Consider the following 57,671-nt stretch of genomic DNA (forward strand, 5'->3'; position numbering starts at 1 on the left):
GGGAGGGCCATGACTCAATCCGTTCTGAAAGCCGCCATACTCGGCGCATCCGGATACACTGGCGCAGAGACTGTGCGCCTGCTCCGGAACCATCCGAAGGTCGAAGTTGTCGCGGCCACTGGCAACGCGCTGGCGGGCAAGCGCCTGTCGGAAATTTTTCCGCACCTTTCAGGGGCCTATGACCTCGATGTTGTGACGTCGGATGATGTTCGCTGGGACGAGGTGGACGTGGCGTTCGGCTGTCTGCCGCATGGCACCAGCCAGGACCTGATCGAGACGCTTCCATCGCATGTGAAAGTGGTCGACCTGTCTGCTGACTACCGTTTCCGTGATGCGAAGGCCTATTCGGCTGCCTATGGCCGCGAGCACCTTGCGCCAGAGCGGACTGCCAATGCCGTCTACGGGCTCAGCGAGCTTTATGCCGAAAAGATCGCCGGGGCCGACCTCGTGGCGTGTCCGGGCTGCTACCCGACCGCGGTCCTGCTCGTCCTTCTGCCGCTGATGAACCCGCTCGTCATCGATACGGACACGATCATCATCGACGCCAAGTCCGGGGCATCCGGGGCTGGCCGTGGCCTGAAGGAAGGAAACCTGTTCTGCGAGGTGACCGAAGGCGTCCATGCCTATGGCGTGGGCACCCACCGGCATACGCCGGAGATCGAGCAGGAACTGCGGCTGATGTCCGGTGACAATTCGGTCGAGGTGACGTTCACCCCGCACCTCATCCCGATGGCGCGCGGCGAAATGGTGACCTGCCATTTGCGCGGGGATGCAGACGCGATTCATGCGGCCCTGGTGCAGGCCTATAAGAGCCAGCCCTTCGTGAGTGTCCTGCCGCTCGGCTCACCGCCGCCGGATACGCGCCATGTGCGTGGCACGAATGAGTGCCGGATCGGCGTCTTTCCGGACCGGGCATCCGGCCGGGTAATCGTGTTCGGTGTGATCGACAATCTCGTCAAAGGCTCAAGCGGCCAGGCAATCCAGAACCTCAACCTGATGATGGGCTGGGATCAGGCGCTCGGGTTGGACGTGCTTCTGCCGCTCTTCCCCTGACCGGACTTGCCCGCCTTGCTCTTCGAGGCGGGTGCCTTCTTCTTCGCAGGCGCGGCCTTTGCGCCGGATGAGGCTTTCTTGGCCGGCGATGCCTTCTTGGCAGCGGGTTTTGTGGACTTCGGCTTGCTGTTCGAAGCTGCAGTCTTCTTCCTTGCGGGCGCGGCTGTCTTGCTCGTTGTTTTCTTCGAAGCGGCTGCGGTCTTCGGACGGCTGGCAGCCGCTGGCTTTGACGCGGCTGTCGATTTCCGGCTGGCCGCAGGTTTGCGGGCGGCCGCAGGTTTCTTGGCCGGGGCGGGTTTTGGGGCCTCGAACGGATCGCAATAGGTCGTATCCGGCTTCGCTCCTGCCGAGATGGCGCTGAGGCGCATTTTCACATAGGTGCCGGGCGCCGCGCCCAGCTTGCGGTCGGGCACGGGGTTCGCCGGGACCATCTCACCCGATTTGGGCTCCAGCCATTCGAGCCAGCTCGGCCACCAGGAGCCTTTGGTCTCTTCGGCGCCCGTGAGCCAGGCTTCCGGCGTGGCGGGCAGGTCCGGATTGGTCCAGTGCTGATATTTCTCCGCTCGCGGATGGTTTACCACGCCGGCAATGTGTCCCGATCCGGCCAGCACGAAATTGACGTCGCCGCCGAACTTGCGGGCCGCGCGATAGATGGAGTGCCATGGGCAGATATGGTCTTCGCGGCTCGCCTGGATCGTCACGGGGATCTTGATATCCCCCATGTTCACCGTCTCGCCGAACACCTTGAACTTGCCCTCTGCCAGTTCATTGCGGCCATAGAGAGCGTTCAGATAGGTCTGGTGGATATGGCCCGGAATATTCGTCTGGTCGGAGTTCCAGTAGAGCAGGTCGAAGGGGCGGGGCTTCTTGCCCAGCATGTAATTGTCGACCACGTAGCGCCAGACGAGATCGACCGGCCGCAGCCAGTTGAACGTCTCGGCCATGACCGAGCCCGGCATGATGCCGTCATTGTCCTCGATTATCGCGTCGATCTGGGCGCGCGCATTCTCGTCGGTGAAGACCATGAGGTCGCCGGCATCGGTGAAGTCCGATTGAGAGGCGAAATAAGTGGCTGAATTGATCCGCTTGTCGCCGGTCTTTCCCATATAGGCCAGCGCGCTGGTCAGCAGCGTGCCGCCGATACAGTAACCGACGGCATTGACGGAGTCCGAACCGGTCTGGGTCGTTGCTTCATGAAGTGCGGCGAGCACGCCATTCTTCACATAGTCGTCCCAGGTATAGTCCTTGGTCTCCTCATCTGCCGAGCGCCAGGACACGACGAAGACGGTGATGCCCTGCTCGGTGAGCCACCGGATCATCGAGTTTTCCTCGCGCAGGTCGAGGATGTAGTACTTGTTGATCCAGGGCGGGAAGATCAGCAGCGGCCGGGCGTGAACAGACTTCGTCGACGGCTCGAACTGCAGCAGCTCGATCAGCGGATTGCGGTAAACAACCTTGCCCGGCGAGGTCGCGAGGTTCTTGCCGACTTCGAACGGGGTTTCGTCCGACTGGCTGATCGACAGCTTGCCGCCGCCCCTCTGCAGGTCCTTGCGCGCATTGCGAAGTCCCTCGACGAGGCTCTGTCCGCCCGTTTCAAGCATCGCCTTCAGGGCCGCCGGGTTGGTCGCGAAGAAATTGGTCGGCGAAAGCGCATCAACCGTCTGGCGGGTATAGAACTGCGCCTTGCGCTTGTCGGCTACCGACAGGTCGTCGGCCGAGTTCATGATCGACATCATCCAGTCGGCATTCAGCTCATAGGCCCGGCGCATGAATTCGAAGGCCGGATTGGCTGACCATTCGGGATCGGAAAAGCGCTTGTCCTGGGGCGCGCTGATTTCCCCGGTGGCGAACTCCTTCCAGAGGTTCACCCAGCCCATCCAGAGATCGAGATTGGCATTGAGCATGGCGCTCGGATTGGTCGCCAGGGACCGGCCGAGCTTGCCATAGGTGTCCATCAGGCCATGCGGGTCGGCCTGGCCATTCATCGCGCCGCTCATGGGGCGCCCTTGCGTCATCACTTCCGTCAGGATCGCCTGCGACTCAACAGCTGCTTCAGCGAGGGCCATGCCGATCGCCTGCAGCTGTTCAGGAGACTGCTCTGACAGGATGGCGTTTAATGTGCTGTTTTCCCTGTCCTGCATATCTTCTGAACTTCCATCACCTTATTATCGCCAATCTACATCATCACATATAGAGATGAAACGTTTTAGGAATCACCAACGAGACGGGAAAAACCGCCAGATGCGCCTAACTGCCGTGCTGATATGTGCCCTGCTTGCCGGATGTGCAGGCTCCATGGACAGGATTTCAGAGCTGCGCGAAGCGGCGCCGGACTGGTATGAGGCACGCAAGCAGGAGTTTCAGGGCAGGGGCTATCCCAAGCTGAATACTGTGCCATCTGACGGAACTTACCAGGTGCGCCAGACCGGGCTGGTCAAGAGCGCGGCAGAACAGAAAGCCATTCGCGAGGCCTTCTACGCCAACCCGCGATCCGAGCCGTCATACCTCACACCAGCGATGATGATGCAGTGGGCTGCGGAAATCCGCCAGCGCGTCGATGCGCGCGATACTCCAGCTGATTTCTTGACGGATCAGCAGATTGCCCTGCTAAAAGCGCGTTTTGATCGCCCTCGCGCGCGCCGCTAGACTATAAGAACTGAATTACTGCCCCAAACCGACCACTCAGGAGACCGCCCATGCCGGGTGAATTTTACAAGATCAGGCGCCTGCCGCCTTACGTCTTCGAACAGGTGAACCGCCGCAAGGCGGCGCTGCGGGCAGAGGGCGCGGACATTATCGACCTCGGCATGGGCAATCCGGACCTGCCGACCCCCAAGCATATCGTGGACAAGCTTTGCGAGACGGCCCGCAAGCCGGACGTGAATGGCTATTCGGCCTCGCGCGGCATTGCCGGCCTGCGCCGCTCGCTCGTGAAATACTATGAGCGCCGGTTCGGCGTAACGCTGGACAAGGACCGCGAAGTGGTCGTGACGCTTGGCTCAAAGGAAGGGTTTGCCAACCTCGCCCAGGCGATTTCGGCCCCGGGGGACGTGATCCTTGCGCCGGACCCGTCCTACCCGCTGCACTCTTTCGGCTTCATCATTGCCGGCGCGTCGATCCGCGGCGTACCCGCGCAGACGCCTGAGCAGTATCTCGCCAATATCGAACATGCGATCCGCTACAGCGTGCCGCCGCCGACCGCGATGGTGCTATGCTATCCATCCAATCCGACCGCCGCTGTCGCAGACCTGGACTTCTACAAGGAAGCGGTCCGGATCGCGAAGAAGCACGACATCTGGATCCTGTCGGACCTGGCCTATAACGAGATTTATTTCGACGACCCGCCGCCTTCGATCCTGCAGGTCGACGGCGCCAGGGATATCGCCGTCGAGACCACGACCATGTCGAAGACCTATTCGATGGCCGGCTGGCGGATCGGGTTCGCCGCCGGAAACGAGCGGCTGATCGCCGCACTCGCCCGGGTCAAATCCTATCTCGACTATGGCGCCTACACGCCGATCCAGGTCGCCGCCTGCGCGGCCCTCGACGGTCCGCAGGACTGTGTCGAGGAGACCCGCCAGATTTACCGCGCACGGCGCGATACGCTGGTCGAGAGTTTCGGCCGGGCCGGCTGGGACGTTCCCGTGCCATCGGCGTCGATGTTCTGTTGGGCGCCGCTGCCTGAAGCATGCAAGCATATGAGCAGCGTCGACTTCGCACTCAAGCTGATCAATGAGGCGAGCGTCGCTGTCGCCCCCGGCGCCGGTTTTGGCGAACGTGGGGACGGCTATGTGCGGATCGCGCTTGTTGAGAATGAACAGCGCATCCGGCAGGCCGCGCGCAACATCAAGCGGTTCCTTCAGGCGCAGGAAACTGATAGCAGGGGCGCCGTTCATGAGTTGCGGGCCGGAGGGCAAGGAGTTTGAAGACACTGAAACTGGGGATCGCCGGACTTGGCCATGTCGGGTGCGGGCTGATCGATCTCGTCCAGAAACAGGAGACGCTGCGGCTGCCGGGCAAGGTTGAGATTGCTGGCGTCACGGCGCGCAATCGCAATCGCAACCGTCCGGTTTCGACCGATGGGTACGCCTGGTTCGACGATGCCTCGAAGCTCGCCGCCGATGACAGCATCAATGTCTTCGTCGAGCTGATCGGCGGATCGGATGGACCGGCCAAGGTGGCCGTCGAGACGGCGTTGAAATCCGGCAAGGCGGTGATCACGGCCAACAAGGCGCTGATTGCCATGCACGGCCAGGAGCTGGCCGAGCTTGCGCGCGAGAACGATGTCGATCTGCTGTTCGAAGCGGCTGTGGCGGGCGGTGTGCCGGTGGTGCGCGTCCTGCGCGACTCGCTGGCTGGCGTCGATGTAAAGCGCGTGACAGGCATCCTGAACGGAACCTGCAACTTCCTGCTCAGCGAAATGCTGACCACACGGCGTCCTTACGAGGTCGTGCTGGCCGAGGCGCAGCGGCTCGGCTTTGCAGAAGCCGATCCGACGCTGGACGTGTCGGGCATGGACGCTGCCCACAAGGCGGCGATCCTGGCGGCAATTGCCTTCTCCGCCGACCTCGATTTCTCAAAAGTGTCCGTGCGCGGCGTTGATGAGCTGGAGCTGCTCGACCTCGACCTTGCCGACCGGCTGGGCCTGCGCATCAAGCTGATCGCCGAAGGCAAGATTACAGATGCCGGCGTTGTCTGCCGGGTCGAACCGCTGGCCATGCCGACCGGTCATCCGCTGGCGCGGGTCAATGGCAGCCTGAACACGGTCCGCATCGAGGGTGAGCCGCTTGGCGCAGTGACGCTGACTGGTCCGGGTGCCGGGCCCGGGCCGACGGCGAGCGCGGTGATGGGCGATGTGGCAAAGCTGTTCAATCCGATTGCCCGTCCGGCCTTTGGCCGGGCCGAACATCACGACGTCAGGAAATTCGTCTTTGCCAAGCCTGATGAGAAATCGGCCTATTTCCTGCGCGTTCGTTTGGCAGACCGTGCAGGCGCCCTTGCCGAATTGACCGAAGCGCTTGCCGAGAGCGGCGTATCAGTCGACAAGCTGCTCCAGGATTCGGCCGACGAGAATGGCGCTGCGCCGATCGCGATCGTGACGCATGTCTGTTCGCGCGGTGAAATGGAGGATGCCAGAGAACGCGTTCGCGGGCTCGAATCGAATGTAGGGTCGCCGCAAGTCATGGCGATCGAAGCGTCAACGGATTAAGAAGGAGCCGGGTTCGAAAATCCGGCGGGTCAGGGAAAGAAATGACAGAAAGTGTTCTGGTGCCGCATCTCTCCGATGCGATGGTTCGGGTTACCGAAGTGGCTGCTATTGCGGCAGCCAAGCTGGCGGGCAAGGGCGATGAAAAGGCAGCTGACCAGGCTGCCGTCGATGCCATGCGGACCGCCTTCAATTCGGTCAACTTCCAGGGCCGTATCGTGATTGGTGAGGGCGAGCGCGACGAAGCCCCGATGCTGTATATCGGCGAGGAAGTCGGCACCGGTAACGGTCCGGCCATCGACATTGCGCTGGATCCGCTTGAAGGCACGACGCTGACTGCAAAAGCGATGGCAAATGCGCTGGCGGTGCTGGCGATCGCGCCACGTGGCGGCCTGCTGCATGCGCCCGATACCTATATGGACAAGATTGCGATTGGCCCCGGCTTTCCGGAGGGCATCGTCGATCTCGACGAGTCGCCGGCCGACAATATCAAGGCGCTGGCGAAATTCCTCGACCGTCCGGTCGAGGCGATGACCGCCTGTGTGCTCGACCGTCCGCGTCATGCCGAGATCATCGAAAGCCTGCGCAGCGTTGGAGCGCGCATCTGCCTGATCTCCGATGGCGACGTCGCTGGCGTGATCAACACAACCAATTCCGACACCGGGATCGACCTCTATGTCGGGCAGGGCGGTGCGCCTGAGGGCGTGCTGGCCGCAGCGGCGCTGAAATGTGTCGGCGGTCAGATGCAGGGCCGGCTGGTCTTCCGCAATGAGGACGAGAAGAACCGGGCACGCCGGGTCGGCGTCGAGGAATTCGACCGCAAATACGACCTCAACGAGCTTGCCAGCGGCGAAACGGTGTTCTGCGCCACGGGCGTCACCAAGGGCGGCCTGGTGGATGGCGTCGTCTCGCGCCCGGGTGTCACGATCACGGACACGCTCGTCATGAGCTCGGCCGACGGCATGGTCCGCAAGATTACCACGCGCCACCGCACAGCCTAGGCGATGCCGGACGTCGGTCGGCTTTTCGGAGTAGAGCGTTCGCTGACGGGACGTTTCTGGTCCCTGTCGGCAACCGATGAAGACGCGCTGCGGAAATTTGCCCTGCAGACCGGTCTGCCTGATCTTGTCTGCCGGCTGCTGATGTTGCGCGGCGTGACAGCAGACAGCGCTGCGTCCTATCTCGCGCCCCGTCTGAAGGACACGTTTCCCGACCCCTCGACCTTCCAGGACATGGAGAAGGCCGCAGGCCTTCTGCTGGACGCCATCGCTGAAAACCGGCGCGTTGTTGTCTTTGCTGACTATGACGTCGATGGTGGCACCTCCTCCGCCTTGCTGGCGCGCTATTTCCGGCACTGGGGGCGGGAGATGGGCCTCTACGTTCCCGACCGCCTCCTTGAAGGCTACGGCCCGTCGCCGGAAGCCTTCCGCCATCTGAAAGAGCAGGGCGCCGACCTCGTCGTCACTGTCGATTGCGGGGCGGCAGCGACGGCTGCGCTTGAAGAGGCCCGCCGTATCGCGCTCCCGGTGATTGTCGTCGACCACCACCTGATGGGCACGGCCCTGCCGGAGACGACTGCACTGGTCAATCCGAACCGGGCGGACGATACATCCGGATATGGGCATCTGGCCGCCGCGGGGGTCGTGTTTGTCTTACTGGCCGCCATGAACAAGGTGGCGCGCGAGCGGGGAATCGCGCCCGAAGGCGGGTTGCCCGACATTCTGCAATGGCTGGACCTCTGCGCGCTAGGCACGCTTTGCGACATGTCGCCCCTGCAGGATGCCAATCGGGCCTTTGTCCGCCAGGGCCTCAAGATCATGGCGCGCGGCCAGAATCCGGGCCTGCGGGCCCTTGCTGACATAGCAGGGATCGGGACGGTGGAAAGCGTCTACCATGCGACTTTCATGCTTGGGCCGCGGCTCAATGCCGGCGGGCGCGTCGGCGACCCGTGGCTCGCGGCGAAGCTCTTGGCCACGGACGACCGGGCCGAAGCGATTGCACTCGCCGAGCAGCTCGATGGCCTCAATCAGGAGCGAAAGGCCGTCGAGGCCATGATTCTCGAACAGGCGACGGCACAGGCCGAACGGCAGATCGAGCAGCAGCCCGGCCGCAATGTGATTGTCGCCTCGGGCGAAGGCTGGCATCCCGGCATCATCGGGATTGTTGCCGGACGCATTAAGGACCGCTTCCACTTGCCGACCATCGTGATCGGGCATGGTGAGGGGCTTGGCCCAGTCGCGAAAGGCTCGGCCCGTTCGGTGAAGGGCGTCAATATCGGCGACGCGATCAGCCAGGCGGCCCGGGAAGGCGTGATCCTGACTGGCGGTGGGCATGCCATGGCGGGCGGCCTGAGCGTAGAGCCTGAAAGAATCGAAGCCTTCAGCGACTGGATGGCCACCCACATGGGCGCATTCGCCGAGGCGCGGGCGGAAGCGCTTCGCCTAGAGGTCGATGGCGTGCTGGCTCCGGCTGCGGCCACGCTCGAGCTTTGTGAGCAGATCGATTCCCTCGGCCCCTTCGGTCAGGGCGCGCCGCAGCCTGTTTTCGCCATCAGGGATGTCCGCCCACTATCGCCGCGCATCGTGGGCCAGAACCATGTCCGGTTCATCGCCGATGACGGCTCGGCCCGCCTGGAATGCATTTACTGGCGCGCGGCCGATACTGAAGCCGGTCAGGCCATCAGTGCCGGGCGCAATGTGCACCTTGTCGGCCGTCTGAAGGAAAATGAGTGGAACGGGCGCAGACGCGTCCAGTTTGAAGTGGTTGATGCAGCCGACGCGGCATCGAACTGATAAAAACTGGAGCGGATGCTGAAACTCGACTTGAACCGCGGAAAAAGCCTCGCTATACGCACGCCTTCCAACCGAGCGCTCCCTTCGTCTATCGGTTAGGACGCCAGGTTTTCAACCTGGAAAGAGGGGTTCGATTCCCCTAGGGAGTGCCACTTTCATCACAGTTTTCGTGCAATTGGTGAATCTACGGTCATCCCAGGGATGACTTTCGCCATTTCCGTTCATATCATCGATCAATTGGGACTGATGGTAGATGACTGCATTGACTTCGAAAAGCGAACGGCCTGAACCTGAGCCCGTGGTACGGGTTATCGGGCATATCAAATGGTTTGACGTCGCCAAGGGTTATGGCTTCGTCATTCCTGACTCCACGGTCGATGACGAAGTCCGTTCGGACGTCATGCTGCACATCTCCTGTCTTCGGAAATTTGGCGAAGCCTATGCCGATGAGGGCGCTCGCATCGTCTGCGACGCTATTCGCAGCGGCAAGGGCTGGCAGGTCGATAACATCCTCGAGATGGACCGACCCAAGGCGGTCCTCGCCCGCGAAATGGGCGAGGTGGCTGAGCCTGAAACGGTCATTGTCAAATGGTTCAACACCACAAAGGGCTTCGGCTTCGTGAACCGGCCCAATAGCGATGTTGATATTTTCGTCCATATTTCCGTCCTGCGCCGGGGCGGGATCAGCGGCGTCGAATCAGGGACGCTGCTTGTGGCGACGATCGAGACAGGCCCGAAGGGCGAGCATGTCGCATCCGCAACGCTGAAAGAGGACGACAACGGATAGTTGCCGCCCCGATGCGATGGCGCTACACGAAGCTCCATGAAGCTGATCACATCTACGATGACCGCGCTGGTCCTTTTCGCACTGTCCTCTTTCGCTGCGGCGACGGCCCAGGGGCTGGAGACCGGTACGCTGACGATTGAAACCGAGGCAGGCGAGCAGGTCTTCAATATCGAGATCGCCGACGAGCCTGAGGAAATTTCCTACGGCCTCATGAACCGCGAGTCGCTTGCCAAGAATGCCGGCATGCTCTTCGACTTCGGCAATCCTCGCGAGCCGGCCATGTGGATGAAGAACACGCTGATCCCGCTCGACATGCTGTTCATCTCCTCCGATGGCACGATCCAGATGATTGCCCGCAATACGGTTCCCGGATCGCTGCGCACGATTTCGCCCGGAATGCCGGTGAAAGGTGTCCTCGAGATCAACGGTGGCCGCGCCGCTGCGCTCGGAATCGAGCCGGGCGACACAGTCAATCATGCGATCTTCGCCACCGATGTCGGATAAGGACGGCGAGGCCAAACCGCCGCCGCCCGGATTCGAGATCTCGAAATCTCGAGGGCCTTTCACAACGCGCAACGGCCCCGTTTACCGGGCGATCGAGACCGGCGACATCAGGAGCGGCCTCTGGGTGCTCGACCGGCACTGCAACAGCATGGGCTTCATGCATGGCGGCATGGTCAGCGCCTTTGCCGACGGCGCGCTTGCCTGGGCGGTCTGGCATGCGACGCATCGCATGTCGGTGACACTCAAGCTGACAACGAGCTATTACGATACGATTCGCCCCGGCGACTGGCTGGAGGCGCATCCGAGAGTGGTTTCGGTCGACGATGGTGTCGTTCATGTCGAGGCCGAGATGCTCGTCGGCGGCGAGAAACTGGCAGCGCGCGCGGACGCAACCTTTCGCGCACTGCGCAGGACCAGCAAATAGGACTTGCCCGCCCGACAGTGTCTTCATAGAAGGGGCGTCCGATGTCGGAGCGTGGCGCAGCCTGGTAGCGCACCTGATTTGGGATCAGGGGGTCGGAGGTTCGAATCCTCTCGCTCCGACCATCGATTGACGGCTCGTTCGGAGGTTCGGCATGGACGCACGTATCTACAAGCCCCGTAAGTCAGCCATGCAGTCAGGCCGCGGCAAGACGCATGAATGGGTTCTGGAGTTCCGTTCGGGGGCTGAACGCTCGGCCGATCCGGTCATGGGCTGGACGAGCATCAACGATACGACCGGCCAGGTCCGTCTTCACTTTGAAACGCGCGAGCAGGCAATCGACTATGCCAAGCGCGAGAAGCTGACCTTCACGGTCGACGAGCCGAGGGAGCCGAAACGGCTGGTGAAGTCCTATTCAGAGAACTTCTCTGCCTATCGCAAGCAACCCTGGACGCACTGAGCGCCCGATCCGGCCCCTTAGCTCAACTGGATAGAGCACCGGACTTCTAATCCGACGGTTGCAGGTTCAAGTCCTGCAGGGGTCGCCATTGCGCGCAACCCGGCTATGCTGTGGGCGGGAGGTGCAAGCCATGAAATTACCAGAAAAGGGCCAGGACTGGCCGGCGATCAAGGCGATGCTGGAATCGCGAGGCGCGGGCGATGCCAAATGGCGGGATGGCAAGACGGCTGTCTATGTCTTCAATGCCGGCGAGGATGTCGAGCGCGTCCAGAAGGAAGCTTATGCGGCCTTCATGTCGGAGAACGGTCTCGGGCCGCTGGCTTTCCCGTCGCTCGCGCAGATGGAGAAGGACGTGATCTCCATGGCGCTCGGCCTGCTCCACGGCCCCGAGGAGGCGACCGGGGCGATGACCTCCGGCGGGACCGATTCGATTACCATGGCGGTGAAGACAGCGCGCGACTATGCCCGCAGCCAGGGCAGGGCGAGAGAGCAAGCGAACATCATCCTCCCGCAATCGGCCCATCTGGCCTTCGACAAGGCTGCCCACCTCATGGACATCGAAGTTCGCCGCATCCCTCTGAAGACGGATGGCAGTTTCGAGGCAGACCCGGCCGCGATGGGTGAGGCCGTGGACAAGGATACGATCATGATGGTCGGCTCCGCGCCGAACTTTCCGCACGGGATCATCGATCCCATCGAGGCGCTGGGCCGCCTCGCGCAGGAGAAAGGCGTCTGGTTGCACGTCGATGCGTGCGTTGGCGGTTATTTCGCGCCATTCGCGCGGATGAATGGCGAGCCGGTTCCGCCGTTTGATTTCGAGGTGCCGGGCGTGATGTCGATGAGCGCCGACCTTCACAAGTACGGCTATGCCGCCAAGGGCGCCTCAACCGTGCTGTTCCGGTCGGAGGATCTTTACAGCTTCATGCCGTTTGACCTTGCCGGCTGGTCCGGTGCGCCGATGAAAACGCCGACACTGGCCGGCACACGTCCAGGCGGAGCGATTTCGGCGGCATGGGCGGTGATGAACTATCTGGGCGTCGAAGGTTATCGCCGTTTGCAGGGCAAGGTCTGTGAGACGCGCAAGCGCCTGGAGACCGGGCTGGACCGGCTCGGTTTCCAGGTCGTCGGCAAGCCCGTCCTTGGCCTGATCGCCTTTCATCATCCCGACCTGCATTCCTTCGCGCTCTATGGCGAGATTTACCGGCGCGGCTGGTTCACATCCGTGACGAAGCAGCCGCCCAGCCTGCATCTCATGCTGTCGCCCAAGCATGCCGATGTAGTGGACGCTTATCTGGCCGATCTCGAAGCCGCCTGCGAGGCTGTGCGGTCGGGCGAAGCGGGCAGCAAGCCGAAGGTCGAAGCCCGCTACAGCTGAGCCCTCTGCAGGGGTGCTGCAAAAACTTGATAAAGGGGATTGGACAAGGCGGGTCAGCAGAGCTATGACGCGCGTTCCCCAAGCGGCCAGCCCGGGTAGCTCAGGGGTAGAGCAGCGGATTGAAAATCCGCGTGTCGGTGGTTCAAATCCGCCCCCGGGCACCATTCATTCTTCATCTGCCGCGAAAAGAACTCGATCCAGTGAATTGATTTTCGTGTGAAAATGCGCCGGCAGGTGTCCAATGAAGAAACCTTGGGCTTTCGATGTACGCCACGCATGAGTCGCGCTCTTGGCTGCTATTTCGGGGCAGCGCGGCCTGTTTGCAGCGCGTGCCAGATGCCCGATCCAGCACCGTGTCACCAGGCCGCATGCCCAAGGGGCGGATTCTGCAGCTCAATGCCCTATGATTGATGAGGTGACGTGTTGCCAATCTGCCGAAAGCGTCCTAACCCGGCGCTTTCGACGGCAAGCGATCAGGAGTCGCCCTCATGACAGAGATCGAACAGTTTGCGCTCGACTATCTCCCGGTCATCCTTTTCCTCGGGTTGGGCGTCATCATTTCCCTGCTGTTCATTCTAGGATCGGCCATTCTCGCGCCGTCCGCACCCGACCCGGCCAAGAATTCGGCCTATGAATGCGGCTTCAATGCCTTTGACGACGCGCGGATGAAATTCGATGTCCGCTTCTATCTCGTCTCGATCCTGTTCATCATCTTTGACCTCGAAGTGGCCTTTCTGTTTCCCTGGGCTGTGAGCCTCGGAACGATCGGTGTCTTCGGGTTCTGGTCCATGGTCCTCTTCCTCACCGTGCTGACCGTGGGCTTTATCTACGAATGGCGCCGCGGAGCGCTGGAGTGGGAATAATATGGCCGACGATTTCAAACCATATGCACTCGGAGCCGGCCGCGCCGGTGTCGAAGGCGGACACGATGTCCGGGCCGACGACCCGTTCTTTGCTGGCCTGTCCGACCACCTTGCCGACAAGGGCTTCTTCACAGCCCGCGCCGACGATCTGATCGCCTGGGCCCGGACGGGCTCCCTGATGTGGATGACGTTCGGCCTGGCGTGCTGCGCAGTCGAAATGATGCAGGCCGGCAACCCCCGCTATGACCTTGAGCGGTTCGGCATGGCGCCGCGCGGTTCCCCACGCCAGTCGGACGTGATGATCGTCGCGGGCACGCTGACCAACAAGATGGCCCCGGCGCTGCGCCGCGTCTATGACCAGATGCCTGAGCCGCGTTATGTGGTCTCCATGGGCTCGTGCGCGAATGGCGGCGGCTATTACCACTATTCCTATTCCGTTGTACGCGGCTGCGACCGGATCGTGCCGGTCGACATCTACATTCCGGGCTGCCCGCCGACCGCGGAGGCGCTGGTTTACGGCATGCTGCAGCTGCAGAAGAAAATCCGCCGCGAAGGCTCGATCGAACGCTAATGGCCGGACCGACAGACATGACAGACGCTCTAAACGATCTTGGCGACCATATCCGTTCCAGTGAAGCCGTGGCGGATCTGGTCAAGCGCTATGAGGTCAAGCATGGCGAATTGACGGTCTATGCCGAACGCGACGGGATCGTGAAGCTCGCCAAGTTCCTCAAGGACGACAATCAGTGCGTCTTTGAAACGCTGATCGATATTTGCGGGGTCGACTGGCCGGAACGCAGTCAGCGCTTTGACGTGGTCTATCACTTCCTCTCCATGCGGCTGAACCAGCGCATTCGCATCAAGATCAAGACCGACGAAGCGACCCCGGTGCCGAGCCTTGTCGACCTGCACCCGAGTGCCAACTGGTTCGAGCGCGAAGCGTTCGACATGTACGGCATCCGCTTTGCCGGCCACCCGGACATGCGCCGCATTCTCACCGATTACGGTTTCGAGGGCTATCCGCTGCGCAAGGACTTCCCGCTCACCGGCTTTACCCAGGTGCGCTATGACGACCTTGAAAAGCGCGTGGTCAACGAGCCGGTTGAACTTGTCCAGGAATACCGGAATTTCGATTTCCTCTCGCCATGGGAAGGCATGACCAAGGAGCTGCCCGGCGACGAGAAAGCAGGGGAGGAGCCAAGCAATGGCTGATGACGCAACCCCGATCGACGAGCGTAAATTCACGCTGAACTTTGGTCCGCAGCACCCGGCCGCGCACGGCGTGCTTCGCATGATCATGGATCTCGATGGCGAGGTGATTGAAAGGATCGACAGCCATGTCGGCCTGTTGCACCGCGGCACCGAAAAACTTCTCGAATACAAGACCTATCTCCAGGGCCTGCCTTATTTCGACCGGCTCGACTATGTCGCGCCGATGAACCAGGAGCATGCCTGGTGCCTCGCAATCGAGCGCCTGCTCGGCATTGAGGTGCCGCGCCGCGCGAAGTTCATCCGGGTACTTTACTCGGAGATGGGCCGCATCCTGTCGCATATGCTCAATATCACGACGCAGGCGATGGATGTCGGAGCGCTTGCGCCGATTACCTGGGGCTTTGAAGAGCGCGAGAAGCTGATGGGCTTTTATGAGCGGGCCTCCGGCTCGCGCATGCACTCGGCCTATTTCCGCCCGGGCGGTGTCCACCAGGACCTGCCGCAGGCGCTGATCGATGACATCATGGTCTTCTGCGAGGAATTCCCCGAGAAGCTCGCTCATATCGAAGGGCTGATCTCGGAAAACCGTATCTTCAAGCAGCGCAATGTCGATATCGGCGTCGTGGACGAGAAGACCATCATGGAATGGGGCTTTTCTGGCGTCATGGTCCGCGGCTCCGGCCTGCCATGGGACCTTCGCCGTTCGCAGCCCTATGAAATCTATGACGAAATTCCGGGCGAGGTCTTCGAAGTGGTCGTCGGCAACAATGGCGACAATTACGATCGCTACGTGGTCCGCATGGAAGAGATGCTGATCGCCAACGACATCATGAAGTGGTGCATCGAGAACATGCCGGCGGGTGAAGTTCTGCTGGCTGGAACCAAAGTCTCGCCGCCGCGCCGGGGAGACATGAAGCGGTCGATGGAAGCGCTGATCCACCACTTCAAGCTCTATACCGAAGGCTTCCACGTGCCTGAGGGCGAAGTCTACGCCGCCGTCGAGGCGCCAAAGGGCGAGTTTGGTGTCTATCTGGTGTCAGATGGCTCGAACCGTCCCTATCGCGCGAAAATCCGCGCGCCGGGTTATCCGCACCTCGCGGCGATGGATCATCTCTGCAAGGGACACATGCTGGCAGACGTATCGGCCATTCTCGGCTCGCTCGATATCGTGTTCGGGGAGATCGACCGGTGAGCGTTCTGATTGTTGCTAATTTTTCCGGAGGAGCCGCGTAATGGCACTTCGTCGTTTCGACATGGAAGCTGGCGGTGACAGCTTCGCCTTCAAGCCGGAGACCGAGCCGACCATCGCGTTCTGGCTCGGCAAGTATCCGGAAGGCAAGCAGCGTTCGGCTGTGATCCCGCTGCTCTGGCTTGCCCAGAAAGACAATAATGGATGGCTGTCCGAGCCGGCCATGCGTGCCGTCGCGGACAGGCTGGAGATGCCGTATATCCGCGTCTATGAAGTCGCGACCTTCTATACGATGTTCCGCCTTCAGCCGGTCGGCAAGCATCACGTCCAGCTTTGTGGCACGACGCCGTGCATGCTGCGCGGTGCCAATGATCTCAAAAAGGTCTGCGAGAAGAAGATCGGCAAGAAAATGGCCGTCACCGACGACCAGCGCCTCTCCTGGGAAGAAGTCGAGTGCCTCGGCGCGTGCGTGAATGCGCCAATGGTCCAGATCAATGACTACTATTACGAGGACCTCACGCCGGAATCGCTCGGCGAGATCCTGGACAAGCTCAAGAATGGCGTGGATGTGGCGCCAGGTACCTTCGTGGACCGTCAGAAAAGCGCGCCGGAAGGTGGGGCCACCACGCTGAAGGACGCCGGGCTCTATGACGGCAGCCGCAACGGTGTCAGCACGCTGCCAAACCTGCCGGAAGCGGCCCCTGCCAGCGACCCGAAGCCGGAGGCCAAGGCTGAGCCCGACAAGGCACCGCCAACGAACACTGATCGCGAAGAGCCGAAAGTCGATGAGGCCGAGATTGAGGGCGACAAGCCCGAAGCGCTGCAGGGTGACAAGCCGGCAGACGATCTCAAGCGGATCAGCGGAATCGGTCCCAAGAATGAGGACCAGCTGAACGCGCTCGGCATCTATACGTTCGAGCAGATCGCAGCTTGGACGCCGGACAATGTGAAATGGGTCGAGGGCTATCTGTCCTTCCGCGGCCGGATTGGCCGTGAGGACTGGGTCGGACAAGCCAAAAAGCTGGCCAGCGGCGCCGAGACGGAATTCTCCAAACGGGTCGATGCCGGCGAAGTCGAATCGAGCCGGGAAGAAGGTGACGAGTAATGCTGCAGGATAAGGACCGCATCTTTACCAATCTCTATGGTACGCATTCGCCCGATCTCGAAGAGGCGAAGAAGCGCGGCGCGTGGCACCTGGTTCCGGAAATGCTGAAGCAGACCCCGGAATGGATCTGCGACCAGATCAAGGCGTCAGGCCTGCGCGGGCGCGGCGGGGCGGGTTTCCCGACCGGCCTGAAATGGACCTTCATGCCGAAGGAAGTCCGGGACCGCCCGCACTATCTCGTCGTGAACGCTGACGAATCCGAGCCTGGCACCTGCAAGGATCGGGAAATCATGCGTCATGATCCGCATCTGCTGATCGAAGGCTGCATGGTCGCTTCCTACGCCATGCGCGCGCATGCCTGTTACGTCTATCTGCGCGGCGAGTACATTGCCGAACGCGAGGCGCTCGAGAAGGCGGTCAAGGAAGCCTATGAGGCCAAGCTGATTGGCAAGGATAATGTCAATGGCTGGGATTTCGATCTCTACGTCCACCACGGTGCCGGCGCCTATATCTGCGGCGAGGAAACCGCGCTGCTGGAAAGCCTCGAGGGCAAGAAGGGCCAGCCGCGCCTGAAGCCGCCATTCCCGGCGAATGCGGGCCTCTATGGCTGCCCGACAACCGTCAACAACGTTGAATCCATTGCCGTTGCGCCGACCATCCTGCGCCGCGGCGCAGACTGGTTCGCTGGCTTTGGCCGCCCGAACAATACCGGCACCAAACTCTTCTGCATTTCCGGCCATGTGAACAAGCCGTGCAATGTCGAGGAAGAGATGTCGATCCGGTTCAAGGACCTGATCGAGACCCATTGCGGCGGCATCAAGGGCGGCTGGGACAACCTCAAGGCCGTCATTCCGGGTGGCTCGTCGGTGCCGATGGTGCCGGCCGAGCAGATCATGGACGCCCACATGGATTTCGACACGCTGCGTGACCTTCGCTCAGGCCTCGGTACGGCGGCGGTCATCGTGATGGACAAGTCGACCGACCTGATCAAGGCGATCGCGCGCATCTCCTATTTCTACAAGCATGAAAGCTGTGGCCAGTGTACGCCATGCCGCGAAGGCACCGGCTGGATGTGGCGCGTGCTTGAGCGGATGGCGAAGGGCGAAGCCGATCACAAGGAAATCGACATGCTGCTGGACGTCTCGCAGCAGATCGAGGGCCACACGATCTGTGCGCTTGGCGACGCGGCGGCCTGGCCGGTCCAGGGGCTGATCCGTCATTTCCGGCACGAGATCGAAGACCGCATCACCCAGTACCGGGCGCCGCGCGCGCTCGTGCAGGGCAGCACCGTCGCTGCGGAATAGGGGAAGACGAGGGGCATGGACCTGCTGCGCAACATCATCACCGCCACCTGGTGCGCTATTGTCATCGGGACGAACGTATTCGGCCTGATGCTGCTCGCGCGCCTGCTGGGGCCGGATATGTTGCAGGCACCAGGCGTGTTCCTTCCCGTCATCAAGATGGGGCTGCTGGCCGGCCTCGGCCTGCTGGCGCTTGTCTCCACCAAATTCCTCTGGGCGATCGTTGCTGTGGCGACGCTGGCGCTGCTTCTGGGCGTCACCTACGACCTGTTCGTGCAGCGGATCTGGCGGCCATCCAGCATGATGAGCGGCCTGTTCGTGATCATCCCGACCTATCTTCTTGCGCGCTGGAATACGGCGGCGCGGAAATCCGACTTCAATCCCGTGAAAGAGTTCTGATTCATGGCTGACGATCTTTTCAAGCTGAATATTGACGGCAAGGACATCGAAGTGCCGAAGTCCTACACGCTGATGCAGGCGTGTGAGGAAGCGGGCGCCGAGATTCCGCGCTTCTGCTATCATGAGCGCCTGTCGGTGGCCGGCAATTGCCGCATGTGCCTGGTTCAGTGGAAAGGCGCACCGAAGCCGATCGCCAGCTGCGCGCAGACCGTTGGTGAAATGCGGATGAATCCGGACGGCACGCCGCCGAACATTCTCACCAAGGGTGATTATGTCGAGAAGGCGCGCAATGGCGTCATGGAATTCCTGCTGATCAACCACCCGCTCGACTGTCCGATCTGCGACCAGGGCGGTGAGTGCGACCTGCAGGACCAGGCGATGGCATATGGTCGGGCCGGCTCGCGCTATGCGCTGAACAAGCGCGCGGTTGAGAACAAGAATATGGGCCCGCTGGTCAAAACGATCATGACCCGCTGTATCCAGTGCACGCGCTGTGTCCGCTTTGCCGCTGAAGTGGCTGGCGTCGAGGAGATCGGCATGATCTCGCGCGGCGAGGATGCGGAGATCACGACCTATCTCGAAAAATCGCTGACCTCTGAGCTATCCGGTAATGTCATCGATCTTTGCCCGGTGGGCGCGCTGACCTCCAAGCCATATGCTTACAATGCGCGGCCCTGGGAGCTGCGCAAGACCGAGTCGATCGACGTCATGGATGCCATGGGATCCGCCATCCGTGTCGATGCCAAGGGCTCGGCGGTGATGCGGATCATGCCGGTTCTCAATGAAGAGGTGAATGAGGAGTGGCTGTCGGACAAGTCGCGCTTCATCTGGGACGGGCTTGCCCGCCAGCGCCTCGACAAGCCGTATGTGCGTGAGAATGGTAAGCTGCGTCCGGCCAGCTGGAAGGAAGCGCTGGCGCGTACGGCAGAGCTCCTGGGCGGACCGGCGGACAAGATCGGCTTCCTCGCGGGCGACCTGACAGAGGTCGAACAGCTGAAGGCGGCGAAGGACCTGGCTGAAAAGATCGGGACCAAGTCGCTAGACTGCCGGCCCGCCGGCGCGGGCTACGGCGCGGACGGAGTTCGCGAGAAATACGTTCTGAATCCGACCCTTATGGGAATCGAAGACGCCGATGCGCTGCTGCTGATCGGCACCAATCCACGCGTCGAGGCGGCTGTCTGGAATGCCCGGATCCGCAAGGCCTGGTTGTGGAACGATCTCAAGGTGGGCGTCGTCGGTGAGCCGGTCGACCTGACCTATGATTATGAGCACCTCGGAACGGGGCCGGGCGATCTTCCGGGCCTTCTGTCGGGTAGCAGCGAATTCGTGAAAACGTTCAAGGATGCCAAGCGGCCGATGGTCGTCATCGGCGAGCATGCGCTGGTTGGCGAGAACGGCATCGACGTTCTGAACGCAGCGCACAAGATCGCGTTGGATGCAGGCGCTATCAGCGAAGACTGGGCCGGGTTCGGCGTGCTGCACAATGCCGCCGGCCGCGTCGGTGCACTTGATGTCGGTTTCGTGCCGGGTGAGGGCGGCAGCGACACGTCGGCGATGCTGTCGGGTGGTCTCGATACGCTCGTACTGCTTGGCGGTGACGAGCATGACCTCAGCAATCTCGGCGACACGAAGGTCGTCTATGTCGGCCACCATGGTGAGGCCGGTGCGTCGAAGGCGGATGTCATCCTGCCGTGCGCAGCCTATACCGAGATGGACGCGACCTATGTGAATACCGAGGGCCGGGTCCAGATGACCTCAAAGGCTGTCCAGCCAAAGGGCGAGGCGCGCGAGGGCTGGGCGATTTTCCGGGCGCTGTCCGATGTCGTGGGCAAGACACTGCCTTATGATTCGGCGGACGAATTGCGGGAAGTGCTGCGTGAAGAAAACAAGGTCTTCGCGGGGCTCGGTTTCGCACCGGGGACGGCCGGGTACGAAGCCTTGCGGGAGGCGCCAGCCGCCGCCCAAGGGCTTGAAAAGGCGCGTCCTTTTGGCGCGGCGTTCGAGGATTTCTATCTCACCAACCCGATTGCCCGGGCTTCTAAGACGATGGCGGAGTGCTCGCTCATGAAGCGCGGCCTTGAAACGCCTGTAGCAGCGGAGTAGGCGAGCGCCATGAGTGCATTCATCCAGGAACATGGACTGCTGTTCGGCTGGCTGACCGTGATTGGTCAGATCCTGCTGTTCACCATTGTCCTGCTGCTGTCGCTGGCCTTCCTCCTGCTGATGGACCGGAAGGTCTGGGCAGCGGTCATGATGCGCAAGGGCCCGAACGTAGTCGGCCCGTTCGGGCTGCTGCAGAGCTTTGCCGATTTCGGGAAATTCCTGCTCAAGGAAATCATCATCCCGGCGGGCGCCAACAAGACGGTGTTCCTGCTGGCGCCGATCCTTTCGCTGACGCTCGCCTTCGCGGCCTGGGCCGTGATCCCGGTCGCGCCGGGCTGGGTCGTTTCTGATCTCAATGTCGGCATACTCTACCTGTTTGCGGTGTCCTCGCTCGGTGTCTACGGCATCATCATGGGCGGCTGGGCATCAAACTCGAAATACCCATTCCTCGGCTCGCTGCGGTCGGCGGCGCAGATGGTGTCCTACGAAGTCTCGATTGGCTTCATCATCATCACGGTGATCCTGCTCGTCGGATCGATGAACCTGTCGGACATCGTTTCGAACCAGTCGAGCGGGTTCTGGTCCTGGCATGTGTTCAGCTTCAACCACGTCTTGCTGTTCCCGGTCATGCTGGTCATGTTCGTCATGTTCTTTGTGTCCGCGCTGGCCGAAACGAACCGCCCGCCTTTCGACCTTCCTGAAGCCGAATCCGAGCTCGTTGCCGGTTACCAGGTCGAGTATTCCTCGACACCGTACCTGCTCTTCATGATCGGGGAGTATCTCAACATCGTGCTGATGTGCGCGATGATGACGATCCTTTTCCTCGGCGGCTGGCACGGTCCGGTCCCGCTGGGCGAGGATTTCGTGGCGAACTTCCCGCTATGGGTGGTCAACCTCGGCCATCTTGCCTGGTTCATGGCGAAGGTCGTGTTCTTCTTCTTCCTCTTCGCCCTGGTGAAGGCTGTTGTGCCCCGTTATCGCTATGACCAGCTGATGCGGCTCGGCTGGAAGATATTTCTGCCGACATCTCTGGCCGCCGTCCTCATCGTTTCCGGTTACGTCGTTTATATGGGAGTTCAGGCATGAGCCTCGTCCAGACCATTCGCGGTGCGCTGCTGACCGACTTCCTGAGTGCCTTCGGCCTCGGGCTTCGGGAAATGTTCACGCGCAAGGCGACCAACAACTATCCCTTCGAAAAGAACCCGCTCAGTCCGCGCTTTCGCGGTGAGCACGCGCTGCGCCGTTACCCGAACGGCGAAGAGCGCTGTATTGCCTGCAAACTCTGCGAGGCGATCTGCCCGGCGCAGGCCATCACGATCGAGGCTGAGCCTCGCGAGGACGGCTCTCGCCGCACGACACGCTACGACATCGACATGGTGAAGTGCATCTATTGCGGCTTTTGCCAGGAGGCCTGCCCGGTCGATGCGATTGTCGAGGGGCCGAACTTCGAATTCGCGACGGAAACGCGCGAGGAACTGTACTACGACAAGGAACGACTGCTTGCGAATGGCGACCGCTGGGAACGGCTGATCGCCCGCAACCTTGAACTCGACGCGCCTTACCGCTAGGCGGCGCACTTTACTTTTCACGGGGCGGGCGACCGCCTCTCAATCTTTGGGGCTGAACCGGTGGAACTGATCGCCTTCTACATTCTGGCCGCGATTGTCACGGTGTCGGCAGTCTGTGTGATCGCCGCGAAGAACCCGGTGCACTCTGTGCTCTGGCTGATCCTGACCTTCTTTACCTCGGCAGGCCTGATGGTGCTGATCGGCGCTGAATTCCTCGCCATGCTGCTGGTCGTCGTCTATGTCGGTGCCGTCGCCGTGCTTTTCCTCTTCGTGGTCATGATGCTCGACGTCGATTTCGTCGAGTTGAAACAGGGCTTTCTGAGCTATCTGCCCTTTGGAGCGCTGGTTGGCCTTGCCTTCATTGCAGAGATCGCGCTCGCCACTTTCGCGCGCGGCGCCGATGCCGACAGCTTCAATCCCTATCCGGGTGCCGAGAACAACGCCGAGGCGATCGGCCAGGTGATGTACACCGACTACCTGCTGCTGTTCCAGCTGTCCGGCCTGATCCTGCTGGTCGCCATGATTGGTGCGATCGTGCTGACGCTGCGCCACAAGCCGCATGTGAAGCGCCAGAATATCGCACATCAGACCGCGCGGCGGCGCAAGGATGCCATCCGCCGGATTGACGTCAAATCGGGCGAGGGGCTGTAAGCCATGGATATTACGATCAACCATTTCCTCGCCGTTTCGGCGGTGCTTTTCACGGTCGGCGTTGTCGGCATCTTCGTGAACCGCAAGAACATTATCGTCATCCTGATGGCGCTGGAGCTGATCCTGCTGTCGGTGAACATCAACCTGGTCGCCTTCTCCGTTTTCTCGGGGACGATCACCGGGCAGATCTTCGCCATGCTGGTGCTGACGGTGGCGGCCGCTGAAGCGGCGGTCGGGCTCGCCATTCTCGTAGTTTACTTCCGCAATCGCGGCGACATCGCCGTCGAGAGCGTCGACCTGATGAAGGGGTAGGGGCCAGATGCTACCGGATTTCGCACTCCTCTTTATTGTTCTGGCGCCGGGCCTTGCCGCGCTGATTGCTGGCGTTTTCCAGAAATTCGTCACCGATCGCGGCGCGATGATCATCACGACGGCGACGGTCGGCTTGGCTGGCATCCTGTCGGTCATCCAGCTGTTCATGTTCGCATTCGGCGGCGGGGTGACGGAAGCCGTTCACACCGCCGGGGCTGAAGGCGGCCATGGCGGTGGGCACGCGGTCGCAGCCGTCCAGCATGTCATCACGCTGATGACCTGGATGGATGTCGGCCAGTTCCAGGCCAACTGGGCGATCCGGGTCGATGCCCTGTCCATTGTGATGATGGCTGTGATCACGGGCGTGTCCGGCCTCGTGCACCTCTATTCCTGGGGCTATATGTCGGAAGATCCGCACCGGGCGCGCTTCTTCTCTTACCTGTCGCTCTTCACCTTCGCGATGCTGATGCTCGTGACCGCCGACAATTTCATCCAGCTCTTCTTCGGCTGGGAAGGCGTCGGCCTCGCCTCCTACCTGCTGATTGGCTTCTGGTATCACAACAAGGCGCCGAATGACGCAGCCATCAAGGCGTTCGTGACCAATCGGGTCGGCGACTTCGGCCTCGCACTCGGCATCATGGCTGTCTTCCTGGTCTTCGGTTCGGTCGAGTTCGAACCGGTACTCTCAGCCATCAAGGAAAATGCGACGGTGACGCCGCTGGCGCTCGCCAGCGCCGCGCCAGTTCAGGAACTCGTGATGCCGTTCCTTGCATGGGACGTGCCCGCGCTCGAAGTGATCGGCATCCTTCTTTTCATCGGCGCGATGGGCAAGTCGGCCCAATTCTTCCTGCATGTCTGGCTGCCGGACGCCATGGAAGGCCCGACGCCAGTCTCCGCGCTCATCCACGCCGCGACCATGGTGACCGCGGGCGTTTACCTCGTCTGCCTCGTCTCGCCGATCTACGAATACGCGCCGGTTGCCGCCGGTATGGTGACGCTCATAGGCGCGGTAACCGCGCTCTACGCGGCTACGGTCGGCATGGCGCAGAACGACATCAAGCGCGTCATCGCCTATTCGACCTGTTCGCAGCTTGGTTACATGTTCTTCGCGGCCGGTATTGGCGCCTATCAGGCCGCCATGTTCCACCTGTTCACGCACGCCTTCTTCAAGGCGCTGCTCTTCCTCGGTGCAGGTTCGGTCATCCACGGCATGCACCATGAGCAGGACATGCGCCGGATGGGCGGCGTCGCGAAGTACATGCCGCTGACCTATGCCGCGATGATGATCGGCACGATCGCCATTATCGGACTCGGCGTGCCGCACACACAGCTCGGCTTTGCCGGCTTCTTCTCCAAGGATGCGATCATCGAGACGGCGTTTGCGGCCGGCGAAAACGGCATCACCTTCGCCCAGCTCGCCTTCTGGTTCGGTATCATCGCCGCGCTGCTGACAAGCTTCTACTCCTGGCGCCTCATCTACATGACCTTCCACGGTCCGCGCGAAGACAGCATGCCGGCTGACGCGCATGAGGCTGACAGCCACGCCGACGACCATCTCGCGCATGATGACCATGCGCACGACGATCACGGACACGGCCATCATGGCGATCCGCATGAATCGCCCTGGGTCATGCTGGTGCCGCTCGGCCTTCTGTCGCTCGGCGCGATCTTCGCCGGCTTCATCTTCTATGGCTCGTTTGTCGGCCACCATCAGGCAGAGTTCTGGGCAGGGTCCATCTACACCACGCCGGACAATCACCTGCTGGAAGAGAAATACGAGGTTCCGGGCTGGGTCTTCTGGGCGCCGCTCGTGGTCACCGTGACCGGCTTCCTGATCGCGACCTTCACCTACCTCTTCAATCGCGGTTTCGGCGCAAAGATCGCCAAATCCGGCGGTCCGCTGCACAGCCTGTTCGCGAACAAGTGGTATTTCGACGAAATCTACAATGCCACGATCATCGCCGGTGCGCGCTGGCTTGGCGGCTTCTTCTGGAAGACTGGCGACAAGCGCATCATCGACGGGTTCGGCCCTGATGGCGTGACAGCCCTGGCGCAATGGACTTCGCGCCGCCTGTCGGCAATGCACACCGGCTATCTCTATCACTATGCATTCGTAATCATCGGCGCGGCCCTCGTGTTCGGCGCGGTGATCTTCTGGCGCGTCGGAGGCGCGGGCTGATGGGCGATTTCCCGATTCTCACAGCGGTCACCTTCCTGCCGCTTGCTGGCGCCGTGCTGATCATGCTCGTGCGCGCCATGACAGGCAGCCAGGAGACCGACGTTGCAACCGGCAACAAGGCCCTGACGGCCGGCCTGATCTTCTCGGTCGCAACCTTCCTGGCCTCGCTCGTCATGCTCGCCAGCTTCGACATGGAGGCCGAGGGCTACCAGCTGGTCGAGGAAATCGGCTGGTTCGCCAATATCCAGTACAAGCTCGGCATCGACGGCATGTCGCTGCTTCTGATCCTGCTGACGACACTGCTGACCCCGCTCAGCCTGATCGCGTCCTACGGCTCGGTGAAGACGCGCCTGACGGAGTATACGATCGCCTTCCTGGTGCTCGAGACCTTCATGATCGGCGTGTTCTGCGCGATGGACCTCGTGCTGTTCTACGTCTTCTTCGAGGCGGGCCTTATCCCGATGTTCATCATCATCGGTGTCTGGGGCGGTGCAGACCGGATCTACGCGTCGTTCAAATTCTTCCTCTACACGCTGCTTGGCTCGCTCTTCATGCTGGCCGCCGTGGTCTTCATGTACCTGCAGGCCGGCACGTCCGACATCATGCAGCTTGAGACCTTCGCCTTTGCGCCCGAGGTGCAGACCTGGCTATGGCTGGCCTTCTTCGCCTCCTTTGCGGTGAAGTTGCCCATGTGGCCGGTCCACACCTGGCTGCCTGACGCACACGTCCAGGCGCCGACGGCCGGCTCGGTCATCCTGGCAGGGGTGCTGCTGAAGATGGGCGGCTACGGCTTCCTTCGCTTCTCGCTGCCGATGTTCCCGGATGCGAGCCAGTTCTTCCAGCCAATGATGTTCGCGCTGTCCGTGATCGCCATCGTCTACGCCTCGCTGGTGGCCTGGCGTCAGACCGACATGAAGAAGCTGATCGCCTATTCGTCCGTGGCACATATGGGCTTTGTGACACTCGGCATCTTCTCCTTTACCGAGGTCGGCGTGCAGGGCGCGATCTTCCAGATGATCTCGCACGGCCTGATCTCCGGCGCACTCTTCCTGATCGTCGGCGTCGTCTATGATCGCATGCACACCCGTGAGATCGCAGCCTATGGCGGCCTTGTGCACAAGATGCCGATCTATGCGGCCATCTTCATGCTGTTCTCCATGGCCAATGTCGGCCTGCCGGGCACCAGTGGCTTTGTCGGCGAAATGCTGACGATGACCGGCGCCTTCCTGGCCTCCAGCTGGGCTGCCGCCGGCGCCGCACTCGGTGTGATCTTCTCGGCCGTCTACATGCTGACGCTCTACCGCCGCACGGTGTTCGGCCAGATCACAAACCCTGCGCTGGAAGGCATTCAGGACATTTCGGTCAAGGAACTTATCACTTTGATCCCGCTCGTAATCGGCACGCTGCTGCTCGGCGTTGCACCGAATTTGGTTTTTGACGTGACGCGCGAGTCGAGCCTGCGCGCGCTGCAGATGATCACCGGAGGATAATCGCCCATGCTTGACTTCGAGGCGATGATCGCGGCCATCGGCCCGGAAATGCTACTCGCATTGGCCGGTCTGGTTGGCGTATTGCTCGGCGCCGTCTTCGGCGACCGTTTCAACAGCATATCCTTCAAGTTCGGCGCGCTGTCGCTCATCGCGGCGTTGGTGATCGTCCTGATGAACTGGTCGGGCGGGGAAGCGTTCGACGGCCTCGTGAAGTCGTCGCCCTTCGTGAACTTCGCCAAGGTCGTCAGCTTCGGCGCAGGCGCGGTGACGCTGCTCATGGGCGAGAACTTCCTCAAGCGCCATGAGACGATCCGCTATGAATACCCGCTTCTGGTGATCTTTGCCTCGATGGGCATTGGAATCATCCTGTCAGCCTCGAATTTCATGACGCTGTACATGGGCGTCGAGACGCTCAGCCTGTCATCCTACGTGCTGGCGTCCTTCCACCGCGACTCGATGCGTTCGGCCGAAGCCGGCCTGAAATACTTCGTGCTTGGCGCGCTGGCGTCGGGCATCCTGCTCTACGGCATTTCGCTTGTTTACGGCTTCACCGGCTCGACGAGCTACGAAATGGTCGCCGAGGCCGAAGGCGGAATTGGCCTTCTCTTCGGCATGGTCCTCATGATCTCGGGCATGGCGTTCAAAGTATCCGCCGCGCCCATGCACGTCTGGACACCGGACGTTTATGAAGGTGCCCCCAGCCCGGTTGTCGCCTTCTTCGCGACCGCGCCCAAGATGGCCAGCATGGTGGTCTTCGCGAACCTGATGTTCACCGCCTTCCCGACAGCCTTCGAAGACTGGCAGATGATCATTGCCATCATCGCGACCCTGTCGATGCTGATCGGCGCGTTTGGTGCGCTCATCCAGACCAACCTCAAGCGTCTGCTTGGCTATTCCTCAATCGCCAATATGGGCTATGCGCTCATTGCCGTGGCGGCGGGCGCTGAATACGGCGCGGCGGCGCTGCTGGTCTTCATGACCTCCTATGTGATCGCATCAATCGGCCTGTTCGGCGGTGTCCTGGCCATGCGCCGTGAAGGCGGCATGGTCGAGAGCATTGACGAGCTTGCGGGTCTCGTCCGCCGGCGTACCGGCCTGGCCATTGCGCTGACCGTCCTGGTCATTTCAGTAGCGGGCTTCCCGCTGGCCGTTGGCTTCCTCGGCAAGCTGCTCGTGTTTGAAGCCGGCTGGAATGCCGGGCTTTTGCCGCTTCTTATCGTGCTCGTGATCAGCTCGGTGCTGGCCTTCGGCTACTATCTCCGCATCATCCTCATCATGTGGGTGCGCGAACCTGCCGAACGCTTCCAGCCGGTGGATGCGATGGTGACGACGGCCATCTATGCATCCGCGATAGCCTGTATTGCCTTGTTCATCTTCGTCGGCCCATTCGCTGACTGGGCATCAAGCGCGGCTGCTGGGCTCTATCGGTGACGCCAGACGCGCCCGCCCAGTGGCATGACGTCATCGACAGCACGAACGAGGAGGCTCGCCGGCTGGCCACCAGCGGGACCTATGGGCCACTCTGGATCGCGGCACGCCAGCAGACCGCGGGCAGGGGGCGTCTTGGGCGCAGCTGGGTCTCTCCCGCCGGGAACCTGTTCTGCACAGCGCTTTTCCGGGAGCCTGCGGGCGTCGGTGTGGCGACGCGTTTTCCGTTCGCTGCCGGACTCGCTGTTACGGATATATGTTCGATGCTCGTGCCGGGCGCCGATGTCCGGTTGAAATGGCCGAACGATGTCCGGGTGTCCGGTTCGAAACTCTGCGGCATTCTCGTCGAGGCCGGGCAGGTCAGCACCGGTGGAAGCTGGGTTGCCACCGGTATGGGGATCAATGTTCGCAACGCGCCAGAAAGAGCCGGACAGGCAGCAACCTGCCTGGCAGATCTCGGTGCCGCCGATCTCGTTACCGCTGATGTCGTTCTTGACGCCCTCCGGCCTGCCTTCGCAAACCGGATCCGTCAGGCGCGCGAGGATTTCCCCTCGCTTCTGCAGGACTGGGAAGCCAAAGCCGAGGCCCTCGGTCAGCAGGTGACCACTGGCAAGGGCGCAGAGGCGGTCAGCGGCACATTTGTCGGCCTGGCGGCGGATGGTGGACTCAAACTGCAATTGTCCGACGGCTCGCAGCGCATCATAAGAGCCGGGGATGTGGAACTGGTGAAGGAGGTCGGCGGCCATGCTGCTCGCGATTGATATCGGGAACACGAATACGGTTTTTGCGCTGCACGACGGCGAGGACTGGGTGGCCATGTGGCGCAGCGCGACCGATCCGCGTCGCACGGCCGACGACTATGTCGTCTGGCTCGGACCGCTGATGGATATGCGCAAGCTGTCGATCTACGACATCGACGCGTGTGTGATCTCGTGTGTTGTGCCACAGGCCCTGTTCAATTTCCGGAACCTGTCGCGCCGCTATTTCGGTGTTGAACCGCTTGTCGTTGGCGAGCCGGGCGTGCAGCTCGGTGTTCCGATCCGGATCGCACGGCCCGAGCAGGTCGGTGCCGACCGCCTTGTCGCGGCCATCGGGGCGCATATCGCCTATCCGGGCGCGCTGATCGTGATCGACAGCGGCACGGCCACAACCCTCGACATTGTCGGCCCAGACGGTGGATTTGAGGGCGGCATCATCAGCCCAGGTATTAACCTTTCCATGCGCGCGCTGCACGATGCGGCGGCCCAACTGCCCCGGATTGCCATCCAGCGGCCCGAGAAGATCATCGGAGATTCGACGGTTGCCGCCATGCAGACGGGTGTCTTCTGGGGCTATATCGATCTCATCGACGGTCTTGTCCGGCGCGTGAAGGCAGAGTACGGCCAGCCGATGACCGTTATCGCGACCGGTGGTGTTGCCTCACTCTTTGAGGGGGCGAGCGCCACGATCGACCATTATGACCAGACCCTGATGGAGTCCGGCCTCCTGGAAATCTACAGACGCAACAGTAAAGGCTGACATGCCAAATCTGGATACACCCGAACTCGTCTTCCTGCCGCTTGGCGGTTGTGGCGAGATCGGCATGAATTTGAACGCCTATGGCTATGGTCCGGCGCACGATCGCAAATGGATCCTGGTCGACCTCGGCGTCACATTCGGTGACGACTCGACGCCGGGCATCGACCTCATCTGCGCAGATCCCGAGTTTCTCGAAGACCAGGCCGACAATATCGAAGCGATCTTCCTGACCCACGCGCATGAAGACCATATCGGCGCGGTTGGCTTGCTCTGGCCGCGGCTGCGCGCGCCGCTCTATGCGACGCCGTTCACCGCGCATCTTGTTGCCGGCAAGCTGGCCGAGCGCGGGTTGAGCCATGTCGACGTGAATGTCGTTCCACTGGAAGGCGAGGTCGAGGCCGGGCCGTTCACCGTCACCTATATTACGCTGACCCACTCCATCCCGGAACCCAACGCGCTGGCTATCAAGACACCGTCCGGCACCATCCTCCATACGGGCGATTGGAAGATCGATCCTGACCCGCTGATCGGGGAGGGCGTCGATGTCGAAGGACTGAAAAAGCTTGGCGATGAGGGTGTTCTGGCCATGGTCTGCGACAGCACGAACGTCTTCGTGAATGGCGAGAGCGGGTCGGAAGCGACTGTGCGCGGCAACCTGATCGAGCTGATCGGCTCGCTCAAGGGGCGCGTTGCTGTGGCGACGTTTGCGTCGAATGTCGCCCGCGTGGCGACGGTGATCGAGGCGGCCCGGAAAGCCGGGCGCAGTGTCTGCCTGGCCGGACGCAGCATGCACAAGATCGTCGACGCGGCCGTTCAGACCGGTGTGCTGAAAGACCTTCCCGACCTCGTCGACGAGGCGGATGCAGGCTCGTTCCCGGCGAGCAATATTCTTTACCTGTGTACCGGCAGCCAGGGCGAGGAACGCGCCGCGCTTGGCAGGATCGCCAATGGCACGCATCGCCACCTGACGCTCGGGGAGGGCGATACGGCGATCTTCTCCTCGCGGGTCATTCCCGGCAATGAGAAGGGCATATTCGACATGCAGAATGCGCTCGCCGAGCGGGGCGTGCGTATCATTACCGACCGGATGACGGCCGACCCGATCCATGTCTCCGGCCACCCGGCGCGCGACGAACTCGAACGAATGTACCAATGGGTGCGTCCGCGTATCGCCGTCCCTGTACACGGAGAGCGCCGGCATATTGTCGAACATGCCGCCTTCGCGCGCAGCATGCAGGTTGCCGAAGCTGTCACGCCGCGTAACGGTGACATGATCCGCCTCTGGCCGGGCAAGGCGGAGGCGATTGATGTGGTGCCGAATGGTCGCTTGTATCTGGATGGTTCCAGGCTGGTGCCGGCCGGTGCCGAAGGCCTTGGCGAACGCATCGCGATTTCGAAGTACGGCTATGTTACAGCCAGTGTGGCCCTGGATGAGGATGGCTCGATTGCGGACGGCCCCTATCTGACATCCCGAGGGCTGAGCGAAGAAGATGGCAGTCTCGCCGATGAGTCCCTGGATGAGGTGGAGGCGGCCTGCGACGAGGCGCTGGACGGTTTGTCACGCCGCAAGCGGCTTGACGATGATACGGTTGAGGCCGTTCTGGTAAGAGCCATAAGGCGGTCGTGCGAACGCGTGTTCGGTCGAAAGCCGCTCGTCGATGTGACGATCATGAGAGTGTGAGGAAAAAAAGATGTCGAAGGAATTCAAACTCGGGCCGCTCAATCATGTCGGCGTTGCCGTGCCGTCCCTGCCGGAGGCGATCGAGACCTATCGCACGCTTTATGGCGCGACGGACATTACCGAGCCGTTCGACATGCCGGCACAGGGGGTGAAGGTCTGCTTCGTCAACCTGCCGAACAGCCAGATCGAGCTGATCGAGCCGTTGAATGAAGAGAGCCCGATCCATAACTTCATCCAGAAGAATCCCAAGGGTGGCCAGCACCATGTCTGCTTCGAGGTGGACGATATTCACGAGGCCGTGACAGTCATGAAGGAACGCGGTGCCACAGTGCTGGGCGAACCTCGGATAGGCGCGCATGGCACGTTGATCATCTTCGTTCATCCGAAGAACACAAACGGCGTCCTGGTCGAACTCATGGAGAGCCCGAAAGGCGATCACTGATGAATCTGGTCGGCGGAGTTGTCATCTTTCTCATTTCCTGGTGGATGTGCCTGTTCGTGGTCCTGCCAATCGGCGTGCGCGGGCAGTTCGAGGATGGCGAGATCGAGGACGGTACCGAAGAGGGCGCGCCCGTCCGGCACATGATGCCGAAAAAGATCATCTGGGCGACGATCGGCGCAATCATCTGTACTGTTATCGCCGGCCTCGTCGTCGTGCCGCTGCTCCAGTATTATGGCGGCTAATGGTGGCTGGCCGGCCGCAGGCCGGCTTGCTTGCATGCGCCCTCTAGCCAATCGGCCAAACTGCCAATAACACCAGCCTGACCTTTCCACCGCTATCGAGTCCAAGAAGACCATGCGACTGACGCGCTATTTCCTGCCTGTTTCGAAGGATGTGCCTGCTGATGCGGCCATCATTTCCCACCAATTGATGCTGCGAACCGGCATGGTTCGCCAGAACGGTGCGGGGATTTACACGTGGCTGCCGCTCGGCTTTCGGGTGCTCCAGAAGATCGAGCAGATCGTCCGCGAGGAGATGGACCGTGCGGGCGCCATAGAGCTTCTCATGCCGACCATCCAGCAGGCGGAGCTTTGGCAGGAGAGCGGGCGCTACGATGACTATGGCAAGGAAATGCTTCGCATTACCGACCGCCATGAACGTGAGATGCTATTCGGCCCCACCAATGAAGAGCTGATCACCGACGTCTTCCGCTCTTATGTGAAGAGCTACAAGGCGCTGCCGCTCAACCTCTATCATACGCAGTGGAAATTCCGCGACGAGATCCGTCCGCGTTTTGGCGTGATGCGTGGACGGGAGTTCCTGATGAAGGACGCATACTCCTTCGACCTCACCGAGGAGGCTGCCCGCGCGAGCTATAACAAGATGTTCTGCGCCTATCTAAACGCTTTTGACCGGATGGGGCTGACGGCGATCCCGATGCAGGCCGATACGGGCCCGATTGGCGGTGATCTCAGCCACGAATTCATCATCCTTGCCGACACGGGCGAGAGCGCGGTCTTCTGCGACAAGGCGATGCTCGACCTTCCCGCGCCGGGCCTCGACCTCGATTTCGATGCGGACCTGTCGGATGAGGTTGCCAAGCGGACCGATTTCTATGCGGCCACTGAGGAAAAACATGACGAGGCCGAATTCGGGAAAATCCCGGCCGAGCGGCAGGTTTCTGCGCGGGGGATCGAAGTCGGCCATATTTTCTTCTTCGGCACCAAGTATTCCAAGCCCATGAACGCGACAGTACAGACAGCGGATGGCGCAAACGTCCCGGTCCAGATGGGCAGCTATGGCATTGGCGTATCGCGCCTCGTCGGCGGGATCATCGAAGCTTGCCATGACGAGAACGGCATTGTCTGGCCACAATCGGTCGCGCCATTCGAGGTCGGCCTGATCTCCATGCGTCCCAAGGATGAGGCGGTCGCGACGGTCGCCGACGAGGCCTATGACGCCTTGCAGGCAGCCGGACTGGATGTGCTTTACGACGACACCGATGAGCGTCCCGGTTCGAAGTTCAACCGGATGGATTTGATCGGCCTGCCCTGGCAGATCGTGATCGGTCCGCGCGGCATTGAGAATGGTGTTGTGGAACTCAAGAACCGCAAGAGCGGTGAAAAATCCGAGCTGCCTCTCACTGAGGCCATCGAGAAGGTGAAAGCGGGCTAATGGCGAAGTCGGCGCCCTTCAGCGGTGTCGAGCGCGCGCTCGCCTGGCGATACCTTCGCGCCCGGCGCCAGCATGGCGGTGTTTCGCTGATTTCCATCATTTCCTTCTTCGGCATCATGCTCGCCGTGATGGCGCTGATCGTCATCATGTCGGTCATGGCCGGGTTCCGGTCGACTTTGCTGAACGCGCTTCTCGGCGGTTCGGGGCAGGTTTTCGTCCAGGTGCAGGACTATCCGGCCGATGAGGTAGAGGACCTCGTCAATCGCATCGTCGAGCTGCCCGGCGTCGAGAGCGCTTCACCGATCATCGAACAACAGGTCCTGGCGACCACCGACTATGGACGCACAGGCGCTCTGGTGAGGGGCATTCGTCCTCAGGACATAGATAATTTGCCCTATCTTGAAGGCGGCCGATCGCAGGCAGATGCTGCTGGCTGGGGTGAGGGCAAGAATGGCGGCGACGTCGTTCTGATCGGCGCTTTCCTCGCGTCGGATCTCCGCGTACGGCCCGGCGAGGAAATCAGGCTGATCGCTCCGGAGGGCGTGGCTGGGCCGTTTGGCGTTACACCGCGCAGCAAGACCTACACAGTCGGCGACACCTTCACCACCGGCAGTGTCGAACTCGACAAGCTCTACGTTCTCATGCCGATGGATCAGGCGCAGCTCTTCTTCAATCGGAAGGGGGAGTACCAGCTCATCGATATCCGCCTGGTCGATCCGATGAAGACTGAGCAGGCCATGCGGCAGATCAACGAGATGACGGGGTTCCAGTATGTCGTTTTCGACTGGAAGCAGCAGCGCGCATCCTATTTCAATGCGCTGAATGTCGAACGGGGCATGATGCGGATCATCATGCTGATCCTGATCACGATCACGGCGCTCAATATCATCACTGGTGTCGTCATGCTGGTGAAGAACAAGACACGTGACATCGCCATTCTGCGGACGATCGGCACGACACGCGGGGCGATCATGCGGATTTTCATCATGATCGGCGCCATTCTCGGGCTGACCGGCGCGCTGATCGGCCTCGGCCTCGGTGTGCTTATCGTGCTGAATATCGACGCGGTGGAAACCGCGCTCAGCTTCGTCATGGGGCGCGAGATCTTCGCAGCCGATGTTTACGGACTGGACGGCCTTCCAGCCGAACTCGACTGGGGCGAGGCCCTCTTCACGACGCTCTGGGCGATGAGCATGTCCATCCTGGTCACGATCTGGCCCGCCTGGAATGCGGCGCGGCTGGATCCCGTCGATGCCCTGAGGTTCGAGTGATGAGCGAGCCTGTCCTCGAACTGCGTGGCATCGTCCGCGAATACCGCTCAGGCCCGAACGTGCTGAAGGTGCTGGAGGGCGCCGACCTGGTGCTCAACAAGGGCGAACTGGTCGGGCTGGTTGGTCCGTCCGGCTCAGGTAAGTCGACGCTGCTTCACACAGCCGGCCTGCTCGAGCGCGCCGAGGGCGGCGAAGTGCTGCTTGATGGTGAATCGGTGCTCAAACTGCCGGACGGCGTACGCACGCGCCTTCGCCGGGAAAAGCTCGGCTTCGTCTATCAGTTCCACCACCTGCTCCCCGAGTTCAATGCACGGGACAATGTCGCCATGCCTCTCATGGTGAACGGCGTGAAGCGGCGGATCGCCCGGCAGAAGGCGGATGTCCTGCTCGCCGAGATGGGGCTTGAGAGCCGGGCCGATCACCAGCCGGGTCAGCTGTCGGGCGGGGAACAGCAGCGCGTTGCAATTGCCCGGGCGCTGGTCAATGACCCGAAACTGGTCATTGCGGACGAGCCGACCGGCAACCTCGATCCAACCACAACCGACCGGGTGTTTGCGAGCCTGATCCGGATTGCCCGGAGCGAAGGGGCCGCCGTCCTCGTCGCGACTCACAACATGGCGTTGACCCGGCATATGGACCGCGTGCTGACGCTGCAGGACGGAAAACTCACAACCTTTACCGGCTGACCCCTTCGACTCAGTGCATCAAAGGGGCATACTCTGTTTGTCCCGTTTGGAGGAGTGCCCCTTCCTGTGACCCAACCGACCTCTATCCACCTGGCCGTGCGGACGAGCTATTCTCTGCTCGAAAGCATGATCACACCGAAACAGCTGGTCGGCTGGGCGGAAAAGAACGCGGCCCCGGCTGTCGCCGTGACCGACCGCAACAATCTGTTTGGCGCGCTGGAGATTTCCGAGCTCCTGTCCGGAGCCGGCATCCAGCCGATCATGGCGTGCCGGTTCGATGTCACCGATGGCGGCCACCAGGAATGGCTGACCCAGGTTTCGATCTATGCTCAGGACGAGCCGGGCTACAAGCGCCTGATGGAGCTGTCCTCGGCGGCCTATCTGGAAGCGGAGGATGGTGTTCCCCGGCTGAAGCGCGAACATCTCTTTGAGAAAACAGACGGTCTCATTCTTCTGACCGGCGGCTCGCAAGGCGAGGCGGCCCAGTACATTCTCAAGGGCAAGCAGGCCGAGGCGGAAGCATCGTTGTCCGAGTTTGCAGCGGCCTATCCGGGACGTTGCTATGTCGAACTCACCCGGCATGGCGTCGCGGATGAAGCCAATAGCGAACCCGGCCTGATCGATGCCGCCTACAAGCTTGGCCTGCCCGTCGTCGCGACGCATGATTGCCGCTTCATGAAGCCGGAAGATGCCAAGGCGCACGATGCGATGATGTGCATCGCGAACGGTGAGTACCTCGGCCAGGATGACCGCCAGCGCGTATCGCCCGAGCAATACCTCAAGACAGCCGAGGAAATGGCGGCCCTGTTCGAGGACATTCCGGAAGCGCTCGCCAATACGGTCGAGATTGCGAAACGCTGCGGTGTCCGGGCGCGCAAGCATGCGCCGATCCTTCCGCGTTTCGGCGATGGCTCGCGCTCGGAGATCGACGAGCTGAGGGCACAGGCGGAAGAGGGGCTCGCCGCCCGGCTCGCCGAAGTGCCGAAGCTCTATGCCGAGCGGTCGGCTTACGAGGACAGGCTTGCATACGAACTCGGCATCATCGAGAAGATGGGGTTCCCGGGCTACTTCCTGATCGTTTCGGACTTCATTAAATGGGCGAAGGAACAGGATATTCCCGTCGGACCGGGCCGTGGCTCGGGTGCCGGTTCTGTTGTGGCCTGGGCCCTGACGATCACCGACCTCGACCCGCTTCGGTTCGACCTCCTCTTCGAACGCTTCCTGAACCCGGAACGGGTCTCGATGCCGGACTTTGACGTCGACTTCTGTCAGGAGCGGCGCGGCGAGGTCATCCGCTATGTGCGCGACAAGTATGGCGCGGCCAGCGTGGCGGCCATCATCACGTTCGGTACGCTGCAGGCAAAGGCTGTCGTGCGCGATGTGGGCCGGGTGATGCAGATGCCCTATGGCCAGGTTGACCGGCTGGCCAAGCTTATTCCGTTCAATCCTGCCAATCCGCCGAAGCTGCAGGAGGCCATCGACGAGGAGCCTAAATTCGACGACGAGATCGCGCAGGATCCGCGCGTCGGCGAATTGCTCGAAACGGCGCTGGCGCTGGAGGGGCTTTACCGGAATGCCGGCACCCACGCAGCCGGCGTCGTCATCGGCGACCGGCCGCTGACCGAACTCGTCCCGCTTTACAACGACCCCCGTTCGGACCTGCCAGCCACGCAGTTCAACATGAAGTGGGCGGAGTCCGCCGGCCTTGTGAAGTTCGACTTCCTCGGCCTGAAAACGCTGACAGTCATTGATCGTGCGCTGAAATTCATCCGCCGGGATGGCCGCGATGTCGGTCCCGAATGGGCGGCGATGAATGATGAGGCGACTTATGACCTGATGGCGAGCGGCCAGACCCTTGGCGTCTTCCAGCTCGAAGGTCAGGGCATGCGCGACACGCTGCGCAAGGTCCGTCCGCACAATATTGAAGATGTGATTGCCATCATTTCGCTCTATCGTCCGGGTCCGATGGACAACATCCCGGTCTATGTGCAGGGCAAGGACGACCCTTCCAGCATCCGCTACCAGCATCCCGATCTCGAGCCCATTCTCGAAGCGACCTACGGCGTGCCTGTCTACCAGGAGCAGGTCATGCGGATGGCGCAGGAAATCGCGGGCTACTCCCTCGGCGAAGCTGACCTGCTGCGCCGGGCGATGGGTAAGAAGAAGGTCGAGGAAATGGTCGCCCAGCGCGAACGCTTCCTGAAAGGCGCCAAGGAGTTGAAGGGCATCGAGGCGCCGCTTGCGAACGATATCTTCGACACGATGGAGAAGTTTGCCGGTTACGGCTTCAACAAGTCGCACGCCGCAGCCTACGCCCTCATCGGCTACCAGACGGCTTATCTGAAGCGCCATTTCCCGGTCGAATTCCTGGCCGCGTCCATGAGCCTCGACATTCACAATACCGACAAGCTGGCCGCCTTCGTGCAGGAGGCCAAGCGCCTGAAGATCGATCTCATCCAGCCGGATATCAATCGTTCCACGGCGGACTTCGATGTCCAGGATGGGGCGCTGGTCTATGCGCTCGGCGCACTCAAGGGCGTCGGCCTTGAGGCAATGAAGCATGTTGAAGCCGAGCGCCGCGCCAATGGTCCCTTCGAGTCGCTGCACGACTTTGCCGAGCGCGTCGACCCCAAGTCAGTGAACAAGAAATGCATCGAGCAGCTGGCCCGTGCCGGCGCCTTCGATGGCATGGAGCCCAATCGCGCGAGCGCGCTGGCGGCTGCGCCATTGCTGGCGGCGGCCGCCGTGTCTGCCGCAGAAGACAGGGCAGGCGGGCAGGGCGGCCTTTTCGGAGACGCCGAGCCGGCTGTCAGGACAGCGCTGCCCCAGGCATCGGCCTGGAATGGCCAGCAGAAGCTGGATGAGGAATTCGCAGCGGTCGGCTTCTTCCTGAGCGGTCACCCACTGGATGATGTGCTCGACAGCCTTGAGGATGGCCGCATCACCCTTTCTGCCCAGATAGGCGATGTGGCAGTCGATGGTAGGCCGCTCGAGCTGATCGGTGTTGTGCGCCGGCGAGTGGAGAAGCTGTCGCGCTCTGGTGGCAAGTTCGCCTTCCTAACCCTGTCGGATCCGACAGGCGAGGTCGAGCTCATGGTCATGCCTGAAGCACTGGATATGTACCGGCCCATGCTGGAGACCGGAAACAGTGTCTGCGTGACGGTGAATGTCCGGCGCCAGGATGAGGAAATCCGGCTCAGTGCCAAGCAGGTCACGCCGATCGACAAGGCGCGGATCGGCAAGAAGGCGAAGGCGCTTATCGTGAAATTGTCGCGTGGGGCGAACTATGAAGAGATCGCGGCCGTCGCGGACCGGCTGGTCAGCGCACCCGGCGCCGACCGCGGTGCAATCTATATGGATCTTCCGCTGGAAGACGGCCGGACGGTGACAATGAAGCTGCCGCATGTCTACGCGACCGGGCTGGAGGCGCTCCGGGCGCTCAAGATGGCTTCGGGCGTTGCGCGTGTGGATACCCGCGCAGCCTGAACATGGGCGGTTGCGCCAACGCGCAAAGTTTGTATAAGCCAGCCCCATCAACCCCCGATGCGCGGGCTATCCGGTGTCTGTCTCAGCCGTTTGAGACCGATAGCGCCCGTGCCGGTCAACCGGAAGAGGAAAACTCGTCATGGCTCTGCCTGAATTCTCCATGCGTCAGCTGCTCGAGGCTGGCGTCCACTTTGGTCACCAAACCCACCGCTGGAACCCGAAGATGAAGCCGTATATCTACGGCGACCGTTCGGGCATCCACATCATGGACCTGTCGAAGACCGTTCCGCTGCTGCACCAGGCACTCGTCCAGGTGCGCGACACGGTTGCCCAGGGTGGCCGCGTGCTGTTCGTCGGTACGAAGCGCCAGGCCGCACAGCCGATTGCTGAGGCCGCAGAGCGCTGCGCCCAGTATTACATGAACCATCGCTGGCTCGGCGGCACGCTGACCAACTGGTCTACCGTTTCCAAGTCGATCAAGCGCCTGCGCGAACTCGACGAGACGCTGTCAGATCGCGATGCGTCCGGCCTGACCAAGAAAGAGCTGCTCAATGTCGAGCGCGAACGCGACAAGCTTGATCGCGCTCTGGGCGGCATTGCCAATATGGGCGGCCTGCCGAGCCTGATGTTCGTGATCGACACGAACAAGGAGCAGATCGCCATCAAGGAAGCCAAGAAGCTTGGCATTCCGGTCGTGGCCGTGATCGATACCAATTGCGATCCCGATGATGTCGACTTCCCGTTCCCGGGCAATGACGACGCCGCGCGTTCGATTTCGATGTACTGCAACCTTGTCGCTGATGCCGTTCTCGACGGTCTTGCGGAATCTTCTGCTGGCCTCGGCATCGACCTCGGCGAGTCGGAAGACATTGAAGGCCTGACCGATGCCGATGTTGCGGCCGCCGACGAAGCTGCTGCAGACACCGATGGCAAAGAGACGGAAGTCAAAGCCGAAGGCTGAAACCAAACCTCACTGTAAAAGGATCTTTGAGATGGCAAATATCACAGCCGCTCTGGTCAAGGACCTGCGCGACCGTACTGGCGCGGGAATGATGGATGCGAAGAAGGCGCTTGTCGAGAATGACGGCGACATGGAAGCCGCAATCGACTGGCTGCGCGCCAAGGGCCTGTCGAAGGCTGCCAAGAAGTCCGGCCGCACGGCCGCAGACGGCCTTGTCGCCGCTGTCCTGTCTGACGATGGCAAGACGGGCGCACTGGTCGAGCTGAACGCCGAAACCGACTTCGTTGCGCGTAACGAAAAGTTCCAGTCGGCCCTCAGCCAGATCGCCAACAAGGCGCTCGAAACCGACGGTACGCTGGAAGCGCTTCAGGGCGCTGCGTCGCCGGCTGGCAGTGGCACGATCACGGACATGATCACCGGCCTCGTTGCGACGATCGGTGAAAACATGACGCTGCGTCGCACCGCAAAGCTCGAATCGCCGAATGGCCAGGTTGCCGCTTATGTGCACAGTGCCGAAGCTCCAAACATGGGCAAGATCGGCGTGCTGGTTGCGCTTGAAGGTGCCGATGCCGACAAGGTCTCCGAAGCAGGGCGCAAGGTAGCGATGCACGTTGCTGCCACCAGCCCGGCATCTGCGACGACGGATGATCTCGACCCGGCGCTGATCGAACGCGAGCGTCAGGTCCTCACGGATCAGGCCAAGGAAAGCGGAAAGCCTGACAATGTCATCGAGAAGATGATCGAAGGCCGCCTGAAGAAGTTCTACAAGGAAGTTGTCCTTGTCGAGCAGCCTTTCGTCATGAACCCCGACCAGACGGTCGGCCAGTTCATCGAAGAGCAGGGCGCCAAGCTGGTCGGCTTTGTCCGCTTCACGCTCGGTGAAGGCATTGAGAAGGAAGAAGACGACTTCGCCGCAGAAGTTGCTTCGATGACTTCCGGCTCCTAGGCCACAGTTAATGCACTGAAAGATCCCGGTTGCCCATGACAGGCAGCCGGGAATCCTTTAGGAGCAACTCGGTCTCTGGAGTTAAAGTATGCCTGATGGTTCAGAGAGTTCTGACGAACTCGTTTATAAACGTGTCCTTCTGAAATTGTCGGGTGAGGCCCTCATGGGGCCCTCCGAGTTTGGCATTCACATGCCAACCTGTCTGAGTTTCGCCGAAGAGATCGCTTCGGCTCTCAAGAATACTGGCGTGGAACTGTGCCTCGTCATTGGCGGCGGAAATATTTTCCGCGGGCTTCAGGGCGCAGCGAACGGCATGGAGCGGGCACAGGCTGACTCCATGGGCATGCTTGCGACGGTCATGAATGCGCTCGCCATGCAGAGTGCTCTTGAACAGATTGGCGTGCCAACCCGTGTACAGTCGGCCATTCCGATGAACACTGTCTGCGAGCCTTATATTCGCCGCAGGGCGATCCGACACATGGAAAAGGGTCGTGTGGTCATATTCGCGGCGGGGACCGGCAATCCCTATTTCACGACCGATACGGGCGCGGCTCTGCGGGCCGCTGAAATGAACTGCCACGCCATGTTCAAGGGTACGCAGGTAGATGGTGTCTATTCGGCTGACCCGAAGCTGGACGCATCGGCCGAGCGCTATGACCAGCTTGGCTACCAGGAAGTCCTTGCCCGCGACCTGCGCGTGATGGATGCCAGCGCTGTCAGCTTGATGCGCGACACGAATATTCCGATTGTGGTATTTTCCCTTCACAACAAGGGGGCTTTGCAGGAAGTCCTTCTGGGCAAGGGAACATCGACGGTCATTTCCTAGAATGTGAGATTGCACGCATGAGTATAGATAAGAAAGATCTCGAACGCCGGATGGATGGTGCGATCACGTCGCTGCAGTCCGATCTGGGCGGTCTTCGGACGGGCCGGGCTTCGGTCAACCTTCTGGATTCCGTCATGGTCCCGGCATACGGCTCAACGATGCCGCTCAACCAGGTTGGTTCGGTATCCGTGCTGGACGCCAGGACCCTTGCTGTGAACATCTGGGACAAGTCGGTCGTCGGTGCAGCCGACAAGGCTGTGCGCGAATCCGGTCTCGGCCTGAATCCTGTTGTCGATGGCAACAACCTGCGTATTCCGATCCCTGTCCTCAATGAGGAGCGGCGGACCGAGCTGACAAAGGTTGCCGGCAAGTATGCCGAACAGGCGCGGGTCGCCGTCCGCAATGTTCGCCGCGACGGCATGGACCAGCTGAAAAAAGCCGAGAAAGATGGCGAAATCAGTGAGGACAAGGCACGTGGTCTGTCCGAAGACGTCCAGAAGATGACCGATGCTCACATTGCGCGCATCGACGAAATTCTGAAGAACAAAGAAGCGGAGATCATGCAGGTTTGACGGCACGACCGGCCCCCTCTGAACAGCCCCGGCCCGAGGCGGACGGCGGCAGAGGTGTGCCTGCACATGTCGGCATCATCATGGATGGAAACGGGCGTTGGGCATCCCGCCACGGCCTGCCGCGCGCCATTGGACATGAAAGAGGTGTCGAGGCGCTGCGCCGGACCGTGAAAGCCGCGCCCAAGCTCGGCCTGCAATACCTCACCGTCTATTCCTTCTCGACGGAGAATTGGCGCCGACCGGTTGCCGAGGTCAGTGCGCTCTTTGCGCTGTTGAAGACCTTTATAAACCGGGATCTGGACCAGCTGATCAAGGAAGGCGTGAAGGTCAGCGTCTTTGGGACCCGCAAGGGCCTGCCCGAGGAGATCAACACGCTTCTGGAGCGGGCAGAGCGAGAAACAAGGCACAACACCGCATTCAATCTCGGTATCGCCTTCAACTATGGTGGCCGCGAGGAGATTACCCGCGCGACACGGGCCATCGCACAGGACGTAAAAGCCGGCCGTCTCGACCCCGAAAATATAGATGAAGCTGCGATTGCCGCACGGCTTGATACCGCGGCATTTCCTGATCCGGACCTGATCATCCGCACCGGTGAAGAGTCGCGCCTGAGTAACTTCCTGATCTGGCAGAGCGCCTATGCTGAGCTGGTCTTCATGGATGTGCTCTGGCCGGAGTTTGGCGAGGCTGGCCTGGAACAGGCCCTGTCAGTCTTTGCGTCGAGAGAGCGACGGTTTGGCGGGCTGAAGTCCGGGGCTGGCTGACATGGCCGGTGCAAAATCAAAAAGCGACCGAAACCGCGAGCTGGTCCTTCGGGTCCTGTCTGCGGCAGTTCTGATCCCGTTCGCGCTCGTCGTCGTGTCTGCGGGCGGTGCGGCACTCGCCATCTCCTGCGGCCTCTTCGGCGCTGTTATGGGCTATGAGTGGGCAAGGATGACCGCCTCTCCGGTCATGCCGCTGATGGCCTTTTTCTGTGCCCTGCCATCCTTGTCGATCGTCGTGACAGATTGGCAGGTCGCCCTTGGTCTGCTGGCCGCTTGCGCATTCCTCCTCGTCCTGATCCATCCAGCGCGTATGGGGGATCGACTGATTGGCGCCTTGGGAATTGTCTATGGCTCAGCGTTGCCGCTGGGGCTCCTGCTTTTGCGTGAAGGCGACTGGAATGGCCAGGCAGCGGCGCTCATCCTCATGGGCACCGTGTGGGCTTCGGATTCGGGTGCTTACTTCGCCGGGCAAGGATTCGGCGGCCCCCCGCTTTCGCCCAAGGACTCGCCATCAAAGACTTGGAGCGGCGCCTTCGGAGCGCTGCTGTGCAGCGGCTTGTGCGGCCTGATCGCTGCGGGCTTGATGGACGCGCCCAGGCTGCCCTGGCTCATTGCCGGGCTGCTGATTTCAATTGTCGCGCAATGGGGCGACCTGTTTGAATCCTCCCTCAAGCGCCGGTTTGGCGTCAAGGATACCAGCGGACTCGTCCCGGGGCATGGCGGCGTAATGGACCGTGTCGACGGTCTTGGTATGGCCTGCGTCTGCTCGGTTGTCATATTGTCGATCTTTGGCACCGTGCCGGAGCTGCTCGGACTGGAGGCCGGCTGATGACGATGCGCGTATCAATCATGGGGTCGACTGGCTCGGTTGGCCGCTCGGCGCTTTCAGTCATGGCGCATGCGGGCAGTGTGAGCGAGGACCCCGTCTTTTCGATCGATACGCTGACCGCGAATTCGGACGTCGACACGCTGGCCAGGCAGTCGATCACCTACAATGCCAGACTGGCTGTTGTTGCGGACGATCGCGCCTACAAGGAATTGAAGTCTCAGCTGGCAGGTACAGGCATCGAAGTCGCGGCGGGAGCAGATGCAATTGCCGAAGCTGCAGCGAGGCCGGTGGACAGGCTGCTTGCGGCGATTGTCGGCATTGCCGGATTGCGCTCCACCTACAGCGCGCTCAAGGCTGGAAACAGTGTCGCCCTGGCCAACAAGGAAAGCATGGTTTGCGCTGGCCCCTTGCTCAAACGGGTCGCGCAGAAGACGGGCGCACACATTATCCCGACCGATTCCGAGCACAATGCGATGTTCCAGGTGCTGGAGCGTCAGGAAGATGTTGAAAAGCTGGTACTGACGGCGTCCGGTGGTCCGTTCCTGAAAACACCCCTCGCGAACCTTCACAATGTCACCCCGGAGCAGGCTTGTGCGCACCCGCGTTGGTCTATGGGACGGAAGATTTCCGTCGATAGCGCAACCTTCATGAACAAGGCGCTTGAGCTCATCGAGGCGGCCTACCTGTTCGAGATGCCGCAGCAGCGGATTGACGTGCTTGTTCATCCCCAGTCCATCATCCATTCGCTAGTGGCCTATCGGGATGGTTCTGTCCTTGCGCAGCTCGGTTCGCCCGACATGAAGACCCCGATTGCACATGCCCTTTCCTGGCCGGAGCGCCGGTTGCCGACTGATGTCGAGCGCCTGAATCTTGTCGATCTTGCACAGCTGGATTTCCTCGCCGTCGACGACGCCCGGTTTCCGGCCATTCGTCTGGCACGTCAGGCTCTCGATGAGGGGGGCGGAGCGCCAACGGTCATGAATGCCGCCAATGAGTGTGCAGTTGAGGCATTCCTGAATGGCCGGTGCCGGTTTACCGATATCAGCGATGTCGTGGAAGCGGCCCTTGGCGATCGTTCGCTATCCGGCGTGTCCGCCGGTGACGCAGCCTCGCTTGACGACATCATTGCCCTGGATGCCGAAGTTCGTCAGCGTTCCGGCAGGCTTATTGCAGAGGCGTCTCTACGGACCGGGAGTGAAGTAGAATGATTGAATTTGTAAGTCAGGCGCCGATTTTCATCCTCAGCCTTGTTTTCCTATTGGGTATCGTGGTCGTGATCCACGAGCTCGGGCATTACTTTGCCGGGCGCTATTTCGGCGCGGCGGTCGAGTCGTTTTCTGTAGGGTTCGGCAAGCCGATCTTCGAGCGGACCGACAAGAAGGGGACCCGCTGGCGCGTAAACTGGATTCCGCTTGGCGGGTTCGTGAAATTCGTGGGCGAGCACCAGCTTCCGAGTGATATCGGCAAGGTCGAATCTGGGCCGCAAGGCAAGCCTTACAATGAGATCGGCGTAGGCGGCCGCACCATCATCGCGGCGGCAGGGCCCGCTGCGAACTTCATTCTTGCAGCGCTACTCTTTTCGACGATCTTCCTTGTAAAAGGCAGCTATGAAAGCCGCCTGGCCGTCGAAGGAGTGGTCGAAGGCGGCGCAGCCTACGAGGCCGGGCTGGAGCCTGGGGACATCCTCGTTTCCATGAATGGCAAGGAAATCAAGAGCGCCGGCCAGGTCCAGCTCATCGTCTCGACTTCAAGCAACAGTGCGGTTGATACGGTGGTTGAGCGGGACGGGACTATGGTTGACCTAACGCTGGTGCCCGAGGCCCAACTGCGCGAGAATGCGGTGGGTCAGATGCAGAAGCTCGGCACGATTGGCGTCGTCATGGCGACCATCCCCGACACCGCCCGCCACATTCGCTACAATCCTGTCGAAGCGCTGGCGAAGGGGACGGGGCAAACCTGGTCGACGCTGGTCATGACGACCGACATGATCAAGCGCATGGTTACCGGCAAGGAGGAGCTCAGCTCGCTCAGTGGGCCGGTCGCCATCGGCGATGTCAGCCGTCGCATCGTCAATCGAACCATGTCGGTTGAGGAGGCGTCGATCTGGCAGAAGGTCGATTCGCTTTTCTGGAACATGATCGGCATCTGCGCAGCGGTCTCTGTAGGAATCGGTTTCTTTAATTTACTTCCATTTCCTGTACTCGACGGTGGTCACATCGTTTTCAATTGCTATGAAGCCATAGTCGGCAAACCGATGCCGGCACGAATTCAAGAAGGTGCGCTCATGGCGGGAATGGTTTTGTTGCTGGGAATGTTTGTCTTCATCACATGGGGCGACGTACTGGAAACAGGACTGTTCAACTCCGCCCGGGGCTGATAGCCCGGCTTCACGGTAAATTGAGAGTAAACATATGCGATCTGCTTTCGCTGCGTCCCTTATGAGCGTTGCTGCAAGTGTTGCCCTGGCGACGGCGCCAGGGTTAACGACACAGGCTCAAGCACAGCCAGCGAATTACGGTGAAACGATCCGGACGATCGTGGTTGAGGGAAATCAGCGGATCGAGGATCGCACGATTCAGTCCTATCTGCTGGTCGAGCCGGGCGATCCGTTTGATCCGGACCGGATTGACCTGTCGCTCAAGACCCTCTTTGCAACAGGTCTGTTCGCAGACGCTTCGTTCGAAAAATCCGGCTCTGACCTGATCGTCCGCGTGGTCGAGAACCCGATCATCAACCGCGTCATTTTCGAGGGCAACAATGCCATCGACGACGACAAGATGCGCGAAGAGATAGAGGTCGCGCCGCGGGGTATCTTTACTGCTGCCCGTGTGCAGGCGGACGTCCAGCGTATCCTTGAGCTGTATCGCCAGTCCGGCCGCTTCGCTGCGAGCGTGGAACCGCAGTACAAACCGCTCGAACAGAACCGTGTCGACCTGGTCTTTGTCATCAATGAAGGCCCCGTGACGGGCGTGCGTTCCATCAATTTCATCGGCAACGACGCCTATTCCGACGGGCGCCTCCGGAGTGAGATTGTCACGCGCCAGTCGCGCTGGTGGCGGTTCTTCAGTTCGAATGACAACTACGACCCGGGCCGTCTCGAATACGATCGCGAGCTGCTGCGCCAGTTCTATCAGAACAATGGCTATTACGACTTCCGTGTCGTCTCTGCCGTCGCTGACCTCACACCGGACCAGGAAGACTTCTACATCACCTACACGGTGGAAGAGGGCGACCAGTATTATTACGGCGACATCCAGGTCGAAACAGAGCTGGACAAGCTGAACTCCACCGCGTTGCGTAATGCGCTGTCCATTCAGGAAGGCAGTCTGTTTCGCGGCAACCAGATCGAAAACGCGATCGACACGCTGACCTACGCGGCCGGCATCGCAGGCTATGCGTTTGTCGACATCACGCCGCAGCTCGAGCCCGATCCGGAAACCAATCGCGTCAATGTCACCTTCGCAATCGATGAAGGCCCGCGCGTCTATGTCGAGCGGATCGATATCGTCGGGAACACAGCGACCCTCGACCGTGTCATCCGGCGGGAGCTGAGAGTTTCGGAAGGCGACGCATTCAATCGGGTCCTGCTGGACCGGTCCAGAAACCGTGTCCGCGCCCTTGGTTACTTCAAGAATGTGGAGATCACCGAGGGACCGGGCTCACGTCCTGACCGGACGGTTGTCGAAGTCGCCGTGGAAGAACAGCCGACAGGCGAGCTGTCCTTCGCGGCCGGTTATTCTTCGGTCGATGCGTTCCTTTTTGACGTCAGCGTTTCGCAGCGTAACCTTCGCGGCCGCGGCCAGACTGTTGTCGCGCGCGTTTCCGCTTCGCAGCGTCAGCAATATGTCGACCTGCGCTTCCGCGAGCCGCGTTTCCTCGACCGCAACCTTGCAGCGGGTATCGATATCTTTTCGACGCGGTCGGACTTCTCTGAGTTTCTCGATGGCGGCTTCAAGACCGACACGGTCGGTGCTGGCGTGAACTTCGGTTTCCCATTGAGCGAGAACACAAATCTCGGCCTGCGCTACCGGTTGCAGTCGGATGAACTTGATTTCAATGATCGGCCCATTGTCATCAATACCGATGGTACGGCGGCGACCGAAACGGTCGTATTTGATAATGGAACGCCGGACGATCCTTCCGATGACTTCGAGCGCGAAGTGCTGGTGTCGCCGGACGCCGATCCGTTGCCGGATGGAACGCAGATTGTCGATGTCTGCTCGCCTGATTTCATCAATCGCAATCGCAGCTGCCGTAGTGAGCGCGCCGAAATTTCGTCGATCCTCGGCTATTCGTTCAATTGGGATCGCCGCAACGACCCCATCGAGCCGACCGGTGGCTTTGACTTTTCGCTCAGCCAGGACTTCGCGGGTGTCGGCGGAGATGTGAACTATCTGCGGACAGAAATCTCCGGTGCGACCTACAAGGGGATCTTCAAGGGTGTCCGTGCCAGTGTCCGGTTGTCAGGCGGCATTATCGAGCCGATTGGTGACGACGAAGGCATCCGCATCAACAACCGCTTCTTCCGGGGCGGTTCAAGCTTTCGGGGTTTCGATGTGGCCGGTCTCGGTCCGCGCGTGATCCGCAGAGAAGTCGACAACGAAACAGGCGAAACGGTCAATGTTCGCCGTCTGAATGCGCTCGGTGGCAAGGCTTACTATCAAGGTACGCTCGAATTGACCGTGCCGAACTTCCTGCCGGACGAGTACGGCATCGATACCGCCCTGTTTGTTGAAGCCGGCTCGGTCGGTTTGCTGGACGACTTCGATATCGATCCGGCGCGGATCGTGGGGACGAGCTCCGGTAACAATACGACCACCGTGGAACTGACAAAAGACGCCATGGGCCTTCGCGCATCGGCGGGGCTGTCTGTGGGCTGGGACTCACCTTTCGGACCGATCCGGTTCGATTTCTCACAAATCCTGCGCAAGGAAGAGTACGACCGGACAGAGACGTTCCGGTTCAGTACCTCCACGCGCTTCTGAGACCTTCTGAGGAGGAAAGAATGCAATTCCTTAAAGCCGCTCTGGCATCGTTTGCGATGCTTTTCACGAGCGCGGCGATTGTCGCTCCTGTTGCCCAGGCACAAGGCGCGAATGTTGTCGTGATCGATCAATCCCGCATCATGCGCGAAAGCGCTGGGGGCAAGGACATCATCGCCAAGGTCAACCAGATCGAGCAGAACATGACCGCGGAGCTTAAGCCAACTGGCGATGCTCTGGCATCCGAGGGCGAAACGCTCGAAGCCAAGACCGCCAACATGTCGATGGAAGCCATCGCCGCGGACGAGGCGCTGAGCCAGGAAGTGCGCGACTATGCGCGCAAGGCACAGGCATTCAATCGCCAGCGCCAGATCGCGGCAGCCGAGCTGCAGGCGACCGAGCGCAAGGCGTGGAGTGACTTCTTTACGGCCATGCAGGGCGTGCTTCAGGAAGTCGTCAATGAAAAGAATGCGGATGTGATGATAGACCGCTCCGACGCCATTTATGTCTCCGAATCTGTCGACGCCACCAACCTCGTCATCAGCAAGATGGATGCGAAAATGCCGACGGTGACAGTGGTTCGCCAGAAGATCCAGGCGCAGGCACCGCAGCAGTAGCGACATGCCAATCGACGACCGGTTCTACGAATCGCTCGGCCCCGTTCCGGTAGCAGAGCTTGCGCGTCTAGCGGAAGCCGAGCTGCGCGGCGACGGGGCCGTTCTCGTCACGGGTGTGGCGCCAACGGCATCCGCGGGACCGGGCGACCTCTGCTACTTTGATGGCAAGCGTCCGCCAGGGCCGGCCGACGTGAATCCGCAGGCTGCCGCGTGCTTTGTGACACCTGAGCATGCAGACGCCCTGCCGGATTCGGTCAGTGCGCTGTGTACGCCCTTTCCGCGATACAGTCACACGCTTGCAGCCCGCGCCGTGCTTCGTCCGCGCGGCTGGCAGGTTGCAGAGAGTGAATCGAAACCTAGCAATGTTCATCAGACCGCACAGGTCGCTCCGTCGGCCTTTATCGGCGCAGGCGCGGCGATCGGGGACCGGACTGTCATCGGACCCAACGCGGTGATCGGCCCCGGCGTTCAGATCGGCCGCGATTGCGAGATTGGGGCGAACGCCTCGGTACAGTGCGCGCTGATCGGTAACGGCGTGAAAATCTATTCGGGCGCCAGGATTGGTGAAAGCGGTTTTGGCGTCATGGGCGGGCCATATGGCGCAGAAGATGCGCCCCAATATGGTCGCGTCATCATCCAGGACTATGTGACGATCGGCGCCAATACCTGTATCGACAGGGGCGCTTTTGACGACACGATTATCGGCGAACGGACAAAGATCGATAATCTTTGCCAGATCGCGCATAATGTCGTGATCGGACGGAATGTGGCGCTCGCTTCCTTTGCCGGTATTTCGGGGTCGGTCACGATTGAGGATGGAGCAATGCTGGGCGGTCGGGCCGGTATTGCCGATCATGTCCACATCGGTGCCGGCGCGCAGATTGCGGCTGCGGCCGGCGTGTTCCGCGAAATTCCTGCGGGCGAGACATGGGGAGGCGTGCCTGCGCGTCCCATTCGCCAGTGGATGCGGGAGGTCGCCTGGCTGCAGAAACAGATATCAGGGGAAAAGAAAACAAAGTGACGGCACAGATACACCAGACAGCCATCGTTGAAGACGGCGCCCAGCTGGGCGCTGATGTTACCGTCGGCGCTTTTGCCTATGTCGGTCCGGGTGTTGTGCTGGGAGATGGCTGCAAAATTCACCAGCATGCGACCGTCACCGGCCGCACGGAGCTTGGCAAGGGCGTGGAGGTGTTTCCTGGTGCCGTTATTGGAGGCGCGCCTCAGATTCTCGGCTTCGATGACGATGGTACCTCGCGCCTGACCATCGGCAGCGGCACGATCCTGCGTGAACACGTAACGGTTCACACGGGCTCACCGAAGCATGGCGGCATTACAACCGTCGGCGAAAACTGCCTGCTCATGGTTGGAGTTCATATCGCGCACGACTGCGTCGTTGGAGACAAGTGCGTGTTCGCGAACAATGTCGCTGTTGGCGGCCATGTTGTGATCGGTGAACAGGTCTGGATGGGAGGCATGGTTGCAATCCATCAGTTCTGCCGGATTGGGCGCCATGCCTTTGTCGGTGGCGGGGCTATCACTGTCGCCGATGTCATTCCGTATGGGTCAGTGATCGGAAATCATGCCCATCTCGCCGGCTTGAACATCGTCGGCATGAAGCGGCGGGGCTTCAGCCGGAAAACCATCCATGACCTCCGCGCGGCCTATCGCATGTTGTTCGCCAAGGAAGGCACATTCAGCGAACGCGTTGCGGATGCCGAGGAGACCTATGGCGATTGTCCGGAGTTGCTGGAAATCATCCAGTTCATACGGGCCAGCAAGAGCCGGGCGCTCTGTCTGCCAGAATAGGGGCATACCGATGTCCAAGCTCGGTATCATTGCGGGTCTGGGGAGCCTTCCGGTAAGCATTGCCCAGGCTGCTCGAGAGAGCGGCCGGCCGGTCTATGTCATGCGGCTAGCGGGCTTCGAGGAGCCAGCGCTTCTGGAATTTCCTGGCGAGACAATCGGCATTGGCCAGCTCGGCCGCATTGCCAAGCGATTGAAGGAGGAAAAGTGCGAGGAGCTGGTTCTGGCCGGAATCGTGAAGCGCCCGAATTTTTCCAGCATCAAGCTGGACCTGCGCGGTGCCAGCCTGTTGCCAAAGGTCGTGTCGGCCGCTCGCAAGGGCGATGATGCGCTGCTGAGGGTAATCCTCGACTATTTCGAGAAACAGGGGTTCCGCGTCGTCGGCGCTGAGGAAGCCGCCAGCGATCTCAAGATGACGATGGGGCTCGTTGCGGGCCCGGCGCCGGACGAGACACAGCTGTTGGATATGCGCAAAGCCGCTCATATCGCCTCGGAAATTGGCCGGCTGGACATCGGTCAGGGTTGCGTGGTCGTCGACGGGCTGGTGCTCGCCGTCGAGGCGCAGGAAGGCACGGACGGCATGCTTGCGCGCCTGAACGACCTTGATCCCGCGATAAAAGGTACAGCTGCAAACCGAAAGGGCGTTCTGGTGAAACGCCCGAAGCCCATTCAGGAACGCAGGATTGATCTTCCGACCATTGGCCCGGCTACGATCCGGTCTGCTGCTGCTGCGGGCCTTGCTGGTATTGGCCTTGAGGAATCGGGCGCGCTGCTTGTGGGCAGGGACAAGATCGAGGCGCTTTGCGCCGAACATGGTGTTTTCGTCTACGGCTTCCCGGCCGGTTGGGACTGAGCCATGCCCGGACTGTATCTCGTCGCCGCCGAACCTTCAGGTGATCTCCTCGCATCTGAGATCGTGGAAGTCATCCGGAAGAAGGCGCCTGACACGGATATTCATGGCATTGGCGGTGAGCATCTCGCCAGCGTGGGTATCATTTCACCCATCGACACGTCGGAGCTATCGGTCGTAGGGCTTCTGGAAGGCGTGAAGATCTACAAGCGAGTGATAGAACTCGCTGACCAGGCCGCCGAAGACATTATCAAGGCCGCGCCGGATGTCGTCGGACTCGTGGATTCATGGGGCTACACGTTGCGAGTGGCCCAGCGGGTGAGGGAACGGGCCCCGCACATCCGTCTGGTAAAAGTTGTCGGGCCGCAGGTCTGGGCGACGCGGCCGGGGCGCGCCAAGACCCTTGCCCAGACAGTTGATCATCTCGTCTGCATTCACGCTTTCGAAGAACCATTCTATGAGCCGTTCGGCCTGCCGACGACGGTTATGGGCAACCCGGCCCTGTCGAGGGGCCACAAGGGCGACAGGAAAGCGGGCAGGGCGCTTCTTGGCGTATCGGAGACCGATCCCTTGCTCCTGGTCCTGCCTGGCAGCCGCCGAGGCGAGATCGCCCAGGTCGCACCTGTTCTGATGGATGCTGCGCGCCGGCTGAAGGACAGCTTGCCTGAAGCGCAAATTGTGGTGCACCCATCCGCAAATGTACGCGCCCAGTTTCTGGAGGCCTTTCCGGACGTCGAGCAATGGGCGTTGCTCTCCCCCACAAGCGCAGACCGGTTCGATATCATGTCGGCAGCGGACTTTGCGCTGGCGTGTTCCGGAACCGTCACGAGCGAGCTTGCACTCCAGGAAACGCCCTTCCTGGTCGGTTATCATATGGGTTGGGTGACCTGGGCGCTCGCCCGTTTCTTCCTGTTCAAGCCAAAGCATATAACGCTCCTGAATATTGCGGCCGATGACACTGAAATCGTTCCGGAATTTGTCCAGACTCGCTTCAAGGCGGGGCCCATAGCCGACACCGCTCTCGCCATGCTCACGGACAGCAAGGCGCGGTCTGCCCAGATCGATGCGCAAAAAAAAGCTCTCTCCCGGATGGGAGAGAGCCAACTTGATTCTGCGCAGATCGCCGCGCAAACGCTTCTGGACTGCGCTCAGCCGCGCTGATTGACGGGAACGAAGCTGCGCTTGGCTTCGCCGGTATAGATCTGGCGCGGACGGCCGATGCGTTGCGTCGGGTCCTCGATCATTTCGTTGAGCTGGGACACCCAGCCGACTGTGCGGGCCAGTGCAAACAGCACTGTGAACATCTCTGTCGGGAAGCCCATGGCATCGAGGATAATGCCTGAATAGAAGTCGACATTGGGGTAGAGTTTCTTCTCAATGAAGTAATCGTCTTCAAGCGCGATCTTCTCGAGCTCCATCGCAACTTTCAGGATCGGTGTGTCGCGAACGCCAAGTTCGTCTAGGACTTCATGCGCGGTCTGCTGCATGACTTTGGCGCGTGGGTCGTAGTTCTTGTAGACGCGGTGGCCGAAGCCCATCAGGCGGAAGGGGTCGTCCTTGTCCTTCGCGCGCGCGATGAATTCCGGGATGCGGTCCACTGAACCGATTTCCTGCAACATGTTGAGGCAGGCTTCGTTCGCGCCACCGTGTGATGGTCCCCAGAGGCTTGCGACGCCGGCAGCAATGGCCGCGTAGGGGTGGGCGCCCGATGAACCAGCAAGACGCACGGTCGACGTCGAGGCGTTCTGTTCGTGGTCTGCGTGCAGGATGAAGAAGCGATCCATCGCCTTGGCGAGCGTCGGGCTGATCTTGTATTCCTCGGCTGGAACAGAGAAGCACATGCGCAGGAAGTTCTCGGCATATGAGAGGTCGTTGCGCGGATTAACGAAAGGCTGGCCAACGGCATACTTGTAAATGCGCGCGGCGAGCGTCGGCATCTTGGCGATTAGGCGGATGGAGGCCAGCCGGCGCTCTTCAGGGTCTGAGCTGTCCATCGAGCTTGGATAGAAGGCCGACAGTGCGCCTACTGTGCCGGTCAGCATGGCCATCGGATGGCTGTCACGGCGGAAGCCATCGAAAAAGCGGTCCATCTGCGTGTGAAGCAGCGTATGTTGGGTGACTTCCTTGGCGAAGGACTTGAATTCCGTTTGCGTCGGCAGCTTGCCGTTCAGAAGCAGGTAGCAGACTTCAAGGTAGCCGGATTGGTCTGCCAGTTCGTCGATCGGGTAACCACGATGTAGGAGAATCCCTTCATCGCCGTCGATAAAGGTGATCTGGGACTCGCAGCTTGCGGTGGACGTGAAACCGGGATCTAGGGTGAAGACGCCAGCCTGCCCGTAGAGTTTCTTGACGTCGATAACATCCGGCCCAAGCGAGCCGCTCAGAATAGGCAGATCGTATGTCGTGCCATTGATTTCGAGTTTCGCCGTGCCGGCAGGTTTGGTCTTGTTGATCATGTCAGCCCTCATAAACGTGTCGTATCCGCTATTCGCTCCCGGCTTCTGCCCGGGCGAGATGAAAATCAATGCGCGCAAGAGTCTCTTCCCGACCGAGCCAGGCCATGACAGGAGCCAGGTCCGGGGCCGGGAGTCCGCCCGTAAGTGCTGCGCGTATAGGTGGTCCGACCTGTCCGAATGACAACTCGTGCGCTGAGCAGAAGGACTCCAATGCTTGCTGCAATGCCGTATCGCCCCAATTCGGAATATTGGCAATGGCTTCGCGTATATTGCCCAGGCGCAGAAGATTGTCTCCGGAGAGCGCCTTTCTGGCTTTCTTGTTCAGGTCGTCCGCATTGGCGGTCCAGAAAAACCTGAAGCTCTCGGCGAGCTCCGGCAGTGTCGATCCGCGATCTTTCATGTGCGGCAAGGCCGCGTGGATGCGATCGAGTACGTCTGCGCCAAGCGAATGTCCGGCTGCCTGGTCGAGCCAGGGGTGCAGCAGGTCGAAAAGTCTGTCCGTATCGGCTTGGCGAATGAAGAAGGCGTTCACATCATTCAGCTTGTTGAGGTCGAGCCGGGCGGGGGCCTTGTTGATGGCCTCTAGCGAAAACACGCTGATTGCTTCCTCGCGCGTGAAGATTTCCTGATCGCCATGGCTCCATCCCAGGCGCAGCAGGTAGGCGGCGACCGCTTCTGGCAAGTATCCCATATCGCGATACGCGGTGGTGCTCAGCGCGCCATGGCGTTTGGAAAGCTTGGCGCCATCGTCGCCATGAATCATCGGCACATGGGCGAATTCGGGAACGGTCCACGCCATCGCCTCGTAGATCGGGATTTGGCGGAAGGTGTTGCGCAGGTGATCGTCACCACGCACAACGTGCGTTACGCCCATGTCGTGATCATCGACAACAACCGCGAGCATGTAAGTCGGGCTGCCATCGGCCCGAAGCAGGATGAGATCGTCAATCTCGCTGGCCCGCACGCGAACATCTCCCTGGACCTTGTCGGACACGGCTATATCGCCAGTGTCGGGCGCGCGCAGACGAATGGTGTAGGGAGCGTTCGCTGCCGGTGGATCTCCACCATCGCGATAGGGCGAGCGAAAAGGCGCAAGGAGCGCTTCAGCCTTCTTTTTCAGCGCTGTGCGTTCTTCGTCGGACAGGTCTTCGGCCTTGGCGGCGGCGCGAACCTGCTCGCCTTCATCCCTGCGGGCCTGCAGGTCTTCCGGTGTGACATAGCAGCGGAACGCTGCGCCTTTTTCCACCAGCGCTTCGGCGACTTCCGCGTGGCGTGGAGCCCGCTCGCTCTGATAGTAAATGTCGCCATCATGCTCGAGACCGAGCCAGGCCATGCCGTCGAGAATCGCGTCGACCGCGGCCTGCGTTGAGCGGGCCTTGTCAGTGTCTTCAATACGAAGCAGGAATTTTCCCTGGTTGTGCCGGGCAAACAGGTAGTTGAAAAGGGCCGTACGGGCGCCGCCAATATGCAGCATGCCAGTTGGGGAGGGGGCAAATCGCGTAATCACAGTCATCGGTCTGACCAGTCCTCGAAACGTCGGGGCCTATTCACTTCTGGACGCCATCAACACGCTCATGCGCCGTCAGGCAAGAGCGCGACTGATGTGGCGCAGGACGTGGACGCAGACAATGTTCGAAATGTAGGGCAAATGCGCCGGCCCTTGTACTTCGCATTAGGCATGTGCGCCGGGGCGAGTGTCTATTTCACGCTTCCGGCCGAGCCTTCGACGTTAAGTTCGATTCTTGTTGCTACCCTCACAGCGTCCTTGATTCTGTTCGTCATGAGCAGGTGGGATACTCCGGCAGGGGTTAGGATCCTGCTTGTCGTCACCCTGGGCGCTGTGACCGGTTTCAGTATTGCGAAGGCTCACACCCGTTTGAGAGCGCCCCCGGTTCTTACCCAGACGCTGGGGCCTGTCATGCTTGAGGGGTGGTTGACTGATGTCGAGCCCGGCAAGAATGGCAACAGGTTGAGATTGACCGTGCACGCCATGGCTGGACTGTCGCCGCAACAGGCGCCGCAGCATGTCCGCCTTACGCATTCCAATCGGTTGGAAGTCGAGCCTGGGCGGTTTGTCAGGTGCTGGGCGGTGTTGCGTCCGCCACCTCAACCAGAATTTCCCGGAGACTACCCATTCAATCGTCAGGCATTTTTTGAAGGGCTGGATGCCGTGGGCTACGTCATGGGCCGCTGCCGCGGTGGCCCCCTTGGCGCGCAGGTGAATGCGACTTCGCGTCTCGAAACCGAAATCGGCGCAATCCGGCGCTCGCTTGCCCGGCACGTCAATGAGGAAGCGGGGCCACGTGCCGGCGGGTTCGCAGCAGCCCTTACCTCCGGTGATCGTAGCTTCATGTCTCAGGCGGACATGGAAGCCCTTCGAAATTCCGGTCTTGCCCACCTGCTGGCGATTTCCGGACTTCATCTCGGCATAGTGGGGGCTCTCGTCTATTTCGCGGTGAGACGGACCCTTTCGACATGGGAGTGGCTGGCGCTTCGCGTTCCCGCACAGAAACCGGCAGCCGCGGCCGCGCTCATGGCCACAGCGCTTTACCTGGTACTTTCTGGCGCGAGCATATCTACCCAGCGGGCCTTCATCATGGCCGCCATCGTGTTCCTGGCAATTCTGCTGGACCGTTCGCCACTCAGTCTCAGGACGTTCGCGCTTGCGATGATTGCTGTCCTGCTACTTCAGCCGGCAAGCGTCATGACCCCTGGATTCCAGATGTCGTTCGCCGCGACAGGCGCGCTGATCGCCACCTATGAGGCATGGTCGCGCCGGGCGGCGGCCATTGGCGAAACCCGCCGGAGAGGCATGCTGTTTGCCCTGAAGTCGCTGGTTGTGACGTCCGCTGTCGGAGCCGCTGCAACAGCACCCTTTGCCCTATACCATTTCGATCGCGTTGCCC

53 protein-coding genes and 4 tRNA genes (1 of these 57 only partly in view) are annotated in these 57,671 nt (G+C 61.0%); 54 read left to right on the forward strand and 3 right to left on the reverse strand.

The genetic code is table 11. The features are described 5' to 3' along the window. The first annotated feature begins 9 nt into the window (after positions 1 to 9). A complete protein-coding gene (gene argC / locus D1223_RS11565) occupies positions 10 to 1,053 on the forward strand; it encodes an N-acetyl-gamma-glutamyl-phosphate reductase (RefSeq protein ID WP_119376586.1) in 1,044 nt (347 codons plus the stop codon). On the opposite strand, the gene phaC is transcribed toward argC, so the two are convergent. Then, complete coding sequence (gene phaC, locus D1223_RS11570) at positions 1,011 to 3,119, reverse strand: PHA/PHB synthase family protein (RefSeq protein ID WP_233353134.1); 2,109 nt, start codon at positions 3,117 to 3,119, stop codon at positions 1,011 to 1,013. The genes argC and phaC overlap by 43 nt on opposite strands. Before the next feature lie 40 nt (positions 3,120 to 3,159). Here phaC and D1223_RS11575 point away from each other — a divergent pair, with 40 nt between their 5' ends. The 52 genes from D1223_RS11575 (at position 3,160) to lpxB (ending at position 53,470) form a co-directional block, all read left to right on the forward strand. Further along, positions 3,160 to 3,699, forward strand: a complete 540-nt coding sequence (locus D1223_RS11575; RefSeq protein ID WP_158588458.1) for a hypothetical protein — start codon at positions 3,160 to 3,162, stop codon at positions 3,697 to 3,699. Positions 3,700 to 3,749: 50 nt separating this feature from the next. Further along, complete coding sequence (locus D1223_RS11580; protein ID WP_119376589.1) at positions 3,750 to 4,979, forward strand: LL-diaminopimelate aminotransferase; 1,230 nt, start codon at positions 3,750 to 3,752, stop codon at positions 4,977 to 4,979. After that, a complete protein-coding gene (locus D1223_RS11585) occupies positions 4,976 to 6,262 on the forward strand; it encodes a homoserine dehydrogenase (RefSeq protein WP_119376590.1) in 1,287 nt (428 codons plus the stop codon). The genes D1223_RS11580 and D1223_RS11585 overlap by 4 nt, the downstream gene beginning before the upstream one ends. A 41-nt stretch (positions 6,263 to 6,303) precedes the next feature. Further along, the gene (gene glpX / locus D1223_RS11590) at positions 6,304 to 7,260 is read left to right on the forward strand and encodes a class II fructose-bisphosphatase (protein WP_119376591.1); all 957 of its coding nucleotides are present in this window, start codon (positions 6,304 to 6,306) and stop codon (positions 7,258 to 7,260) included. Positions 7,261 to 7,263: 3 nt separating this feature from the next. After that, the gene (gene recJ, locus D1223_RS11595; RefSeq protein ID WP_119376592.1) at positions 7,264 to 9,051 is read left to right on the forward strand and encodes a single-stranded-DNA-specific exonuclease RecJ; all 1,788 of its coding nucleotides are present in this window, start codon (positions 7,264 to 7,266) and stop codon (positions 9,049 to 9,051) included. Between the two features lie 77 nt (positions 9,052 to 9,128). Beyond that, positions 9,129 to 9,203, forward strand: a tRNA-Glu gene (locus D1223_RS11600). A 101-nt stretch (positions 9,204 to 9,304) separates the two neighbouring features. Further along, a complete protein-coding gene (locus D1223_RS11605) occupies positions 9,305 to 9,838 on the forward strand; it encodes a cold-shock protein (RefSeq protein ID WP_119376593.1) in 534 nt (177 codons plus the stop codon). 36 nt (positions 9,839 to 9,874) lie between these two features. Then, positions 9,875 to 10,342 (forward strand): DUF192 domain-containing protein, encoded by a 468-nt coding sequence (locus D1223_RS11610; RefSeq protein WP_119376594.1) that lies wholly within the window; start codon positions 9,875 to 9,877, stop codon positions 10,340 to 10,342. Beyond that, a complete protein-coding gene (locus D1223_RS11615; protein WP_233353135.1) occupies positions 10,314 to 10,766 on the forward strand; it encodes a PaaI family thioesterase in 453 nt (150 codons plus the stop codon). The genes D1223_RS11610 and D1223_RS11615 overlap by 29 nt, the downstream gene beginning before the upstream one ends. Positions 10,767 to 10,811: 45 nt before the next feature. Further along, positions 10,812 to 10,888, forward strand: a tRNA-Pro gene (locus tag D1223_RS11620). A 29-nt stretch (positions 10,889 to 10,917) separates the two neighbouring features. After that, positions 10,918 to 11,223: an ETC complex I subunit gene (locus D1223_RS11625; protein ID WP_119376596.1), complete on the forward strand. Its 306-nt coding sequence runs from the start codon at positions 10,918 to 10,920 to the stop codon at positions 11,221 to 11,223. 11 nt (positions 11,224 to 11,234) lie between these two features. Continuing rightward, positions 11,235 to 11,311 (forward strand) — tRNA-Arg (locus tag D1223_RS11630). 42 nt (positions 11,312 to 11,353) lie between these two features. Beyond that, positions 11,354 to 12,598: a pyridoxal phosphate-dependent decarboxylase family protein gene (locus D1223_RS11635; protein WP_119376597.1), complete on the forward strand. Its 1,245-nt coding sequence runs from the start codon at positions 11,354 to 11,356 to the stop codon at positions 12,596 to 12,598. A gap of 89 nt (positions 12,599 to 12,687) precedes the next feature. Continuing rightward, positions 12,688 to 12,762, forward strand: a tRNA-Phe gene (locus D1223_RS11640). Between the two features lie 333 nt (positions 12,763 to 13,095). Continuing rightward, complete coding sequence (locus D1223_RS11645) at positions 13,096 to 13,461, forward strand: NADH-quinone oxidoreductase subunit A (protein ID WP_407646984.1); 366 nt, start codon at positions 13,096 to 13,098, stop codon at positions 13,459 to 13,461. Position 13,462: 1 nt separating this feature from the next. Beyond that, positions 13,463 to 14,032 (forward strand): NuoB/complex I 20 kDa subunit family protein, encoded by a 570-nt coding sequence (locus D1223_RS11650; RefSeq protein ID WP_119376599.1) that lies wholly within the window; start codon positions 13,463 to 13,465, stop codon positions 14,030 to 14,032. Between the two features lie 17 nt (positions 14,033 to 14,049). Beyond that, positions 14,050 to 14,673, forward strand: a complete 624-nt coding sequence (locus tag D1223_RS11655) for an NADH-quinone oxidoreductase subunit C (protein ID WP_119377125.1) — start codon at positions 14,050 to 14,052, stop codon at positions 14,671 to 14,673. Continuing rightward, on the forward strand, positions 14,666 to 15,865 hold the full coding sequence (locus tag D1223_RS11660; protein ID WP_119376600.1) for an NADH-quinone oxidoreductase subunit D: 1,200 nt from the start codon (positions 14,666 to 14,668) through the stop codon (positions 15,863 to 15,865). The genes D1223_RS11655 and D1223_RS11660 overlap by 8 nt, the downstream gene beginning before the upstream one ends. Before the next feature lie 40 nt (positions 15,866 to 15,905). Beyond that, positions 15,906 to 16,967 carry an NADH-quinone oxidoreductase subunit NuoE gene (nuoE, locus tag D1223_RS11665; protein ID WP_119376601.1) on the forward strand — a complete coding sequence of 354 codons (1,062 nt, stop codon included), beginning with the start codon at positions 15,906 to 15,908 and terminating at the stop codon, positions 16,965 to 16,967. Beyond that, positions 16,967 to 18,271 carry an NADH-quinone oxidoreductase subunit NuoF gene (gene nuoF, locus D1223_RS11670; RefSeq protein ID WP_119376602.1) on the forward strand — a complete coding sequence of 435 codons (1,305 nt, stop codon included), beginning with the start codon at positions 16,967 to 16,969 and terminating at the stop codon, positions 18,269 to 18,271. The genes nuoE and nuoF overlap by 1 nt, the downstream gene beginning before the upstream one ends. 15 nt (positions 18,272 to 18,286) lie before the next feature. After that, a complete protein-coding gene (locus D1223_RS11675) occupies positions 18,287 to 18,667 on the forward strand; it encodes a hypothetical protein (RefSeq protein WP_119376603.1) in 381 nt (126 codons plus the stop codon). Positions 18,668 to 18,670: 3 nt separating this feature from the next. Then, a complete protein-coding gene (nuoG, locus tag D1223_RS11680) occupies positions 18,671 to 20,770 on the forward strand; it encodes an NADH-quinone oxidoreductase subunit NuoG (RefSeq protein ID WP_119376604.1) in 2,100 nt (699 codons plus the stop codon). Between the two features lie 9 nt (positions 20,771 to 20,779). Then, positions 20,780 to 21,856, forward strand: a complete 1,077-nt coding sequence (nuoH, locus tag D1223_RS11685) for an NADH-quinone oxidoreductase subunit NuoH (protein ID WP_119376605.1) — start codon at positions 20,780 to 20,782, stop codon at positions 21,854 to 21,856. After that, positions 21,853 to 22,338, forward strand: coding sequence for an NADH-quinone oxidoreductase subunit NuoI (gene nuoI / locus D1223_RS11690; protein ID WP_119376606.1), 486 nt, complete (start codon positions 21,853 to 21,855; stop codon positions 22,336 to 22,338). Before nuoH ends, nuoI begins: the two co-directional genes overlap by 4 nt. Positions 22,339 to 22,398: 60 nt before the next feature. Further along, positions 22,399 to 22,989, forward strand: a complete 591-nt coding sequence (locus D1223_RS11695) for an NADH-quinone oxidoreductase subunit J (protein ID WP_119376607.1) — start codon at positions 22,399 to 22,401, stop codon at positions 22,987 to 22,989. Positions 22,990 to 22,992: 3 nt separating this feature from the next. Beyond that, a complete protein-coding gene (gene nuoK / locus D1223_RS11700; RefSeq protein WP_119376608.1) occupies positions 22,993 to 23,301 on the forward strand; it encodes an NADH-quinone oxidoreductase subunit NuoK in 309 nt (102 codons plus the stop codon). A 7-nt stretch (positions 23,302 to 23,308) separates the two neighbouring features. After that, positions 23,309 to 25,480 (forward strand): NADH-quinone oxidoreductase subunit L, encoded by a 2,172-nt coding sequence (gene nuoL / locus D1223_RS11705; RefSeq protein ID WP_119376609.1) that lies wholly within the window; start codon positions 23,309 to 23,311, stop codon positions 25,478 to 25,480. Then, positions 25,480 to 26,970, forward strand: a complete 1,491-nt coding sequence (locus tag D1223_RS11710) for an NADH-quinone oxidoreductase subunit M (RefSeq protein ID WP_119376610.1) — start codon at positions 25,480 to 25,482, stop codon at positions 26,968 to 26,970. Before nuoL ends, D1223_RS11710 begins: the two co-directional genes overlap by 1 nt. 6 nt (positions 26,971 to 26,976) lie before the next feature. Next, positions 26,977 to 28,401, forward strand: coding sequence for an NADH-quinone oxidoreductase subunit N (locus D1223_RS11715; RefSeq protein ID WP_119376611.1), 1,425 nt, complete (start codon positions 26,977 to 26,979; stop codon positions 28,399 to 28,401). Further along, positions 28,398 to 29,159, forward strand: a complete 762-nt coding sequence (locus D1223_RS11720; RefSeq protein ID WP_158588459.1) for a biotin--[acetyl-CoA-carboxylase] ligase — start codon at positions 28,398 to 28,400, stop codon at positions 29,157 to 29,159. Before D1223_RS11715 ends, D1223_RS11720 begins: the two co-directional genes overlap by 4 nt. Next, complete coding sequence (locus tag D1223_RS11725; protein ID WP_119376613.1) at positions 29,143 to 29,916, forward strand: type III pantothenate kinase; 774 nt, start codon at positions 29,143 to 29,145, stop codon at positions 29,914 to 29,916. The genes D1223_RS11720 and D1223_RS11725 overlap by 17 nt, the downstream gene beginning before the upstream one ends. A gap of 1 nt (position 29,917) precedes the next feature. Next, positions 29,918 to 31,597 (forward strand): ribonuclease J, encoded by a 1,680-nt coding sequence (locus tag D1223_RS11730; protein ID WP_119376614.1) that lies wholly within the window; start codon positions 29,918 to 29,920, stop codon positions 31,595 to 31,597. 10 nt (positions 31,598 to 31,607) lie between these two features. Further along, a complete protein-coding gene (gene mce / locus D1223_RS11735; protein WP_119376615.1) occupies positions 31,608 to 32,039 on the forward strand; it encodes a methylmalonyl-CoA epimerase in 432 nt (143 codons plus the stop codon). Next, complete coding sequence (locus tag D1223_RS11740; RefSeq protein ID WP_119376616.1) at positions 32,039 to 32,281, forward strand: DUF1467 family protein; 243 nt, start codon at positions 32,039 to 32,041, stop codon at positions 32,279 to 32,281. Before mce ends, D1223_RS11740 begins: the two co-directional genes overlap by 1 nt. Before the next feature lie 112 nt (positions 32,282 to 32,393). Next, positions 32,394 to 33,713, forward strand: coding sequence for a proline--tRNA ligase (proS, locus tag D1223_RS11745; protein WP_119376617.1), 1,320 nt, complete (start codon positions 32,394 to 32,396; stop codon positions 33,711 to 33,713). Then, positions 33,713 to 34,984 (forward strand): lipoprotein-releasing ABC transporter permease subunit, encoded by a 1,272-nt coding sequence (locus tag D1223_RS11750; protein WP_119376618.1) that lies wholly within the window; start codon positions 33,713 to 33,715, stop codon positions 34,982 to 34,984. Before proS ends, D1223_RS11750 begins: the two co-directional genes overlap by 1 nt. After that, positions 34,984 to 35,670 (forward strand): ABC transporter ATP-binding protein, encoded by a 687-nt coding sequence (locus D1223_RS11755; RefSeq protein WP_119376619.1) that lies wholly within the window; start codon positions 34,984 to 34,986, stop codon positions 35,668 to 35,670. Before D1223_RS11750 ends, D1223_RS11755 begins: the two co-directional genes overlap by 1 nt. Positions 35,671 to 35,736: 66 nt before the next feature. Beyond that, on the forward strand, positions 35,737 to 39,156 hold the full coding sequence (gene dnaE / locus D1223_RS11760) for a DNA polymerase III subunit alpha (RefSeq protein ID WP_119376620.1): 3,420 nt from the start codon (positions 35,737 to 35,739) through the stop codon (positions 39,154 to 39,156). A 139-nt stretch (positions 39,157 to 39,295) separates the two neighbouring features. Beyond that, positions 39,296 to 40,117 carry a 30S ribosomal protein S2 gene (rpsB, locus tag D1223_RS11765; RefSeq protein WP_119376621.1) on the forward strand — a complete coding sequence of 274 codons (822 nt, stop codon included), beginning with the start codon at positions 39,296 to 39,298 and terminating at the stop codon, positions 40,115 to 40,117. Between the two features lie 31 nt (positions 40,118 to 40,148). Further along, positions 40,149 to 41,063: a translation elongation factor Ts gene (gene tsf, locus D1223_RS11770; RefSeq protein ID WP_119376622.1), complete on the forward strand. Its 915-nt coding sequence runs from the start codon at positions 40,149 to 40,151 to the stop codon at positions 41,061 to 41,063. Positions 41,064 to 41,151: 88 nt separating this feature from the next. Next, complete coding sequence (gene pyrH / locus D1223_RS11775; protein WP_119376623.1) at positions 41,152 to 41,889, forward strand: UMP kinase; 738 nt, start codon at positions 41,152 to 41,154, stop codon at positions 41,887 to 41,889. Positions 41,890 to 41,906: 17 nt separating this feature from the next. Further along, positions 41,907 to 42,461, forward strand: coding sequence for a ribosome recycling factor (frr, locus tag D1223_RS11780; RefSeq protein WP_119376624.1), 555 nt, complete (start codon positions 41,907 to 41,909; stop codon positions 42,459 to 42,461). Between the two features lie 56 nt (positions 42,462 to 42,517). Next, positions 42,518 to 43,225, forward strand: coding sequence for an isoprenyl transferase (locus D1223_RS11785; RefSeq protein ID WP_233353136.1), 708 nt, complete (start codon positions 42,518 to 42,520; stop codon positions 43,223 to 43,225). A gap of 1 nt (position 43,226) precedes the next feature. After that, complete coding sequence (locus tag D1223_RS11790) at positions 43,227 to 44,054, forward strand: phosphatidate cytidylyltransferase (RefSeq protein ID WP_119376626.1); 828 nt, start codon at positions 43,227 to 43,229, stop codon at positions 44,052 to 44,054. Continuing rightward, complete coding sequence (gene dxr, locus D1223_RS11795; protein ID WP_119376627.1) at positions 44,054 to 45,262, forward strand: 1-deoxy-D-xylulose-5-phosphate reductoisomerase; 1,209 nt, start codon at positions 44,054 to 44,056, stop codon at positions 45,260 to 45,262. Before D1223_RS11790 ends, dxr begins: the two co-directional genes overlap by 1 nt. After that, a complete protein-coding gene (locus D1223_RS11800) occupies positions 45,259 to 46,431 on the forward strand; it encodes a M50 family metallopeptidase (protein ID WP_119376628.1) in 1,173 nt (390 codons plus the stop codon). Before dxr ends, D1223_RS11800 begins: the two co-directional genes overlap by 4 nt. A 34-nt stretch (positions 46,432 to 46,465) precedes the next feature. Continuing rightward, positions 46,466 to 49,039 (forward strand): outer membrane protein assembly factor BamA, encoded by a 2,574-nt coding sequence (bamA, locus tag D1223_RS11805; protein WP_119376629.1) that lies wholly within the window; start codon positions 46,466 to 46,468, stop codon positions 49,037 to 49,039. Positions 49,040 to 49,059: 20 nt separating this feature from the next. After that, positions 49,060 to 49,653, forward strand: coding sequence for an OmpH family outer membrane protein (locus tag D1223_RS11810; RefSeq protein ID WP_119376630.1), 594 nt, complete (start codon positions 49,060 to 49,062; stop codon positions 49,651 to 49,653). Positions 49,654 to 49,657: 4 nt separating this feature from the next. Further along, complete coding sequence (gene lpxD / locus D1223_RS11815; protein WP_119376631.1) at positions 49,658 to 50,674, forward strand: UDP-3-O-(3-hydroxymyristoyl)glucosamine N-acyltransferase; 1,017 nt, start codon at positions 49,658 to 49,660, stop codon at positions 50,672 to 50,674. Further along, positions 50,671 to 51,462, forward strand: a complete 792-nt coding sequence (lpxA, locus tag D1223_RS11820) for an acyl-ACP--UDP-N-acetylglucosamine O-acyltransferase (RefSeq protein WP_119376632.1) — start codon at positions 50,671 to 50,673, stop codon at positions 51,460 to 51,462. Before lpxD ends, lpxA begins: the two co-directional genes overlap by 4 nt. Positions 51,463 to 51,472: 10 nt before the next feature. Next, complete coding sequence (locus D1223_RS11825) at positions 51,473 to 52,312, forward strand: LpxI family protein (protein WP_119376633.1); 840 nt, start codon at positions 51,473 to 51,475, stop codon at positions 52,310 to 52,312. 3 nt (positions 52,313 to 52,315) lie between these two features. Further along, the gene (gene lpxB / locus D1223_RS11830) at positions 52,316 to 53,470 is read left to right on the forward strand and encodes a lipid-A-disaccharide synthase (protein ID WP_119376634.1); all 1,155 of its coding nucleotides are present in this window, start codon (positions 52,316 to 52,318) and stop codon (positions 53,468 to 53,470) included. Here lpxB and gltA read toward each other — a convergent pair. Continuing rightward, positions 53,458 to 54,765, reverse strand: a complete 1,308-nt coding sequence (gene gltA / locus D1223_RS11835) for a citrate synthase (protein ID WP_119376635.1) — start codon at positions 54,763 to 54,765, stop codon at positions 53,458 to 53,460. The genes lpxB and gltA overlap by 13 nt on opposite strands. Positions 54,766 to 54,793: 28 nt before the next feature. Then, on the reverse strand, positions 54,794 to 56,278 hold the full coding sequence (gene gltX, locus D1223_RS11840) for a glutamate--tRNA ligase (RefSeq protein WP_119376636.1): 1,485 nt from the start codon (positions 56,276 to 56,278) through the stop codon (positions 54,794 to 54,796). 90 nt (positions 56,279 to 56,368) lie between these two features. On the opposite strand from gltX, the gene D1223_RS11845 reads away from it, so the two are divergent. After that, a protein-coding gene (locus D1223_RS11845) for a ComEC/Rec2 family competence protein (protein WP_158588460.1) crosses the window boundary here: on the forward strand, positions 56,369 to 57,671 show its 5' portion. 746 nt of this gene lie beyond the right edge of the window; only the first 1,303 of its 2,049 coding nucleotides appear in the window; the start codon lies at positions 56,369 to 56,371; the stop codon falls past the right edge of the window.

It is taken from the genome of Henriciella mobilis (assembly GCF_003576285.1).
Lineage (GTDB): Bacteria > Pseudomonadota > Alphaproteobacteria > Caulobacterales > Hyphomonadaceae > Henriciella > Henriciella mobilis.

Bases quoted from the DNA above. Each gene is read 5' to 3' on its own strand.
- gltX (WP_119376636.1), bottom strand. From the start codon at position 56,278: ATGACTGTGATTACGCGATTTGCCCCCTCCCCAACTGGCATGCTGCAT.
- D1223_RS11580 (WP_119376589.1), top strand. From the start codon at position 3,750: ATGCCGGGTGAATTTTACAAGATCAGGCGCCTGCCGCCTTACGTCTTC.
- phaC (WP_233353134.1), bottom strand. From the start codon at position 3,119: ATGGCCCTCGCTGAAGCAGCTGTTGAGTCGCAGGCGATCCTGACGGAA.
- D1223_RS11715 (WP_119376611.1), top strand. From the start codon at position 26,977: ATGCTTGACTTCGAGGCGATGATCGCGGCCATCGGCCCGGAAATGCTA.
- D1223_RS11650 (WP_119376599.1), top strand. From the start codon at position 13,463: ATGGCCGACGATTTCAAACCATATGCACTCGGAGCCGGCCGCGCCGGT.
- nuoF (WP_119376602.1), top strand. From the start codon at position 16,967: ATGCTGCAGGATAAGGACCGCATCTTTACCAATCTCTATGGTACGCAT.
- pyrH (WP_119376623.1), top strand. From the start codon at position 41,152: ATGCCTGATGGTTCAGAGAGTTCTGACGAACTCGTTTATAAACGTGTC.
- nuoK (WP_119376608.1), top strand. From the start codon at position 22,993: ATGGATATTACGATCAACCATTTCCTCGCCGTTTCGGCGGTGCTTTTC.
- glpX (WP_119376591.1), top strand. From the start codon at position 6,304: ATGACAGAAAGTGTTCTGGTGCCGCATCTCTCCGATGCGATGGTTCGG.
- D1223_RS11755 (WP_119376619.1), top strand. From the start codon at position 34,984: ATGAGCGAGCCTGTCCTCGAACTGCGTGGCATCGTCCGCGAATACCGC.
- D1223_RS11675 (WP_119376603.1), top strand. From the start codon at position 18,287: ATGGACCTGCTGCGCAACATCATCACCGCCACCTGGTGCGCTATTGTC.
- nuoG (WP_119376604.1), top strand. From the start codon at position 18,671: ATGGCTGACGATCTTTTCAAGCTGAATATTGACGGCAAGGACATCGAA.
- D1223_RS11825 (WP_119376633.1), top strand. From the start codon at position 51,473: ATGTCCAAGCTCGGTATCATTGCGGGTCTGGGGAGCCTTCCGGTAAGC.
- nuoI (WP_119376606.1), top strand. From the start codon at position 21,853: ATGAGCCTCGTCCAGACCATTCGCGGTGCGCTGCTGACCGACTTCCTG.
- tsf (WP_119376622.1), top strand. From the start codon at position 40,149: ATGGCAAATATCACAGCCGCTCTGGTCAAGGACCTGCGCGACCGTACT.
- proS (WP_119376617.1), top strand. From the start codon at position 32,394: ATGCGACTGACGCGCTATTTCCTGCCTGTTTCGAAGGATGTGCCTGCT.
- rpsB (WP_119376621.1), top strand. From the start codon at position 39,296: ATGGCTCTGCCTGAATTCTCCATGCGTCAGCTGCTCGAGGCTGGCGTC.
- lpxD (WP_119376631.1), top strand. From the start codon at position 49,658: ATGCCAATCGACGACCGGTTCTACGAATCGCTCGGCCCCGTTCCGGTA.
- D1223_RS11790 (WP_119376626.1), top strand. From the start codon at position 43,227: ATGGCCGGTGCAAAATCAAAAAGCGACCGAAACCGCGAGCTGGTCCTT.
- nuoL (WP_119376609.1), top strand. From the start codon at position 23,309: ATGCTACCGGATTTCGCACTCCTCTTTATTGTTCTGGCGCCGGGCCTT.
- bamA (WP_119376629.1), top strand. From the start codon at position 46,466: ATGCGATCTGCTTTCGCTGCGTCCCTTATGAGCGTTGCTGCAAGTGTT.
- argC (WP_119376586.1), top strand. From the start codon at position 10: ATGACTCAATCCGTTCTGAAAGCCGCCATACTCGGCGCATCCGGATAC.
- gltA (WP_119376635.1), bottom strand. From the start codon at position 54,765: ATGATCAACAAGACCAAACCTGCCGGCACGGCGAAACTCGAAATCAAT.
- D1223_RS11740 (WP_119376616.1), top strand. From the start codon at position 32,039: ATGAATCTGGTCGGCGGAGTTGTCATCTTTCTCATTTCCTGGTGGATG.
- D1223_RS11625 (WP_119376596.1), top strand. From the start codon at position 10,918: ATGGACGCACGTATCTACAAGCCCCGTAAGTCAGCCATGCAGTCAGGC.
- D1223_RS11800 (WP_119376628.1), top strand. From the start codon at position 45,259: ATGATTGAATTTGTAAGTCAGGCGCCGATTTTCATCCTCAGCCTTGTT.
- recJ (WP_119376592.1), top strand. From the start codon at position 7,264: ATGCCGGACGTCGGTCGGCTTTTCGGAGTAGAGCGTTCGCTGACGGGA.
- D1223_RS11635 (WP_119376597.1), top strand. From the start codon at position 11,354: ATGAAATTACCAGAAAAGGGCCAGGACTGGCCGGCGATCAAGGCGATG.
- lpxB (WP_119376634.1), top strand. From the start codon at position 52,316: ATGCCCGGACTGTATCTCGTCGCCGCCGAACCTTCAGGTGATCTCCTC.
- nuoE (WP_119376601.1), top strand. From the start codon at position 15,906: ATGGCACTTCGTCGTTTCGACATGGAAGCTGGCGGTGACAGCTTCGCC.
- D1223_RS11730 (WP_119376614.1), top strand. From the start codon at position 29,918: ATGCCAAATCTGGATACACCCGAACTCGTCTTCCTGCCGCTTGGCGGT.
- D1223_RS11710 (WP_119376610.1), top strand. From the start codon at position 25,480: ATGGGCGATTTCCCGATTCTCACAGCGGTCACCTTCCTGCCGCTTGCT.
- D1223_RS11575 (WP_158588458.1), top strand. From the start codon at position 3,160: ATGGCGTTTAATGTGCTGTTTTCCCTGTCCTGCATATCTTCTGAACTT.
- frr (WP_119376624.1), top strand. From the start codon at position 41,907: ATGAGTATAGATAAGAAAGATCTCGAACGCCGGATGGATGGTGCGATC.
- D1223_RS11725 (WP_119376613.1), top strand. From the start codon at position 29,143: ATGCTGCTCGCGATTGATATCGGGAACACGAATACGGTTTTTGCGCTG.
- D1223_RS11660 (WP_119376600.1), top strand. From the start codon at position 14,666: ATGGCTGATGACGCAACCCCGATCGACGAGCGTAAATTCACGCTGAAC.
- D1223_RS11605 (WP_119376593.1), top strand. From the start codon at position 9,305: ATGACTGCATTGACTTCGAAAAGCGAACGGCCTGAACCTGAGCCCGTG.
- nuoH (WP_119376605.1), top strand. From the start codon at position 20,780: ATGAGTGCATTCATCCAGGAACATGGACTGCTGTTCGGCTGGCTGACC.
- mce (WP_119376615.1), top strand. From the start codon at position 31,608: ATGTCGAAGGAATTCAAACTCGGGCCGCTCAATCATGTCGGCGTTGCC.
- dxr (WP_119376627.1), top strand. From the start codon at position 44,054: ATGACGATGCGCGTATCAATCATGGGGTCGACTGGCTCGGTTGGCCGC.
- D1223_RS11610 (WP_119376594.1), top strand. From the start codon at position 9,875: ATGAAGCTGATCACATCTACGATGACCGCGCTGGTCCTTTTCGCACTG.
- D1223_RS11655 (WP_119377125.1), top strand. From the start codon at position 14,050: ATGACAGACGCTCTAAACGATCTTGGCGACCATATCCGTTCCAGTGAA.
- D1223_RS11615 (WP_233353135.1), top strand. From the start codon at position 10,314: ATGCGATCTTCGCCACCGATGTCGGATAAGGACGGCGAGGCCAAACCG.
- D1223_RS11750 (WP_119376618.1), top strand. From the start codon at position 33,713: ATGGCGAAGTCGGCGCCCTTCAGCGGTGTCGAGCGCGCGCTCGCCTGG.
- D1223_RS11810 (WP_119376630.1), top strand. From the start codon at position 49,060: ATGCAATTCCTTAAAGCCGCTCTGGCATCGTTTGCGATGCTTTTCACG.